53 protein-coding genes and 1 tRNA gene (2 of these 54 running past the window's edge) are annotated in these 56,519 nt (G+C 55.7%); 22 read left to right on the top strand and 32 right to left on the bottom strand.

What is annotated here, in order from left to right:
* On the bottom strand, window positions 1-1,044 hold the 5' portion of the coding sequence (locus tag AC2FJE_RS02605; RefSeq protein ID WP_496695131.1) for a Zn-dependent hydrolase. It extends 207 nt beyond the left edge of the window; the window shows 1,044 of its 1,251 coding nt (coding positions 1-1,044); the start codon lies at window positions 1,042-1,044; its stop codon lies beyond the left edge, outside the window.
* 171 nt (window positions 1,045-1,215) lie between these two features.
* Here AC2FJE_RS02605 and AC2FJE_RS02610 point away from each other — a divergent pair, with 171 nt between their 5' ends.
* Window positions 1,216-1,824: a TetR family transcriptional regulator C-terminal domain-containing protein gene (locus AC2FJE_RS02610; protein WP_496753705.1), complete on the top strand. Its 609-nt coding sequence runs from the start codon at window positions 1,216-1,218 to the stop codon at window positions 1,822-1,824.
* A 30-nt stretch (window positions 1,825-1,854) separates the two neighbouring features.
* Here the strand turns inward: AC2FJE_RS02610 and AC2FJE_RS02615 are convergent, their stop codons facing one another.
* From AC2FJE_RS02615 to AC2FJE_RS02625, 3 genes are all read right to left on the bottom strand, one after another.
* Complete coding sequence (locus AC2FJE_RS02615) at window positions 1,855-3,285, bottom strand: NAD-dependent succinate-semialdehyde dehydrogenase (RefSeq protein WP_496753702.1); 1,431 nt, start codon at window positions 3,283-3,285, stop codon at window positions 1,855-1,857.
* 103 nt (window positions 3,286-3,388) lie between these two features.
* Window positions 3,389-4,333: a LysR substrate-binding domain-containing protein gene (locus AC2FJE_RS02620; RefSeq protein ID WP_496753699.1), complete on the bottom strand. Its 945-nt coding sequence runs from the start codon at window positions 4,331-4,333 to the stop codon at window positions 3,389-3,391.
* A 2-nt stretch (window positions 4,334-4,335) separates the two neighbouring features.
* Complete coding sequence (locus AC2FJE_RS02625; protein WP_496760593.1) at window positions 4,336-5,109, bottom strand: aspartate dehydrogenase; 774 nt, start codon at window positions 5,107-5,109, stop codon at window positions 4,336-4,338.
* A 158-nt stretch (window positions 5,110-5,267) separates the two neighbouring features.
* On the opposite strand from AC2FJE_RS02625, the gene AC2FJE_RS02630 reads away from it, so the two are divergent.
* The 5 genes from AC2FJE_RS02630 to AC2FJE_RS02650 all read left to right on the top strand — a co-directional run bounded on the left by AC2FJE_RS02630 (window position 5,268) and on the right by AC2FJE_RS02650 (window position 9,711).
* On the top strand, window positions 5,268-6,221 hold the full coding sequence (locus AC2FJE_RS02630; protein ID WP_496760595.1) for a dihydrodipicolinate synthase family protein: 954 nt from the start codon (window positions 5,268-5,270) through the stop codon (window positions 6,219-6,221).
* Between the two features lie 95 nt (window positions 6,222-6,316).
* Entirely contained in the window at window positions 6,317-6,859 is a 543-nt protein-coding gene (locus AC2FJE_RS02635; RefSeq protein ID WP_058273852.1) for a 3-hydroxyanthranilate 3,4-dioxygenase, read from the top strand.
* A gap of 24 nt (window positions 6,860-6,883) precedes the next feature.
* On the top strand, window positions 6,884-7,858 hold the full coding sequence (locus AC2FJE_RS02640; RefSeq protein ID WP_058273853.1) for a TRAP transporter substrate-binding protein: 975 nt from the start codon (window positions 6,884-6,886) through the stop codon (window positions 7,856-7,858).
* A 63-nt stretch (window positions 7,859-7,921) separates the two neighbouring features.
* Entirely contained in the window at window positions 7,922-8,455 is a 534-nt protein-coding gene (locus AC2FJE_RS02645) for a TRAP transporter small permease (RefSeq protein WP_496760597.1), read from the top strand.
* Entirely contained in the window at window positions 8,452-9,711 is a 1,260-nt protein-coding gene (locus AC2FJE_RS02650) for a TRAP transporter large permease (RefSeq protein ID WP_496760599.1), read from the top strand. The genes AC2FJE_RS02645 and AC2FJE_RS02650 overlap by 4 nt, the downstream gene beginning before the upstream one ends.
* Window positions 9,712-9,814: 103 nt before the next feature.
* Here AC2FJE_RS02650 and preA read toward each other — a convergent pair whose 3' ends face one another.
* The 4 genes from preA to AC2FJE_RS02670 all read right to left on the bottom strand — a co-directional run bounded on the left by preA (window position 9,815) and on the right by AC2FJE_RS02670 (window position 14,147).
* Window positions 9,815-11,119 (bottom strand): NAD-dependent dihydropyrimidine dehydrogenase subunit PreA, encoded by a 1,305-nt coding sequence (gene preA, locus AC2FJE_RS02655; protein WP_058277679.1) that lies wholly within the window; start codon window positions 11,117-11,119, stop codon window positions 9,815-9,817.
* An 18-nt stretch (window positions 11,120-11,137) separates the two neighbouring features.
* The gene (locus AC2FJE_RS02660; protein ID WP_496760601.1) at window positions 11,138-11,974 is read right to left on the bottom strand and encodes a methyltransferase domain-containing protein; all 837 of its coding nucleotides are present in this window, start codon (window positions 11,972-11,974) and stop codon (window positions 11,138-11,140) included.
* A 46-nt stretch (window positions 11,975-12,020) separates the two neighbouring features.
* On the bottom strand, window positions 12,021-13,355 hold the full coding sequence (locus AC2FJE_RS02665) for an NAD(P)-dependent oxidoreductase (protein ID WP_496760603.1): 1,335 nt from the start codon (window positions 13,353-13,355) through the stop codon (window positions 12,021-12,023).
* 159 nt (window positions 13,356-13,514) lie between these two features.
* The gene (locus tag AC2FJE_RS02670) at window positions 13,515-14,147 is read right to left on the bottom strand and encodes a cupin domain-containing protein (RefSeq protein ID WP_496753683.1); all 633 of its coding nucleotides are present in this window, start codon (window positions 14,145-14,147) and stop codon (window positions 13,515-13,517) included.
* 167 nt (window positions 14,148-14,314) lie between these two features.
* On the opposite strand from AC2FJE_RS02670, the gene AC2FJE_RS02675 reads away from it, so the two are divergent.
* From AC2FJE_RS02675 to AC2FJE_RS02685, 3 genes are all read left to right on the top strand, one after another.
* Entirely contained in the window at window positions 14,315-15,310 is a 996-nt protein-coding gene (locus AC2FJE_RS02675; protein WP_496754754.1) for a GT-B fold glycosyltransferase domain-containing protein, read from the top strand.
* Window positions 15,311-15,382: 72 nt separating this feature from the next.
* A complete protein-coding gene (locus AC2FJE_RS02680; protein ID WP_282150981.1) occupies window positions 15,383-16,675 on the top strand; it encodes an O-acetylhomoserine aminocarboxypropyltransferase/cysteine synthase family protein in 1,293 nt (430 codons plus the stop codon).
* Between the two features lie 3 nt (window positions 16,676-16,678).
* On the top strand, window positions 16,679-17,389 hold the full coding sequence (locus tag AC2FJE_RS02685; RefSeq protein ID WP_496753681.1) for a GNAT family N-acetyltransferase: 711 nt from the start codon (window positions 16,679-16,681) through the stop codon (window positions 17,387-17,389).
* A gap of 2 nt (window positions 17,390-17,391) precedes the next feature.
* Here the strand turns inward: AC2FJE_RS02685 and AC2FJE_RS02690 are convergent, their stop codons facing one another.
* On the bottom strand, window positions 17,392-18,087 hold the full coding sequence (locus tag AC2FJE_RS02690; protein ID WP_496704364.1) for an SIMPL domain-containing protein: 696 nt from the start codon (window positions 18,085-18,087) through the stop codon (window positions 17,392-17,394).
* Window positions 18,088-18,251: 164 nt separating this feature from the next.
* On the opposite strand from AC2FJE_RS02690, the gene AC2FJE_RS02695 reads away from it, so the two are divergent.
* Window positions 18,252-20,408 (top strand): hypothetical protein, encoded by a 2,157-nt coding sequence (locus AC2FJE_RS02695; protein ID WP_496760605.1) that lies wholly within the window; start codon window positions 18,252-18,254, stop codon window positions 20,406-20,408.
* Between the two features lie 66 nt (window positions 20,409-20,474).
* Here the strand turns inward: AC2FJE_RS02695 and hppD are convergent, their stop codons facing one another.
* Entirely contained in the window at window positions 20,475-21,572 is a 1,098-nt protein-coding gene (hppD, locus tag AC2FJE_RS02700) for a 4-hydroxyphenylpyruvate dioxygenase (protein WP_282150977.1), read from the bottom strand.
* Window positions 21,573-21,718: 146 nt separating this feature from the next.
* On the opposite strand from hppD, the gene AC2FJE_RS02705 reads away from it, so the two are divergent.
* The gene (locus AC2FJE_RS02705) at window positions 21,719-22,174 is read left to right on the top strand and encodes an Lrp/AsnC family transcriptional regulator (protein WP_058273865.1); all 456 of its coding nucleotides are present in this window, start codon (window positions 21,719-21,721) and stop codon (window positions 22,172-22,174) included.
* 19 nt (window positions 22,175-22,193) lie between these two features.
* A complete protein-coding gene (locus tag AC2FJE_RS02710; protein ID WP_496760608.1) occupies window positions 22,194-24,074 on the top strand; it encodes a monovalent cation:proton antiporter-2 (CPA2) family protein in 1,881 nt (626 codons plus the stop codon).
* 28 nt (window positions 24,075-24,102) lie between these two features.
* Here AC2FJE_RS02710 and cobT read toward each other — a convergent pair whose 3' ends face one another.
* The gene (gene cobT, locus AC2FJE_RS02715; RefSeq protein WP_282150975.1) at window positions 24,103-25,116 is read right to left on the bottom strand and encodes a nicotinate-nucleotide--dimethylbenzimidazole phosphoribosyltransferase; all 1,014 of its coding nucleotides are present in this window, start codon (window positions 25,114-25,116) and stop codon (window positions 24,103-24,105) included.
* Between the two features lie 79 nt (window positions 25,117-25,195).
* Between cobT and cobS the strand changes: the two genes are divergently transcribed.
* On the top strand, window positions 25,196-25,960 hold the full coding sequence (gene cobS, locus AC2FJE_RS02720; RefSeq protein WP_496695104.1) for an adenosylcobinamide-GDP ribazoletransferase: 765 nt from the start codon (window positions 25,196-25,198) through the stop codon (window positions 25,958-25,960).
* Here the strand turns inward: cobS and AC2FJE_RS02725 are convergent.
* From AC2FJE_RS02725 to AC2FJE_RS02750, 6 genes are all read right to left on the bottom strand, one after another.
* On the bottom strand, window positions 25,957-26,724 hold the full coding sequence (locus AC2FJE_RS02725) for a potassium channel family protein (protein WP_058277667.1): 768 nt from the start codon (window positions 26,722-26,724) through the stop codon (window positions 25,957-25,959). The genes cobS and AC2FJE_RS02725 overlap by 4 nt on opposite strands.
* Window positions 26,725-26,840: 116 nt before the next feature.
* The gene (locus tag AC2FJE_RS02730) at window positions 26,841-27,359 is read right to left on the bottom strand and encodes a CarD family transcriptional regulator (RefSeq protein ID WP_058277666.1); all 519 of its coding nucleotides are present in this window, start codon (window positions 27,357-27,359) and stop codon (window positions 26,841-26,843) included.
* A gap of 285 nt (window positions 27,360-27,644) precedes the next feature.
* The gene (fdxA, locus tag AC2FJE_RS02735) at window positions 27,645-27,983 is read right to left on the bottom strand and encodes a ferredoxin FdxA (protein WP_058273871.1); all 339 of its coding nucleotides are present in this window, start codon (window positions 27,981-27,983) and stop codon (window positions 27,645-27,647) included.
* Between the two features lie 66 nt (window positions 27,984-28,049).
* Window positions 28,050-28,415 carry an RNA-binding S4 domain-containing protein gene (locus AC2FJE_RS02740; protein WP_496753674.1) on the bottom strand — a complete coding sequence of 122 codons (366 nt, stop codon included), beginning with the start codon at window positions 28,413-28,415 and terminating at the stop codon, window positions 28,050-28,052.
* 6 nt (window positions 28,416-28,421) lie between these two features.
* A complete protein-coding gene (locus AC2FJE_RS02745; RefSeq protein ID WP_496760609.1) occupies window positions 28,422-31,253 on the bottom strand; it encodes a helicase-related protein in 2,832 nt (943 codons plus the stop codon).
* A 22-nt stretch (window positions 31,254-31,275) separates the two neighbouring features.
* A complete protein-coding gene (locus AC2FJE_RS02750; RefSeq protein WP_282168524.1) occupies window positions 31,276-31,845 on the bottom strand; it encodes a tetratricopeptide repeat protein in 570 nt (189 codons plus the stop codon).
* A 69-nt stretch (window positions 31,846-31,914) separates the two neighbouring features.
* On the opposite strand from AC2FJE_RS02750, the gene AC2FJE_RS02755 reads away from it, so the two are divergent.
* The 3 genes from AC2FJE_RS02755 (at window position 31,915) to AC2FJE_RS02765 (ending at window position 35,077) form a co-directional block, all read left to right on the top strand.
* A complete protein-coding gene (locus tag AC2FJE_RS02755; RefSeq protein WP_058273875.1) occupies window positions 31,915-32,205 on the top strand; it encodes an SCP2 sterol-binding domain-containing protein in 291 nt (96 codons plus the stop codon).
* Window positions 32,205-33,188, top strand: a complete 984-nt coding sequence (locus tag AC2FJE_RS02760; protein ID WP_108858881.1) for an alpha/beta fold hydrolase — start codon at window positions 32,205-32,207, stop codon at window positions 33,186-33,188. The genes AC2FJE_RS02755 and AC2FJE_RS02760 overlap by 1 nt, the downstream gene beginning before the upstream one ends.
* 68 nt (window positions 33,189-33,256) lie before the next feature.
* Complete coding sequence (locus AC2FJE_RS02765) at window positions 33,257-35,077, top strand: M3 family oligoendopeptidase (protein WP_496753670.1); 1,821 nt, start codon at window positions 33,257-33,259, stop codon at window positions 35,075-35,077.
* Here the strand turns inward: AC2FJE_RS02765 and AC2FJE_RS02770 are convergent, their stop codons facing one another.
* The 3 genes from AC2FJE_RS02770 to AC2FJE_RS02780 are packed head-to-tail and all read right to left on the bottom strand — an operon-like array spanning window position 35,078 to window position 37,281.
* Window positions 35,078-35,965, bottom strand: coding sequence for a DMT family transporter (locus AC2FJE_RS02770; protein WP_496753668.1), 888 nt, complete (start codon window positions 35,963-35,965; stop codon window positions 35,078-35,080). It lies immediately after the preceding gene.
* Between the two features lie 13 nt (window positions 35,966-35,978).
* Window positions 35,979-36,248: a DksA/TraR family C4-type zinc finger protein gene (locus tag AC2FJE_RS02775; RefSeq protein WP_108858884.1), complete on the bottom strand. Its 270-nt coding sequence runs from the start codon at window positions 36,246-36,248 to the stop codon at window positions 35,979-35,981.
* Window positions 36,249-36,306: 58 nt separating this feature from the next.
* A complete protein-coding gene (locus AC2FJE_RS02780; protein ID WP_496753666.1) occupies window positions 36,307-37,281 on the bottom strand; it encodes a Gfo/Idh/MocA family protein in 975 nt (324 codons plus the stop codon).
* Between the two features lie 224 nt (window positions 37,282-37,505).
* On the opposite strand from AC2FJE_RS02780, the gene AC2FJE_RS02785 reads away from it, so the two are divergent.
* Entirely contained in the window at window positions 37,506-38,576 is a 1,071-nt protein-coding gene (locus AC2FJE_RS02785) for a fasciclin domain-containing protein (RefSeq protein WP_496760610.1), read from the top strand.
* 41 nt (window positions 38,577-38,617) lie between these two features.
* On the opposite strand, the gene rpoH is transcribed toward AC2FJE_RS02785, so the two are convergent.
* Window positions 38,618-39,514, bottom strand: coding sequence for an RNA polymerase sigma factor RpoH (rpoH, locus tag AC2FJE_RS02790; RefSeq protein ID WP_058273882.1), 897 nt, complete (start codon window positions 39,512-39,514; stop codon window positions 38,618-38,620).
* Between the two features lie 146 nt (window positions 39,515-39,660).
* Complete coding sequence (locus AC2FJE_RS02795; RefSeq protein ID WP_496753663.1) at window positions 39,661-40,695, bottom strand: RluA family pseudouridine synthase; 1,035 nt, start codon at window positions 40,693-40,695, stop codon at window positions 39,661-39,663.
* Here AC2FJE_RS02795 and AC2FJE_RS02800 point away from each other — a divergent pair.
* On the top strand, window positions 40,694-40,999 hold the full coding sequence (locus tag AC2FJE_RS02800; protein ID WP_496753661.1) for a DUF6476 family protein: 306 nt from the start codon (window positions 40,694-40,696) through the stop codon (window positions 40,997-40,999). The genes AC2FJE_RS02795 and AC2FJE_RS02800 overlap by 2 nt on opposite strands.
* Window positions 41,000-41,002: 3 nt before the next feature.
* Here the strand turns inward: AC2FJE_RS02800 and AC2FJE_RS02805 are convergent, their stop codons facing one another.
* From AC2FJE_RS02805 to AC2FJE_RS02835, 7 genes are all read right to left on the bottom strand, one after another.
* Window positions 41,003-41,986, bottom strand: a complete 984-nt coding sequence (locus AC2FJE_RS02805; protein WP_496753659.1) for a hypothetical protein — start codon at window positions 41,984-41,986, stop codon at window positions 41,003-41,005.
* A 31-nt stretch (window positions 41,987-42,017) separates the two neighbouring features.
* Entirely contained in the window at window positions 42,018-43,016 is a 999-nt protein-coding gene (locus tag AC2FJE_RS02810) for a glycosyltransferase family 2 protein (RefSeq protein WP_496753657.1), read from the bottom strand.
* Between the two features lie 108 nt (window positions 43,017-43,124).
* Entirely contained in the window at window positions 43,125-45,140 is a 2,016-nt protein-coding gene (locus tag AC2FJE_RS02815) for a hypothetical protein (RefSeq protein ID WP_496760611.1), read from the bottom strand.
* On the bottom strand, window positions 45,137-46,081 hold the full coding sequence (locus AC2FJE_RS02820) for a hypothetical protein (RefSeq protein ID WP_496695087.1): 945 nt from the start codon (window positions 46,079-46,081) through the stop codon (window positions 45,137-45,139). Before AC2FJE_RS02820 ends, AC2FJE_RS02815 begins: the two co-directional genes overlap by 4 nt.
* Window positions 46,082-46,086: 5 nt before the next feature.
* Complete coding sequence (locus AC2FJE_RS02825; protein WP_282118697.1) at window positions 46,087-47,070, bottom strand: glycosyltransferase family 2 protein; 984 nt, start codon at window positions 47,068-47,070, stop codon at window positions 46,087-46,089.
* 285 nt (window positions 47,071-47,355) lie between these two features.
* On the bottom strand, window positions 47,356-47,883 hold the full coding sequence (locus AC2FJE_RS02830; RefSeq protein WP_496753653.1) for a hypothetical protein: 528 nt from the start codon (window positions 47,881-47,883) through the stop codon (window positions 47,356-47,358).
* Between the two features lie 504 nt (window positions 47,884-48,387).
* A complete protein-coding gene (locus AC2FJE_RS02835) occupies window positions 48,388-49,329 on the bottom strand; it encodes a response regulator (protein WP_496753651.1) in 942 nt (313 codons plus the stop codon).
* Between the two features lie 557 nt (window positions 49,330-49,886).
* On the opposite strand from AC2FJE_RS02835, the gene AC2FJE_RS02840 reads away from it, so the two are divergent.
* On the top strand, window positions 49,887-50,627 hold the full coding sequence (locus AC2FJE_RS02840; RefSeq protein ID WP_282168536.1) for an acyl-homoserine-lactone synthase: 741 nt from the start codon (window positions 49,887-49,889) through the stop codon (window positions 50,625-50,627).
* Between the two features lie 403 nt (window positions 50,628-51,030).
* Window positions 51,031-52,164 (top strand): response regulator, encoded by a 1,134-nt coding sequence (locus tag AC2FJE_RS02845; protein WP_496753649.1) that lies wholly within the window; start codon window positions 51,031-51,033, stop codon window positions 52,162-52,164.
* 66 nt (window positions 52,165-52,230) lie between these two features.
* Here the strand turns inward: AC2FJE_RS02845 and AC2FJE_RS02850 are convergent, their stop codons facing one another.
* Window positions 52,231-53,595, bottom strand: a complete 1,365-nt coding sequence (locus AC2FJE_RS02850) for a cytochrome P450 (RefSeq protein ID WP_496760612.1) — start codon at window positions 53,593-53,595, stop codon at window positions 52,231-52,233.
* A 269-nt stretch (window positions 53,596-53,864) separates the two neighbouring features.
* Here AC2FJE_RS02850 and AC2FJE_RS02855 point away from each other — a divergent pair, with 269 nt between their 5' ends.
* Complete coding sequence (locus AC2FJE_RS02855; protein ID WP_496760613.1) at window positions 53,865-55,298, top strand: sensor histidine kinase; 1,434 nt, start codon at window positions 53,865-53,867, stop codon at window positions 55,296-55,298.
* 467 nt (window positions 55,299-55,765) lie between these two features.
* Here the strand turns inward: AC2FJE_RS02855 and AC2FJE_RS02860 are convergent, their stop codons facing one another.
* Together AC2FJE_RS02860 and AC2FJE_RS02865 are read right to left on the bottom strand one after the other, a co-directional pair.
* Window positions 55,766-55,945 (bottom strand): hypothetical protein, encoded by a 180-nt coding sequence (locus AC2FJE_RS02860; protein ID WP_282168539.1) that lies wholly within the window; start codon window positions 55,943-55,945, stop codon window positions 55,766-55,768.
* A 229-nt stretch (window positions 55,946-56,174) separates the two neighbouring features.
* A tRNA-Leu gene (locus AC2FJE_RS02865) sits at window positions 56,175-56,261 on the bottom strand.
* 144 nt (window positions 56,262-56,405) lie between these two features.
* On the opposite strand from AC2FJE_RS02865, the gene AC2FJE_RS02870 reads away from it, so the two are divergent.
* Window positions 56,406-56,519: the start of a DsbA family oxidoreductase gene (locus tag AC2FJE_RS02870; protein ID WP_496753643.1), read on the top strand. Its footprint extends 546 nt past the window's final position; 114 of the gene's 660 nt are visible here — the first part of the coding sequence; it begins with the start codon at window positions 56,406-56,408; its stop codon lies off the right edge, out of view.

Genomic DNA, 56,519 nt, shown 5'->3' on the forward strand with positions numbered 1-56,519 from the left:
CCGCTCTGCTGCGTCCCGTACAGCCGCGACACAGCTGTCATCGAACTTCACTGGATCAAACCCACCAACTTTCTCGAATTCGATCTGCAGGCCCATCTCTTCCACGATATCTTCGGCCGCAACGCGCAAACGGTTTTCCATATCTGTGATGACCGCCAAATCCGGCGAGCGGAAATCGACCGTGAACACCGCCTTGCCGGGAATCACGTTGCGAGAATTCGGGAACACGTCAATATGCCCTACAGCACCAACGGCATGGGGCGCATGAGACCACGCGATCTCATCCACTTTCTCAAGGATACGCCCCATCGCCAGACCCGCGTTTTTGCGCATCGGCATCGGAGTAGATCCAGTATGTGCATCTTTGCCTGTCACGGTGATCTGCGTCCAGCTCAGCCCCTGCCCGTGCGTCACAACGCCGATATCCTTGCCCTCGGCCTCAAGGATCGGCCCCTGTTCGATGTGCAGTTCAAAGAAGGCATGCATTTTGCGGGCACCGACCTCTTCGTCTCCCCGCCAGCCAATGCGCTTTAGCTCATCGCCGAACGTCTTGCCCTCGGCATCCTCGCGGTCATAGGCCCAGTCTTGCGTGTGCATCCCGGCGAACACCCCTGAGGAAAGCATCGCTGGTGCATAACGTGTGCCCTCTTCGTTGGTCCAGTTGGTCGCAACGATCGGGTGTTTGGTCTTGATGCCCAAATCGTTGAGCGTGCGGATAATCTCCAGCCCACCCAATACGCCCAACACGCCGTCATACTTGCCGCCGGTTGGTTGGGTGTCCAGATGCGAGCCGACATAGACCGGCAACGCTTCCGGATCAGTCCCTTCGCGACGGGCAAACATATTGCCCATCTGATCCAAACCCATGGTGCAACCGGCGTCTTCGCACCACTTTTGAAACAAAGCGCGCCCTTCTGCGTCTTCATCCGTCAGGGTTTGGCGGTTGTTGCCGCCCGCAACACCGGGGCCGATCTTGGCCATCTCCATCAGGCTGTCCCAAAGTCTGTCGCCATTGATCCTGAGGTTCTGCGCCGGAGCTGCCATCTTGTTCTTCCCTGTTGCTTGCGATTTGGCTCGCTTTTGGTGTCTTGATTTGACCATCTGGTCAAACTCACGCTATCACGGGTTCGACATCAGTCAAGAAATTGCATGGTGCCGCCGGAAAATTCGGCATATTTGGTGCCCGCTTGGCGGAAAAAGAGACAGTCAGGAAACATGCCCAAAGACCGCGCCCCGACCCGAATTCAGAAAAAGAACCGCGCCGCGATTCTCGAAGCCGCACTGAACGTGTTTTCGGCGCATGGTTTCCGTGGGGCGACCGTCGATCAAATCGCCACCGAGGCCGGGCTGAGCAAACCGAACCTGTTGTATTATTTCCCGTCGAAAGAGGCGATCCACACCGCCTTGCTGTCCGGTCTGTTAGAGATCTGGCTGGCACCGCTGCATGATCTGGACGCGGATGGGGATCCGATGGAGGAAATCCTGGCCTATATCCGACGCAAACTGCAGATGAGCCGGGACTTACCGCGCGAAAGCCGCCTGTTTGCGAACGAACTGGTCCAGGGAGCACCGCGTATTCACGAGTCGTTGTCCAATGATCTTAAAACGCTGGTGGATGAGAAAACGGCGATTCTCACGCGGTGGATGGATCAGGGCAAAATCGCGCGCCTGCACCCCTATCACCTGATTTTCTCAATCTGGGCGCTGACACAACATTATGCGGATTTCGACGTTCAGGTTCGCGCAATTCTGGGCGACGAAGACCCGTTTGAAGGGGCCGAGCCGTTTATCGACACGCTCTACCGGAAACTTCTGACGCCGTAATCGGCGCGACTTTATCTGACGCGCCTTTGCTCAGGTGATGTCGGCGGAATGCCATACGTTTTTTACGATCATGTAGTTGTCCAGCCCCTCGGTGCCGCCTTCGCGACCATATCCGCTGGATTTCACGCCCCCAAAGGGCGTCTCAGGCATGGATGCCTCAAGCGTGTTGATAGACAGGTTTCCAACCTCGACCTCGTCAATCAATCGATCAATATAGTCCGCGCGATTTGTGAACGCGTAACCGGCCAGCCCATAGGGCACCGAGTTCGCTTTGCCGATTGCGTCGTCCAGTGAGGACACTGGATTGATCACAGCCACCGGACCAAAAGGTTCCTCCTGCATGATCCGGGCGTTGTCGGGCACGTTCAGCAGGACGGTGGGCTGAAAGAAGTACCCTTTGTCGCCATGTTTGGCGCCACCCGTGGCAACCGTCGCACCCTTTTCACGGGCGTCTTCCACCAATTCGGTCAGTGCAGGCACCCGCCGGTCATTTGCCAAAGGCCCCATTTCCACATTTTGGTCCATTCCGTTTCCGACAATAGTTGCCGCAGCGCGTTCAACGAAAGTTGTGGCGTAATCGTCAAAGATGCTCTCATGCGCAAAAAACCTTGTAGGCGATGTGCACACCTGCCCGGCATTGCGCATCTTTCGGACTGCGCTTGAGATCCCGGCCGCTTTCACATCTGTGTCTTCGCAGACAATTACTGGCGCGTGGCCACCAAGTTCCATCAGCACCGATGTCATGTGTTCCGAGGCCAAGGTGGTCAGATGCCGCCCCACAGCGGTTGAGCCGGTGAAAGCCACGAGCCTGACCGGATCCTGCGGGATGAGGTGGCCTGAGATTTCTGCCGGCTCCCCGAACACCAGGTTCAGGACGCCTGCAGGAAGACCGGCATCTTCAAAGGCTTTTGCAATATGTATTGCTCCCGCAGGTGTTTCTTCTGCCGCCTTCAGGATGATCGAGCAGCCCGAAGCCAGCGCGCCGGCGATTTTGCGTGCTGGTTGGCTCATCGGGAAATTCCAGGGTGAAAAGGCTGCGACGACACCGATAGGCTGGTGATGAACGGAAAACTTGTGACCCGGAGCCGCAGGGATGACCCGCCCATAGGTCCGCATCGCCTCGCCCGCGTCCCATTCAAAGAACTCTGCCCCTCGGATAACCTCAAGCCTGGCCTGATTCAGCGGCTTGCCGTGTTCCATGGTGATGGTATGGGCAATCTCTTCCTGACGTTGCCGCATCAGTGCAGCAGCGCGCAGGATTGTGTCGGAACGTTCACGCGGTGAGGTGCGACTCCATACGCGAAACCCTCGGACCGCAGCCTCCAGGGCGTCATCCAGATCCTGCTTCGACGCGCAGGGAAGCCGCCCGATTTCGCCCACTGTCGCGGGATTCACGACCGGTATGTCCCGGTTGGCTGTGCGCCACTTGCCCGCGATGAACAGCTTAAGCTCAGGATACATGAAACCGGTGCCTCCGACTTTGACTATTTCAAATCACGCAATGGCCGGCATTACTTCAAGTGAATTGGGTGAATACTGATATCAATTTGACGAATACCTGACCTCATTTCTGTTTCACCGCCTGATGCAGCGCCGATTTAAAGGCCCGGCCAGCGGGGGAAAGATCATCATCCGCCCGGAATGAGACACCAATCGGCCCCTGCCCAAATGGGACATCCCAATCCAATGGCGACAGGTAGCCGTGGGCGATGTCCTGCGACACGACCTCGGCCGGCATAAGCCCGATCAGATCGCGTGACTGCAGTAGAGCGCGATTGGTCAGGTAGGACACGGATTCGATCGTCACGGGCGGAACGTATTGCTGCTGGCCAACAAAGAAATGATCCAGCTGACGCCGCAATGTGGTTTCCAGCGGCGGGACGATCCAGCCAAAGGGTTTGGTCTGAGCGAAGGAAACATCCGAGCGACCCGCAAGAGGATGCTGATTGCCGACAATCGCCAGAATGCGGTCTTCAAACAGCTTTTCCTGCCTGATCTTGTCACGGTGCCTATGAGAGGGAAGCCGCCCGACTACCATGTCGATTTCGCCTGAAAGCAACCTCGGCATCAGGACTTCGTTCGTGCCCTCGTTGATCTTGATCGCCACATTCGGACGGTCGGCCAGAAGGATTTCAATGGCCGCCGGCAGCAGGCTGGTTGAGGCCGCCAACAAAGTGCCCACAACCACGCGGCCTGCATTGCCTTCGTTCAGGTCATCAAGTTCCTGTGCAGCGTTCGAGACCTGCGCAAAGATCAACTTGCCATGACGGATCAGGGTTTCTCCGAAAACAGTCGGGGTCACGCCCCGATTGGTTCGGCTGAACAGCTTGACCTCAAAGTCCAGTTCCAGATCCTGAATCATCTTGGTTGCTGCGGGTTGAGAAATGCCCAGCTCGCGTGCCGCGTTCTGGATGTTACCGTGCGCTCCCACCGCTACCAGCAAACGCAGTTGGCGTAGCTTCAGCCGGGTCAGGGCGCGGTCGACGATACGTGAATGACGTCCCACCATGGTCACATCACAATTGGCTTTGAAAGCTGCTCGAGCTTGGCCACCACACTCATCGCGGCCAAGGCCGAGCTGCGTGGATTGTCCGGCAGGGAATTGCCGCTTATCCGGAAATGGAACTGCCCGAATTCCCCTTCGGCCTCGACCTCATGAACGTTTTGCGCAATCGACGGATCAGCGATGAGTTTAACCTGCGTCTCATCAAATCCAATCCCAGCCAAGGCTACGGCTGCCGCAACATTTGCGTTTTTGGGATAGGCCAACGCCGCCTCTCGGGCGGTCCCAGTGAAGTGCGTTTCAACCTGTGTCAGCCCCTCAAGATCCAGCCTGTCCTCTGCGGCAGAGCCTTTCCAACCTAGCGGCGGCTTGCGCCCGACATAGATAACCTTGTCTAATTTGCCGGTCGCCGCAGCGCTCAGGCAATCAAGGGCACCGATTGCGCCGCTGGCCAGGTGCAGTTTCGCCTGCCCCACGCTGGCCGCGCTTTCCATCTCGTCTGCAATCGTTTGATCCGCCAATGCACCGACGGACACCGTGATCATGCCCGTACCCTGCCTCAGAACCTGAGGACCATAGGCCGCCAGTGCCTGATGGCCGGCGCATTCGATCACTAGATCCGCCTCTGCGATGAGCTCTGGCACCGAACCCACAAACAGGTTCGGGTTTTGTGAAATGCTGCCTGGTCGCACCAGAACCGCATGTACCATATGGCCTCGCGCCTGAACCGCGCCCATGACATGTTGCGCAATCGCGCCTTTACCGATCAATCCTATTTTCATGTGGCAAACCTAAACCAGCGCCAAAGAATTCTAAATTGGTATTCTTTGGGTATTCTAATTTCAGATACCCAGTTCCCGGCTTTCGCATTGGATCACGTGGTGTGATCAGGCTTTGATGGCGACGCCAGAATTTCCCGTTAATCGGAAGGCCCGTTAAAATGAACTACTCCAAGCGCGACGCCAAAGCCTATGCGCGCGAGAACATGACCGGCATCTGGGCCGCAGCCCTGAACCCCTTCAACGATGATTTGTCACTGGATGAGGCCGGGCTGCGGTCAAACATTCGCCACTGGATTGACGATCTGGATATCCAGGGACTGTTCGTGGCAGGCAAGCAGGGCGAGTTCTTTTCGATGAGCCTTGATGAGCGCAAGCGCAACTTTGAGATTGCGGTTGACGAATGCGCGGGCAAAGCCGGTGTGATTGTCTCGGTCTCGGATCAGAACATGGACAAGGCGCTGGAACTGGCCCGCCATGCGCAGAATTGTGGGGCCGATTACATCGTCTTGCATGCCCCTGTTCTAAGCTTTGTTCAGGATCGTGGAGAGGTTTTGTACCAGTACTACAAACGGTTCTGCGATGAGCTGGATATCGGGATCGCGATGTGGAGCCACCCGGACAGCGGATACCTGATGCAGCCTGAAGAATGCGCACGGATTGCTGATTTGCCTAACATCGTGGCCATCAAATACTCCGTCCCGCGTGAGATGTATGTGAAACTGACGCATATGGTGGGCGACAAAATTCATGTCTCGACATCGGCTGAACATGAATGGCTGGACAATATTCTGGAACTGGATTGGAAATTGTATCTGTGTTCGTCGCCGCCTTACCAGTTACAGACAAAGAATGATCAGCGCATGAACGAATACACGCGGCTGGCTTTTGCCGGCAAAGCAGATGAGGCGCGCAAGGTGTTTGACAGCCTGAACCCGGTGCGGGACGCGATGAAGCGAACCAAACCTGCAGGCAAACCCACCGCTTTTGGAAAATACTGGCAAGAGCTGCTGGGACAGGTCGGAGGGCGCGTACGGCCCCCAATGCTGGAACTGACCGAGGCGGAAAAAGAGATCATCCGCAAAGGGTTCGCGGAATGCGGCCTGAAGCCATAGCCACATCGATATAAGCAAATCGGATATCTAGATGCGGATAATTTCTTTGCGGTTATGAAAAAACCGGCCAAACTCCTACTAACAGGGAGTGGGACATGTCGAAGTTAAGTGCATTCAACTTTCAGAAATGGATCGACGAACACCGTCACCTGCTGAAGCCGCCGGTCGGCAATCAACAGGTGTGGGAGGATGCCGACCTGATGGTCACCGTCGTCGGCGGGCCGAACAAGCGAACCGACTATCACGACGATCCAGTTGAAGAGTTCTTCTATCAGCTAGAAGGCGACATGGTGCTGAAGCTGTATGACGGAGAGGAATTCTATGACGTTCCGATCCGCGAAGGTGAGATCTTCTTGCTGCCGCCGCATGTGCGCCATTCACCACAAAGACCGCAGGAAGGCTCAATCGGATTGGTGATCGAACCCAAACGGCAAACAGGCGAGCTGGACGCGATCGAATGGTATTGCTTTGAATGCGGCACCCGCGTTCATCGGGCCGAGATGCAATTGCAGTCTATCGTCAAGGACTTGCCGCCGGTCTACGAAAAATTCTATTCATCAGAAGAAGACAGAACATGCCCGAACTGCCAGACCGTGCATCCGGGAAAAGAGCCGCCAGAGGGCTGGGTCACACTCTGAGATGAACAAACAACAGGGAAGAACATGAAACATTTTGCTAAGATTGCCGCTTCGGCTGCAGCGCTTGCTGTGACATCGCTAGCTGCCCATGCAGATGAATTCCGTCTGGGCCTGATCACGCCACCTCCGCATATCTGGACCAAGGCGGCCGAGTCCTTTGGGGCCGAGCTGAACGAAGCCAGCGGTGGTGCCCATACCGTATCTGTATTCCCTGCCCGTCAGTTGGGCAACGAGGCAGAGATGCTGCAACAATTACAGACTGGCGCGCTGGACATGGCCTTCATGACCGTGGCCGAAGTGTCGAACCGCGCACCTGAGCTGGGTGCGTTTTATGCGCCGTATCTCGCGGATGATATCGGCCACGCGGGGCGCATCCTGCGTTCGGATACCGCAAAATCGATGCTGGAACCCCTGCCTGGTCAGGTTGGAGTTGTAGGCTTAGGTTACGGTATGGCCGGGCTGCGCCAGATCGTCAGCCGGGGCGATGTGTCTTCGGCAGAGGACCTGTCTGGTCTGAAACTGCGGATCACGCCGTTCACGCCGATTTTGGATTTCTACAACGCGGTCGGAGCTGCACCAACACCGATGCCGCTGCCTGCTGTCTATGACGCGCTGGCCAATGGGCAGGTCGATGCCATTGATATGGATGCTGAACTGATCTGGGTGCTGAAATACTATGATCACGCAGACACGATCGTTCAATCCGACCACATGATGTTCCCGATGGTCGGGCTGGTCTCGGCCAAAGTCTGGGCGGGACTGTCCGAAGAAGACCGCGCGATGATCGGTGAACTGATGGCCAAGCATGTCGACAGCACCATCGATGCCTATGTTGCCAACGAAGCGAAGTGGCTGGAACAGATAGAGGGAACCGGCAAGGCCTACAAGAAAGTCGATGCCTCATTCTTTGGCGATGCGATTGAGGAATGGAACGGCATCTGGTCTGAAAAAACCTCGTCCCTTGACGCGCTGCGCGAGACTGCGGCAGAAACCAAATAAAGTTGAACGTTTCAAGGAAAGGGCGCAGGTCAATCCTGCGCCCTTTTTCATAGGGGATCGGCGATGTTATACCGGCTGTCTGCAGCGTGGGCGTGGGTTGAGTTATGGTGTGCCGCAGCACTGGCCGTTTGCGTCACCCTATTGATCTTGTTGAATGTCGTGACGCGCACGGCGGGTAACGCCTTGTTCTGGGTGGATGAATTGGCGATCTATGCCATGGTTTGGATGACATTCCTTGGCGCGTCAGCCGCGTTGCACCACCGCAATTCGGTCTCGATCACGATCCTTGCCGATCTGGCTCCACCTCATGTCCGGGCAATAATCCGAAAAGCAGTCGACATCGTTGTCTTCGCGTTTGCAATCGCGATGCTGTGGTTCTGCTGGCGGTGGTTTTTGCCACTGGACATCGCTCGTACAGGGTTCGATGCCATGGCTTTTCAAGGCAATACTTTCAACTTCATCTATGCCGAGCCGACCTCAACCCTCGGGCTTCCGAAGTTTTTGTTTTGGCTCGTGATGTGGCTGTTTGCCTTGGGGGCAACTCTACATTCAACGATGCATCTTCTGACGCGTCCCGAACAAGGGTCACCGGTATGAGCCCGATTGTCTTTCTGGCCACGCTTTTGCTGTCGGTGCCCGTTGCCATCGTGTTGGCGATCACCGCAATCTGGTACATCTGGGAAAGCGGGAACACAGTTCTGTACGACAGTTTCGCGCAGAAAATGTTTGGCGGGTTGGAAAATTACGGCCTGCTGGCAATCCCGTTGTTCATGCTGACCGGAGAGCTGATGAATGAAGGCGGCATGACACGCCGCCTGGTCGCTTTGGCGCGTGTATTCGTGGGCGGATTCCGGGGCGGGCTCGCCTATATCAACCTGCTGGCCAATATGTTCATGGCCGCCATCATCGGCTCGGCAACCGCACAGATCGCTGTGATGTCCCGCGCCATGGTCCCCCCGATGGAGGAAGAGGGTTATAGCAAGGGCTTCGCCGCCGCCACGACAGCAGCCGGGGGCCTGTTGGCACCGGTCATCCCGCCGTCAATGATGTTCGTTATCTTTGGCGTTTTGGCGCAGATTCCCATCGGCGACATGTTCATCGCCGGGATCATACCCGGCCTGCTGCTGGCAGGAGCCTTTGCTTTGGTGATCACGCTTGTCGGTTGGGTTCAGCAATTCCCAAAGGGCGTCTGGATGTCCCGCCGCGATGCTCTGCAGGCCCTGATCGCCGCCCTTCCTGCGATGCTGATCCCGGTTTCGATCATCGGTGGTATTCTGTTTGGCATCGCTACGCCGACAGAATCCGCAGCCATCGCTTCGCTGATCGCATTTCTGGTCGGGTGGCTCATTTACGGAGAGCTAAAGCCGCAACATCTGGGCGAGATGTTCAAGCGAACAGCCGCAAACGCATCGATGATCCTGTTCATGATTGCGGCGGCCAGCGTTTTTGGGTGGGTGATCATTTACGAAGAAATACCACAGCAGCTGGCGGGGCTTATCACGTCGATCACATCCAATCCGTTCATGTTTCTGCTGATCGTAAATGCCGCGCTTCTTTTGGTGGGGATGGTGATCGACGGGATCGCCGCCATCATCCTGATCACGCCCATTTTGTTGCCAATTGCCACTGGGTCCTACGACATCAGCCCCTACCAGTTCGGAGTTGTCGTATGCCTGAACCTTGTTCTTGGCCTGCTTACGCCACCCGTCGGCATTGGCCTCTATATCGCCTCATCCATGAGCGGCACGACCCCTGGAGCAATTCTGAAATCACTTTGGCCGTTCCTGATTGCGGTGGCCGCCGTCTTGATCCTGCTAAGCTATGTCCCAAGCCTGTCGACCTACTTGATCTAGCATAACAGTTGCCGTCACGCGGCTTTGAATGCCCCGTATTGGCCGGTCTGCATCTGTTAAGAGGCCCGTGCTTTCGGGCCCCTTCATGTTTTCAGTACCCGAGTTACTCGGCAGCTTTGGCCATCGGATTGTTTGGATGCGTCGTCCAGTTGGCATAATCACGCTGAACTTCCAGACCGGTCCGCGGATCGACCTCTCCGGCCGTCATTGGCACCATTGAGATGCAGCCGTCGACCGGGCAAACATCCACGCACAGATTACAGGCGACGCATTCGTCATCCATGACCTCGAAAACCCGATCATCGGACATGGAAATGGCCTGGTGGCTGGTGTCTTCGCACGCAGCATAGCAGCGACCGCATTTGATGCACTCGTCCTGATCGATCTTGGCCTTGGCCACGTAGTTCAGGTTCAGGTATTGCCAATCGGTCACGTTTGGAACCGCACGACCGACAATCTCGGACACGTTTGTGTACCCTTTTTCGTCCATCCACTTGGACAGACCTGCGGTCAGTTCGTCGATGATCTTAAAGCCGTAGGTCATAGCAGCCGTGCACACCTGAACGTTACCACAGCCCAGCGAAATGAACTCTGCCGCATCGCGCCATGTGGTCACGCCCCCGATGCCGGAAATCGGCAGGCCATGGGTGGCTTCGGCGCGCGCGATCTCGGACACCATCGACAGGGCAATTGGCTTGACCGCTGGGCCACAATACCCGCCGTGGCTGCCTTTGCCATCAATCGACGGTTCCGGACTGAACGTGTCCAGATCGACGCTGGTGATTGAATTGATCGTGTTGATCAGTGACACTGCATCCGCGCCGCCGTTTTTTGCCGCCTCAGCAGGCTTCCGAACATCGGTGATGTTTGGCGTCAGCTTCACGATCACGGGCCGGTCATAGTATTTCTTACACCAGCGGGTGACCATCTCGATATATTCCGGCACCTGCCCTACTGCTGCGCCCATTCCGCGTTCGCTCATCCCGTGCGGGCAGCCAAAGTTCAGTTCGATCCCGTCTGCACCGGTCTCTTCAACGCGCGGCAGGATGGCCTTCCAGGCTTCTTCCTCGCACGGCACCATGATCGAGGCGATCAGCGCGCGGTCCGGATAGTCGGCCTTGACCCGCGCCATTTCTTCAAGGTTCACTTCAAGCGGTCGGTCCGTGATCAATTCGATGTTGTTCAGACCCAACAAGCGACGGTCCGCGCCATAGATCGCGCCGTAGCGCGGCCCATTTACGTTTACGACCGGCGGCCCCTCGGACCCGAGCGTTTTCCAGACGACTCCGCCCCATCCGGCCTCGAAAGCGCGGCGCACGTTGTATTCCTTGTCCGTCGGCGGCGCCGAGGCCAGCCAGTAAGGATTGGGGCTGGAAATGCCCAGAAAGTTTGTTGTCAGATCGGCCATGGCTTCTCCCTTCCCGGCTCAGCCGGTTTTCTTGAATATCATTTCGGTCGGACGAATGCGCCCGGCCTTGAGGTTCGTGACGTAGTTTTGAAACTTTTCGGGCGCCGTCTCGCCCATCATCAGGTGGATGCCCAAGGGCGGCGGGCCGCTTTCGGCGATGCGCGCGAACACCTCTTCGAAAAAGGTAAGCGCGAACTCTGTGCGGTCGGTCTCGGCGGCCAGTTCCAGGCCGGCGGCACCCGCGGCGTCCTTGTAGACCTGCGGTGCATGTACAAACGAGGTTTCGGACACCGTTGACCATGGCAGCGGGAAGGACAGCGGTTCGTCCACATCCCCGCCCATCACATCGAACAGGGCAAATGTCCCGCCCGTGGCCAGCGCGCGCGAAACTTCTACGAACAGCCCGGCCTTATCTTCGATGTTCATGCCCACATGCAACATGACGGCAAGATCAAACCCTGCATCCGGCACCGGCATGTCCAAAGCACTTCCGACGTGAAAACTGGCCTTGTTGGAATGCCCGACCAGATCGCTGAGGGCAGTAGCTGTTTCAACGAATTCTGGCGTCAGGTCGACCCCGGTCACGGTCGAGTCATAGCGATCCACGATGTACCGCGACGTCCCACCGATGCCGCACCCGACATCCAGCACACGGGTCGCGTGGGTCGGCGAAAGCTGGGCAAACAGGTTATCCGTCGCAAGTACACCGCCGGTGTGGAACTCATCACCTGCCTTTAGGTCGGCAACCGTGGCCGCATTGGGATCAATGCCACTGGCTTTTAGCGCCTCACGCATGCGTTCCGTAAGAGCACCAGTTGTATAGTGTTGCGCAACAGCTTGTTCGATCTGGGACATGAGAATACCTCAGCAGCGAATGGGATGGGGTGAATGCCCCATCCTATCACGAAACGAGCGTTGCGTGGATGTCCATCGCGGCATCACGGCCCTCGGCCACTGCGGTCACGGTCAGGTCTTCGCCTCCCGCCGCACAGTCGCCCCCAGCCCAGACACCCGCCATCGAGGTACGCCCGGCACCAGACACAGCAATCTTGTTGCCGTCGAGCTTCAGCCCTTCCGGCGCGCCGTCCAGCTTTTGGCCAATGGCCTTGAGTACCTGATCTGCAGGCAAGCGGATCATTTCCCCGGTGCCGGTCAGTTGCCCATCGTGGCTGGCAGTATACTCCAACTCGATCTCGACCGCGGCCCCGTTTCCATGGATGGCCACGGGCTGCACATTGGTCATGATCTTGACGCCGTGCGAGGCTGCGAGGTCCTGTTCGTACCGGCTGGCCCCCATTGCGTCGCGTCCACGGCGATAGGCAATGGTGACATGTTCGGCACCCAACAGTTTCGACTTCACCGCAGCGTCCACTGCAGTCATGCCGCCGCCGATGACGACCACGTTGCGACCCACGGGCAAATCAACCAGATCAGAGGCCTGACGCACGTCCGAAATGAAATCCACTGCGAAGCGAACACCATCTTTTTCCACCCCGTCGGCGCGCAAGGCATTCACCCCGGCAAGACCAATAGACAGAAACACTGCATCATAGTTCTCGGCTAGCCCCTTCAGCGAGATCCCCTCGCCCAGAACTGAACCGGTCTCAATCGAGATTCCGCCGATTTTCAGCAGCCAGTCGACTTCGGCCTGAGCAAAATCGTTGGTCGATTTATACGCTGCGATCCCGTATTCGTTCAGCCCACCCGGTTTGGGGCGGCTTTCGTGGATCACCACGTCATGCCCAAACATGGCCAGCCGGTGCGCACAGGCCAAACCCGCAGGCCCTGCCCCGATTACGGCAACCGTTTTGCCGGTTGGTGCCGCCCGTTGGAACGGATGAATCCCGCCAACCATCACACTGTCTGTTGCATAGCGCTGAAGACGACCGATTTCGACCGGTGAACCTTCGGCGGTTTCGCGCACGCAGACTTCTTCGCACAGCGTTTCAGTCGGGCAAACGCGGGCGCACATGCCGCCCAGAATGTTCTGCGCCAAAATGGTCTCACCCGCCGCTTCGGGCTGACCAGCCTGAATCTGGCGCATGAACAGCGGAATGTCGATGTCTGTCGGACAGGCTGTGACGCATGGTGCGTCGTAACAAAAATAGCACCGATCCGCTGCCACGGCGGCCTCATGAGGGGCCAGTGGCGAATGCAAATCCGTGAAATTCGAGGTCAGCTCATCGCTGGACAGCCGCCCGGAGACAATGCCGGGGGCAATCTGGCCCTGTGCCATCACTCTACTCCCTGTAGATATGTTTGTTGTGGCCTCAGCTTGCCACAAAGTAATTTTTTATCAAATGGTAAAATTTGCCAAATGGTCAAAAAATGAAAAAACCGGACCAATCGACCCGGTTTTCCTTTGTTTCTGCCTGTTTTTCTTGCAGCGGACGTATCAGACCATCTGAGCCAAATGCCCTGTTTTCGTCCAAACACGCGCTCCCGAAGCACCCGCCACGGCGGTAGATCGCGCGCCCGGAGGCAACCTCAGCCAGTCCCAGGTCGTGAAATCCTCGTCAGATTCCCTCAGCAAGCCTTCGATCACAAACAGCTCCATTCCGTGCGACGCATCCAGATCCAACGCCTCGCCCGCCGCAAGATTGAACACGCGGACATCTTCATGCGCGTCTTTGAACAGTTGAGGATTCCCCTGGCCATTGATCGAGCGACGTACCTCTGTCCGATCATCCGGGTCAAACTGATGCAGTTTCACCAAGATCGTCGCCCCCTCTTTAGCTGAAGGTGTGTGCGACGAGGTCGGCGGGTTTCGCACATAGCTGCCGACCGGGAAATCACCGGTTTCGTCCTGAAAAACGCCGTCCAGCACAAGATATTCTTCACCCCCGTCATGGGTGTGGGCCGAAAACGCGCTGCCCGGGGCAAAACGGACGATTGTGGTGGCGCGGGCAACCTCCTCGCCGATGCGATCCAGCATCTTGCGTTCGACACCGGCGGCGGGGGACGCGATCCATTCATTCTGGTCGAAATGAACTGCAACACGTTTGGTGAAATCTGCGTTGATCCTCATGGGGGCACTCCTGAACGGGGACGTGCCCCTAACATGGGATTGCGCCAACATTTTTCAAATTGCACGCATCGCATCTGGTTTTGACGGGCGCGCCTGCATACTGTACGTCCGACAAGAAACCCGAGCAGCGCCGGACCACGGCACCCACAAGTACTGAAAGTCACCGGATGCAGGCCAGCGCCCCGAAATTCAACATCGTTATCATCGGGCAAAACAACCGTCTGCAATACGAAGCCCTTTTGTTTGCCGCCTCGTTGCGGCACAGCAGCCCTGATTTTTCCGGTCGACTGTTCGTGGCTGTTCCACAACCCGGTCCACGCTGGCCGCAGGACCCTACCATCCAGGACGAGGATCTGCTGAAAGCACTCCGTCAGTTGGATGCCGAGATCTTGCCGTTCGAAAACAGTGTATTTGGCGCCAGCTACCCTTATGGCAACAAGATCGAAGCTTTGCTGGCCATGCCCGAGGGTGAGCCCTTTGTGTTTTTCGACAGTGACACACTGATCACCGGCGATCTGACCAGCGTCCCCTTCGACTTTGACCGCCCCGGCGCATCGCTAAGGGTCGAAGGAACCTGGCCCAAACCAACCTTGTATGGTCCTGGACTGGATGGGATCTGGAAGGCGCTTTATCAAAGGTTCGGACTGGATTTCGACAGGTCGCTGGATACCAGCCAACCTGTGGATTACTGGCGGCGCTATCTGTACTTCAATGCCGGGTATTTCTTTCATTCCTGCCCTCACACCTTCGGAAAGCGCTTTCTGGACTATGCCCGCACGATCCGCGACGGCGAGATCCCCGAGATGGCTGGACAGAATTTTGACCCCTGGCTGGATCAGGCTGCACTGCCGCTGGTTATCCATTCGTTCGGCGGCGGTCGCGATGCCCTGCCTGCAGGTCTTCTGGACGGATCGGTCAGCTGTCATTACCGCCTGTTTCCCTTGCTCTACGCTCGTGAAAGCGATCACGCTGTCGAGGTGCTGGAAACCGTGGTTGCGCCAAACCGGGTCAAGAAGGTCCTCAAGGGGTATGACCCAATCAAGAAGCTGGTGCTGCAGCGCAAGGGTCACAAAATCAGGGACATGTTTGACCGCGAGAACCTTCCCAAACGCGAGCAGGTTATTCGCAACACGATACGCAAGAATGGTCTTTGGATGCGCTGACAGGAATGTTGTCTGCGCGCGCCCAATCGCCTAGAGATTCAGCAACGCACTTTCCAACAGGAGATTTCCAAGATGTCTGACGGCCCCACCTACGGTTTTGATACGCTTCAAATTCACGCGGGCGCGCGGCCCGATCCCGCAACTGGCGCGCGTCAGACACCGATTTATCAGACGACAGCCTATGTGTTCCGCGATGCGGATCACGCAGCCGCCCTGTTCAACCTGCAAGAGGTTGGTTTCATCTATTCCCGCCTGACCAACCCCACCGTGGCCGTTCTGCAGGAACGTGTCGCCACGCTGGAAGGCGGCGTCGGTGCCGTGTGCTGCTCATCAGGCCACGCGGCACAGATCATGGCGCTATTCCCGCTAATGGGCCCCGGTTGCAACGTAGTCGCCTCGACCCGTCTGTATGGCGGTACGGTCACTCAGTTCAGCCAGACCATCAAACGCTTTGGCTGGTCCGCCAAGTTTGTCGACACCGACGATCTGGACGCCGTCAAAGACGCTATCGACGAAAACACCCGTGCGGTGTTCTGCGAATCCATTGCCAACCCCGGCGGCTATGTCACTGACATCCGCGCGCTGGCGGATGTGTCCGATGCGGCGGGCATTCCGCTGATCGTCGACAACACCTCGGCCACGCCTTACTTGTGCCGCCCGATCGAGCATGGCGCGACGCTGGTGGTGCACTCGACTACCAAATACCTGACCGGCAACGGCACCGTCACCGGCGGCTGCATCGTGGATTCGGGCAAGTTCGACTGGTCCGCAAATGATAAGTTCCCCTCGCTCAGCGAACCGGAGCAGGCGTATCACGGGCTAAAATTCCATGAGACGTTTGGCCCACTGGCGTTCACCTTCCACGGCATCGCCATTGGCCTGCGTGATCTGGGCATGACCATGAACCCGCAGGCGGCGCATTACACGCTGATGGGGATCGAGACCCTGTCCCTGCGGATGGAGCGTCACGTCGAAAACGCTCAAAAGATCGCCGCATGGCTCGAGGCAGATGACCGCGTGGAATACGTCACTTATGCCGGGCTGCCGTCTTCGCCCTACAGTGACAGGGTCAAAGCGCACTACAAGAAGGGCGCGGGTGCCCTGTTCACCTTCGCGGTCAAAGGTGGTTATGACGCCTGTATCAAACTGGTCAACGCGCTAGAGATTTTCAGCCACGTGGCCAACCTGGGTGATGCACGGTCGCTAATCATTCACTCGGCTTCGACCACGCACCGGCAGCTGACCCCAGAACAGCAAGAGGCCGCAGGCGCTGGCCCCGGCGTTGTGCGGGTGTCCATTGGTATCGAAGACGCAGATGACCTGATCGCCGATCTTGATCAGGCGCTGGCCAAAGCGTCGGCCTAATCCATGAGCGGGCACAACACCAATGATCTGGGCCAACCCATCGGATTGCCGGTAACGGGCGATTTCCCTCGCCCGACACCACCTTACACGCCGATGGAGGGCCGATATTGTTCCGTTGTCCCGCTTGATGTGAATAGGCATGCGCCCGGGTTATTCCGGGCGTTTGCCAACGACACGGATGGCCACAACTGGACGTACCTTCCCTATGGGCCGTTCGACGGCGAGCGCGAGTTTGAGGATTGGATCCGTGAGACCTGCATGGATTCCGATCCGATGTTCCACACGGTACTGGACAGCAACGATACGCCCGTGGGTATGGCTTCATTCCTGCGGATTGACCCGGCGGCGGGTGCGATCGAGGTGGGACACATCCACTTCTCACCCTTGTTGCAGCGTAGCCCGCAATCGACCGAGACTATGTTCCTGATGATGCGGCGCGTGTTCGATGAGTTGGGCTATCGCCGTTACGAATGGAAGTGCGACGCGCTAAACGCGCCGTCCTGTCGCGCGGCCGAGCGTTTGGGCTTTACCTTTGAAGGTATTTTCCGACAGGCCACCCATTACAAAGGTCGCAACCGGGATACGGCGTGGTATTCCATCCTCGACAGCGAATGGCCCCGCATCCGCAGCGCCTTTGAGGATTGGCTATCGCCGGACAACTTTGACCAGACCGGCCAACAAAGGCAACCTTTGAAGGCCCGCGCAAGCGTCTGAGGTTACTCAGAGATTTCGAATTCCATTGTGACGGTGACCGAAACGGACACCTCGCCACCTGCGACCGGTACACCACCTGCATCCGCAGCGCTGAATTCCCGCATCATGGCCACGGGGCGCGCGCCACCGACCTGTTCGCTGATCTCTTGAACTGGTCCGAGTGTCACGTTAGCCGCCTGTGCCAACTGCTCGGCCTTGGCGGTCGCTTCGGCTACGGCGTTTGCGCGCGCCTGCGCTTGCAGCGGTTTCGGATCCTGTACACCAAAGCTTAGCCCGCCAAAGTCATTGGCCCCGTCCTGGATGACTGCGTCCATGATTGTACCAAGCTGTGTCAGGTCACGCACGCGCACCACCACTCGGTTCGAGGCGACAAATCCCGAAATTTCGGGCCGGTCGCCGCTTGCGCTGTTACGATTGTTCCAGACCGGCGACAAAGACACGTCGCGGGTCTGCACATCACGCGTTTCGATGCCAAGCTCCTGCAACCGGCTCAGGACCTGAGACACCGATTCCGAAGTGGCCTTCATCGCGTTCGAGGCCTGCGCGTCTTCATTGGTCACGCCCAGAGTAATAGTCGCCATATCAGGCGCGGCCTGCACGGTTCCCGCCGCGTCAACGGTGATGCGACGTTCTTCCGCATGGGTCATGCCCGCAATTGACATCGTCAGAACTGCAGCTAGAAAAGCGATTTTATTCAAGGTCTTCCCTCCAATTTTCTTTCTCCCAACATGGGGTGGCGAGGGTCTGCCGAACAAGGGGAAAGACCGGCTTTTTCTTTCCCTCGGCGGGATCCTGCTTTAATGTCACTCTGCGGACGAATGATCGTTTGCACAGATGCTGACAACTATGGTTTTTCCGGATTATGAAACCCGCCTTTGCGCTGTCTTTTTCTTCGACCGGAATATCATTGCACCACCATTCGGATGGTGACTGGTTCTGCATTGGCGAGGTTGCTCTGGATGCGCCCGACCTGAATACGCAGATCATCGCATTGCGGGATCAGGGCTTTGCCCTTGAAAACGACCTGAACTGCAAGCTGGTGATACCAGCGGATCAGGTGCGGTTTTTGTCCGTATCAACAGAGGGCCTAAGCCTCGAGGAAAGCGCTGAAAAAGTGCGAGCGGAACTGACCGAGGCAACTCCCTATGCGCTGGATGAGCTCGCCTTTGACACCGCAACCATCGGTCCGACAACCCATATTGCTGCTGTCGCCAGGCAAACCCTGGATGAGGCCCGGACATTTGCCGCCGAGCACGGGTTTGTTCCGGTGCAGTATTCAACCCCGATCGAGGGTCAGGAATATCCGTCTGAACCTCGGTTCGAGATCGATACCCAAGACACGGTCATTGCTGCGGAACCGTTCGAGGTTGAGGATTCTGCCAAAACTGATGAAGGCCCAATCGCAGACACGATTGCAGATTCCGAGACCCCGACAGAGTTTCCTTCAGCCCCCGACACGACCCGCGCAGTAGAAACGGTTGAAGTAGAAGAATCCGCAAAAGAAAATGAAGCTGCTGCCGATCGGGCGATCGCTGAAACCCAAGACCAAACGGAGGTTCCTTCCGCGCCCGATGCGACTGCAGCAGTGGAACCCGCTGAGGGTGAAGAACCTGCCCAAGAAGATGATGGCCCTACCATTCACGCGATCGCTGATACTGAGACCCCGACGGAGTTTCGTTCAGCGCCCCACGCGAATATTGCTGGCAAAACGAAAGCCACACCCCCAATCAACCGCTACGCCGTTCCAGCCGCGGCGGCGGCTCTTGTTGCTGGTATTGCCCTAACCGTGTGGTCGTTGACTGGATCTGACGACACCGAATCCTCAGTGGCTGAGACGGTTTCGATTGAAGAAACTGTGCCAAACCTCGCATCTGACGAGCAGATCGCCGAGACACGGGAGGTTGACGGCGATCCGGAGCTTGAATTCGAACCCGAGGCGGTCGCAACCGCGCCAGAGGAAGAACCGCAAATCGAACCTGTCGAAGAAACCGCCGCTGATCTCAGCGCGACCGATGCTGCAATCCTCGAAGCGCTGAACGTGGCACCGACCCCGGTCGAACCGGTGGGACAAGAGCCTGCACCAGCGGAAATCTCGTCACAAGCAGGCATCGAGATCTTCGCCCCCGAACCTTTGCCTGAACCGGTCCTGGAGTCGCCAGAGGAACTGTATCTGGCATCCCTGGACAGCACTGATTTGTCGCAGGACGCAGTGGCGCTGCCTCCCGTCAGTAGCTTTGAAACTGACCTGCCGTTTGAACAAAACGCCCTGCCCGCTCAGGCCGGAGTCCAGTTTGATCTGGACGAACGCGGCCTCGTCACGCCTTCAGCCGAAGGGACCCTGAATCCCGACGGGGTGATCGTTTACCTTGGCCGGCCCGCCAAGGTTCCCCCGGCAGTTCCGGTTCGGTTTGAACAAGAGCCAATTGAGGAAGATCCTACAGCCCGCTTGGCGCAGAAACGCCCGAATCCTCGCCCGGCTAATTTGCTGGAAAGCTTTGAACGGCAACAACTTGGTGGACGCACACGCGAAGAACTGGCGGTTCTGCGTCCGAAACTGCGGCCCAAGTCCCTTCAAAGCAGCCCCCGGATTGACGAAACGCCAACGGCATTGGCAGTCGTTCGCGTTCCGCGCCCCAAAACACGACCAGCTGGACTTGCCCGCCCGGCCAGTACAAACACAAGCACCGCCAATCTTGGATCGACTGCAGCGGTCGATCAAAGCTCGGACGAAGCTGGTTCTTTCCAACCAAAGGCCGTGGCGCCGAAGATCCCGTCGACCGCCTCGGTGGCGCGGCAGGCGACTATCGACAATGCGCTCAACCTGCGCAAGCTGAACCTGATTGGGGTTTACGGGACCCCGGCCAATCGGCGCGCGCTGGTCCGGTTGCCCAGTGGTCGGTACAAAAAACTGAAAGTCGGAGACAGACTGGACGGCGGCAGTGTTATCGCCATTGGCGACAGCGAATTGCGCTACCAAAAGCGCGGAAGAAACCTGACGCTGAAAATGCCGCGGAGCTGACGGTTCAAAAAACAAAGGCGGCCGAGGGATATCCCCGACCGCCCTTTAGTGAATTACCTTACGCCGTTAAGCAGCTGAAATTTCACCGCTTTCAATCTGCTCGCGTTCAATGGATTCGAACAGAGCCTTAAAGTTCCCTTCACCAAACCCATCATCGCCCTTGCGCTGAATGAACTCAAAAAAGATCGGGCCGATCACGGTTTTCGAGAAGATTTGCAGCAAGATCCGGGTCTCGCCACCGTCCAGCACACCCTCGCCGTCAATCAGGATGCCGTGCTTGATCATCCGGTCCAGAGGTTCATCATGATCCACGACACGTTCCTTAGACATGTCGTAATAGGCCTGGTTCGGACCCGGCATAAACTTCAGGCCCTTTTCCGCAATTGCGTCGGTCGAGGCGTAGATATCCTCACTTCCCACCGCGATATGCTGAATACCCTCACCTTTATACTTCTTGAGATATGATACGATCTGCCCGGTTTCGCCCCGGTCTTCGTTGATCGGAATACGGATACGACCACAGGGCGATGTCAGCGCACGGCTAAACAGGCCAGTGAATTTACCCTGAATGTCAAAAAAGCGGATTTCGCGGAAGTTAAACAGGCTCTCGTAGAATTTGAACCACTTATCCATGTTGCCCTTGTAGACGTTGTGCGTCAGGTGATCGAGGTAATAGAACCCGTCGCCGCGCGGTTTGGACTGTTTGTCCCAGGTGAATTCCTGATTGTAAGGCGATGTTTCATAATACTGATCGATGAAATAGATCAGCGAACCGCCAATACCCTTGATCGCTGGGGCATTCATGGTCCTGTCTGCCGCGTCATAAGGCTCAGCCCCTTTTGACACCGCGTGTTCATAGGCTTTCTGCGCGTCCACGACACGCCATCCCATCGCAGGGGCGCAGGGGCCGTGTTCTGCCACGAACTTAGCGGCAAAGCTTTCCGGGTCGGCATTCAGGATGTAGGTCACGTCCCCCTGCTGCCACAGCTCAACCAGGGGCTTGTCCGTGTGGTGTCCGACCAACTCGAACCCCATTTTGGCGAAAAGATCGCGCAGTTCCTGCGGCTCGGGGTGGGCGAATTCGACAAATTCAAACCCATCGGTTCCGGCTGGATTTTCAGGGCTGATGACAGATTTCGGGGCGTTGTGCGGGAAAGGACCCATGGCGCGTCTCCGTAAAAACAGGAATTTCTTTGCTGATTCCAAAATACGCCTTACCAGGCGCTGTTTCTGCGCATAGTTTTTGTGTAAACTACAAACATATGCGTAAATCACGCACGAATTTAGGTAAAATTGGAGAAACTCCGCATATGCTGGATTCCACCGATACGCGGCTGTTGTCTGCCCTGCAAAAGGACGCACATCTAACCGCGCATCAATTGGGTGAAATGCTGAACCTGTCACCAAGCCAGGCCGGGCGCCGCCGTCAGCGGCTTGAGGCCGAAGGCTATATCACCGGATATGCGGCACGGCTGGATCCCCTAAAACTTGGCCTGCAGGTCCAAGGGTTCATTCAGGTGCATTTGGGCACACATGGCCCGGAACAATCTGCGAGTTTTGCCCGCATGGTCGACACCCGCCCCGAGATCACCAGCGCCTGGACGATGACCGGAGAGGCAGATTACCTGCTGCACGTCTATTGCGACGATCTTTCCGCGCTCAACCGCTTGCTTCACCAGGTGATACTGCCGCATCCTGCAGTGGCACGGGTGCACAGCCAGATCGTGATGGACCAACTCAAACGCGACGCGCCATTGCCCACCTGACCGGACCGAGAGGACAAACATGGACGATTTCCTTTACCAGGCTTCAATCTATCTGGCCGCCGCCGTGATAGCAGTGCCCTTGTCGGCACGTCTGGGGTTGGGTTCCGTTCTTGGTTATCTGGCCGCTGGCATTGTCATTGGCCCAGTCTTCGGGCTTGTGGGGGCCGAGACCGAAAGCCTGCAGCACGTGGCTGAATTCGGTGTGGTCATGATGCTGTTTCTGATCGGGCTCGAGCTTGAGCCGCGCGCCTTGTGGGACATGCGCGACAGGCTTCTTGGACTGGGCGGTCTGCAGGTGTTGCTGTCCACCGCAGTCATCGCCGCAGTTGCCATATATGCAAGTCACCCTTGGTCGGTCGCACTAGCCGTCGGGTTAACCTTATCTCTGTCATCCACAGCGATTGTGCTGCAAACGTTGTCGGAAAAGGGGTTGATGCAGACAAATGGAGGTCGGGCGACGTTCTCAGTGCTTCTGACGCAGGACATCGCGGTCATTCCCATTTTGGCGATGCTGCCGCTTTTGGCGTTGCCTGCAATGCCTCATATCGAAAGCGACGGCTCAATCGACCGTGGCGCGGATGCGCTGCATGAGGCCGGACATCATAGCTTGTCACTTGTCGAGGGCCTGCCCGGCTGGGCCGTTACGCTGGTCACTATCGGCGCAGTTGCCTTCGTCATTCTGGCTGGCATCTACCTGACGCGTCCACTGTTCAGGTTCATCCACGCCACTAGGCTGCGCGAAATGTATACGGCGCTAGCGCTGATGATCGTCGTGGGCATTTCCTTCCTGATGACGCTTGTCGGGCTCTCCCCAGCTCTGGGTGCGTTTCTGGCGGGTGTTGTTCTGGCAAGCTCAGAATTCCGGCACGAAATGGAAAGCGACCTAGAACCGTTCAAGGGACTTTTCCTAGGGCTGTTCTTTATCACGGTCGGCGCCGGGATTGACGTTGGCTATTTCTTCAACGACCCACTGGACCTGATCGGTCTGGCACTACTGGTCATACTGGCTAAAGGGATCATCCTGTATCTGGTCGGTCGCGCGTTCCGGCTGCGCGGTCGGGATCACTGGTTGTTCACATTGGGTTTGGCGCAGGCAGGCGAATTCGGCTTTGTGCTGTTGGCCTTTTCAACGCAACAAAACGTCATCCCACCTGATTTATCGCAAAAACTGTTGATGATTATTGCCCTTACAATGCTGATCACCCCGCTGCTGTTCATCATCTTCGATCTGCTGTCGCGCCGTATGGGTGATGGCGTCCCCGAGGCCGAGCCCGATGAAATCGACGAAAAAGGCCCGGTCATCATCGCTGGCATTGGGCGCTTTGGTCAGATCGTGAACCGATTGGTCCGCGCGAGCGGGTTCAAGACCGTCGTACTGGACCATGATATCGAGACAATCCAGTTGATGCGACGGTTCGGCGTCAAGGGGTTTTTGGGTGACCCCACGCGGCCAGAACTGCTGCGTGCCGCCGGGCTTGAAAAAGCTTCTGTTCTGGTCGCCGCGATGGATGACCCCAAGCAAGTCACACGTTTGGTCGGCTTTGCCCGGCGTCAGCGACCGGATTTGCACATTGTGGCCCGCGCACGTGATCGTACCCATGTCTACCAATTGTATCAGGCCGGAGCGAATGACATTGTCCGCGAGATGTTCGACGGATCACTACGGGCAGGTCGCTATGTCCTGGAAAACGTAGGTCTGAGCGAATACGAAGCGGCTCAGGCCGAGCAGACATTCTATCACCACGACCGCGCCTCTGTGCGTGATCTGGCAGAATTGTGGATCCCCGGTATGCCTACCGGTGACAACAAGAAATACATCGAACGGGCGCGGCAGCTTGAAAAAGACCTGGAAACCGAGCTGCTGGAACTGGCCGAGAAACACGCAAAGAAATCAGCCTGACCCGGCCCTGCCGGATCAGGCGGTTTGATCAGCCGTCCGAAACACCCGCTTCGGCAAATGTCGCCATGCCGGAATGACACGCGACCGCGCATTTAAGTATGTTGATCGCCAGCGCCCCGCCCGAGCCTTCGCCCAAACGCAATCCAAGGCTCAACAATGGCTCTTTGCCCAGCTTGGCCAACACCGCTGCGTGCGCGCCTTCTGCACTTTGGTGGCCTGCAATCGTGTGATCCAATGCGCCCTCGGACATGTTTGCCAGACAGGCCGCAGCCGCCGAGCAGATAAAGCCGTCAAGAATAACCGGGATACGCAAGGCACGCGCAGCGGCGATGGCCCCGGCCATGGCCGCTATTTCACGCCCGCCCAGACGGCGCAGGATTTCCAGCCCGTCACCCGACCCGCCATGCAAGGCGATGCCTTCGGCCACGACGCGCGTTTTGTTGGCCAAACCGGCATCGTCTACCCCAGTGCCACGCCCAGTCCAGTCTGCGGCGTCGCCACCGAACAAAGCGCATGCGATGGCAGCCGCCGGGGTCGTGTTGCCGATGCCCATCTCTCCAACCACAAGCAAATCGGCATTGTGGTCCACGGCGGTCCAGCCCACGCGCAGGGCCTCAAGCAATTCTTCTTCGGACATCGCGGGACCAGCGGTGAAATCCGCGGTCGGTCGATCCAGATCCAGCGCGTGCACATTCATCGTCGCGCCCGCCGCTTTGGCCAGCTGATTGATCGCTGCGCCGCCATGTTCAAAGTTCATGACCATCTGAACGGTCACCTCGGGCGGAAAGGCCGACACGCCTTGCGCTGTGACGCCATGATTGCCCGCAAATACGATGACCTGAGGGGCAGAGATCTGCGGCCGGGCATCCCCACGCCAGCTCGCATACCAAATTGCCAAATCCTCAAGCCGGCCCAATGCGCCGGGAGGTTTAGTCAGTTGTCCGTTACGCTCAGCAGCACCTTGCAGCGCATTGCCATCCGGTCCCGGAGCGTTACTCAGGGCCTCGCGAAGGGTATTCAGGTCTTTTAATTCCGGCAGCATCCAAAGCCTCGTTGCATCAGAGTGGTCCTGTGTGTTTAACCGAAGCGTCCGATCCAACAAGACCCCGAAAGGCGCGGGAGTGAACAAAAACGACACCAAACTGTTTTCCGCGTGGGATTTTCCGCTGTCGCTGGTCCTGTTGACGCGTCTGCCGTTGCCGCGCCTGCCGGAATACCTGTTTGCGCGGCAGGCCAATGCGGCCTGGGCTTTTCCCTTGGTGGGACTGGTCGTCGGGGCGTTGGCCTGTGCCGTCGGTTGGACGGCCGGTGCATTCGGCCTACCTGCATTCGCCAGCGCCGTAATACTTGTGGCGGTGCTGGTGATCGCCACTGGCGCGATGCATGAAGACGGGCTTGCGGACACGGTTGACGGATTTTGGGGCGGGTTCACCACCGAACGCCGCCTGGAAATCATGAAGGACAGCCATATTGGTGCTTACGGCGTTCTAACTCTAATCTTTACCCAACTGCTGCGCGTCGCGCTGATCGCGGCGCTTCTGTCGGCCAACGCATTTGCGGGTATTCTGGCGGCGTGCATCGTCTCACGCGCAGTCATGCCCATCCTCATGGCAGCTTTACCCAACGCCAGAAACAGCGGGTTGAGCCATTCGGTCGGCGGCCCAAAGGCCGAGACTGCGGCGACAGGCTTTGGCCTTGCAGTCATCTTATCGCTGCTGCTGATTGGACCAAGCACACTGATGGCAACGGTATTTTCCGCGCTGATTGTTGTAATCCTGGCACTCGTCGCCAAGACCAAAATCAAAGGGCAAACGGGCGATGTTCTGGGCACCTCGCAGCAACTGGCAGAGCTTGCGTTCCTTTTGGCATTGGTTGCAGCGATCTAAGTCGTCCCGCCTGTTTCGATCCTCAGGGTTTCGCCGCAATGCTTGCAGTGAACTGCGTCTGGATCGTGACGATACAGGCCACAGTTTGAGCATTTGTGACGCACTTTCTGCGGCATGAAAATCGCCTGCGCCAACCGGACAAACAACGCCACCCCGACGATCATGATGAAGACCGAAAACAGTTTCCCCCCCGGGGTCGCCAACGTGATGTCTCCGAATCCGGTGGTCGTCAGGGTTGCCATAGTGAAGTAAAGCGCATCGATATAGGCGTGCGGGCTGTTTTCTGGGATGAAGAACACCAGAACAGCGGTGGACGTGGCGAACACGAACACCAATAGGTTGATCGCCGCGATCACTGCGTCCTCATGCGTCCGGAAAAAATCGCTGTCCCGCCGCAGATCCCTTAGCAGGTGATAGGAATGGATCAGGCGTAGCGCTCGTAAGATACGCAGGAACGCCAGATTCCAAGGTAGAAACAGATCAAGAAACAGCGAGACGATCACAACAATGTCGGCCATCGTGTAGACTTGACGCAGCAGCTTCCAACGATCCTTCGAAATCCACATCCGCGCCGAGAAATCCAGCACAATGAAGAACCCAATGATCAGGCTGGCAACGGTGAATCCCGTGCCGTGTTCGCCATTTGCCGTGGCGACAAAGAAAACGATGGTGATCGCATCAAACAGGATTAAGCCATAGCGAAACCAGACGGAAATGGGGTCGTGGCCGATATATAGATATTTAACTGTCTGTTTTAGGTTCACTGTCTACGCGCCTCTTCTTGCTGGAAAATTAGCCATAAACTGAGCTTTCACCAAGCCATCAACGCGAAAAAGCCGCCCCCTTTCGGGAGCGGCCAGAAAATTGACTGGAGAAGCGATCAGGCAGCCGCGGCCGCGCGCGAGGTCAGAACCTCATCAATCTGCTTGGCCGCCGATACTTCACCTGCGCCGGACACAGCCGCGACTTCGCGGGTCAGGCGTTCCAGCGCGGCTTCGTACAGCTGACGTTCAGAATAGCTCTGCTCGCGCTGGTCATCAGTGCGGTGCAGATCGCGCACAACCTCGGCGATCGAGATCAGATCACCGGAATTGATCTTTTGTTCATATTCCTGCGCCCGGCGCGACCACATCGCACGTTTCACCTTGGCCTTACCCTTCAGGGTTCTCATCGCCTGGCTGATAACGTCAGGTGAGCTGAGGGACCGCAAGCCGGATTCGGTAACCTTGTTGGTCGGCACCCGCAGGGTCATCTTGTCTTTTTCAAAAGAAATGACGAACAGCTCGAGCGAGTATCCCGCGACTTCCTGCTCTTCGATCGAGATGATCTGGCCCACACCATGGGCGGGGTAGACAACATAATCGTTCGGGCGGAACTCAAGCTTTTTCGACTTAGACATACAGGTTCATCCTTGGTTACGAGAGAGAGGCAGAGACAACAAAAGACCCCAAACCGTGCCAACATCTGGCCCAGTCAGGCGGTAAGTTTGTCAAAAAATCAGAACTCCAAAGCGTACATACTTACGGAGTCATCCCCATCTCATTCATCATTCAGTTTCTGAGTATATCACAAAATTGCGACGCCCGAAAGTCCGGCTCCCACAATGGTGAAGAAACCCCAGACTTTTCAAAGCGATACAGCAGAAGACCGCTATTCAAACCACCCGGTTCAGTTACCGAATCGCTTAACCGCCTTCGCCGGGTGCTTCGGAGAAATACTTCTCCATTTTGCCCTCTTCGCCGTCACGCTCTTCCGCTTCAGGCAAGGGGTCTTTCTTGGTCACGATAACCGGCCACTGTTCCGAGAATTTTCGGTTGAACTCGACCCACTGTTCCATTCCAGGCTCAGTGTCGGGACGAATGGCGTCCGCAGGGCATTCAGGTTCACACACACCGCAGTCGATGCATTCGTCGGGGTGAATGACTAATGTGTTCTCACCTTCGTAAAAACAATCCACCGGACACACTTCGACGCAGTCGGTGTATTTGCAGCCAATGCAGTTTTCGGTGACGACATAGGTCATTGTGGGATTCCCATTCTCGGTTTGGGCGTCTAGCTAATTCAGTCTGGTCTTCTCTTCAAGGTAGGATCAACCATCCCGGGGGCGAGAAAGATCAAGCGCGCGCCTATCTTTCTTTGTTGGACGACCCTTTCCCTCAAATCCCGGATTCTTAGGAGGCACGTCCTTCTTTTCCGTCATATCGAAGTATAACGTTTGTGCCTCGGACGCCGGGCCACGCCTTTCCCCCAGTGCTTCGACGCGTACTACGCGCACGATACGGCCTTGGGGGAAGGTCAGAACGTCACCGGGCCCAATGGACTGTGCCGGCTTCAGAACCCGGTTTCCGTTCAATCGGACATGACCGCCGCTGACCTGTTTGGCGGCCAGGCTGCGGGTCTTGAAGAACCGCGCCTGCCACAACCACTTGTCGATCCGCAGCTTGGCCTCGGCCATCGCAGATCAGTTGCCGTCCTTCAAACCCATAAGCGCTGCTGCAAACGGGTTATCCGGATCGATCGCCTTTTCCTTCTTGGGCGGACGCGACGAGAAGGTCTTGCCACCTTGCGGTTTGCCACCCTTCTTGCCTTGCGGCTTGCCGCGACCATCCTGCGGTTTGCCGCGCGGCTTGCCTTTGCCCGGCCCCTGCCCTTGCCGCTGTTCACGACGCGGAGCGCGATTGGCTGGACGCTGACGACCCCAGGTGAAAGTGTAGAACACCTCAACTTCGGTCTCGTCTGAGGCGGGTTCGCTTGCTGGAGCCTCGGCTACCGCCTCGGTGCTTTCGGTGGCCTCGGCTGGCGCCTCGGCGGTCGCAACGACCTCTTCGGCTTCTGCCTCGGGCGCCGGGGTTTCTTCGGCAGCAGGCTGTTCCGTCACGTCAGTCGCGGGCTTTTCGGCTTCGACCGGTGCGGCTTTCACCTTTTCACGCTCACCGCGCTCGGCCTTATAGCCCAGCCCTTGCATCAGATCCGCGAACTGCTCAAGCGTCATGCCGGTGATCGACAACATATCGGGCTTGGCCTCGAAACCACCTCGGCTGTCTTCGGCACGCAGCATGTCTGCCAGACGTTCCAGCATGTCGATGCGGATCGAACGCTCACCGGCATCGCGATAACCGCACATGGTATCGTAGCCCTCAGGCGCACCTTTGGCGACCGGAACAGTGACCAGACCCGGAGGCGGCGCGTCAGGGAATTCCTGCAATCCACCGGCCAGCGCCCAAAGAACCAGACGCAGACGCGTCGGCGCGGGTTTAAGCAGCAGCGGCATGAAGATTGTGAACTGACCAAACCGGATGCCGTGCTTGCGCAGGGCACCACGGGCGTCCTGATCCAGATCTTTGACCTCTTGCGCGACACCTGCGCGGGGCAGAACGCCTAGCCCTTCAACCATGCGGAAGGCGAACCCTTTGGCCAGACCTGACAACTCGTCGTCGCGCGACAGGTTCAGCAGCGGCTCGAACAGGGCGGCAACCTTTCGGTCGATGAAATGTTGCAGACGGCGCTGCACTTTCTGTTCGACATCCGGGCCTGCGGCCTCATCCACAAAAACCTCGACCATCGGCCTGAGGGGTTCTGCCCCGGCAACCAACTTGCCAACAGCATACTCACCCCACATCAGGCCACCCTGATCGGTAAAATCAATTTCGGTATCGGGCGCGTTGTAGAAGCGGTCTGCACGCAGATGGAATTGCGGTGCGAGTGCTTGCAGAGAGGCCGATTTCAAAGCTTTCGCCTCGGTTCCCTGTGCGCTTTTGTCCGGGGTAAACCGGAACCCTTCCAGACGACCGACGAATTCTCCTTCGACGGTCACTTCACCCTTGTCATTTACTTCGGCCAAAAGGGCCTCCTTCTGTTTGAGCCGGCGCAACAACACTGACGTGCGCCGGTCCACAAATCTCTGAGTCAAACGATCATGCAGAGCGTCCGACAGCCTGTCTTCTACAATGCGCGTTTCCGCGCGCCAATGTGATTCGTCACGCACCCATCCGTTTCGTTGCGCAACATATGTCCAGGTGCGAATATATGCCAACCTTTTGGACAGTGCATCAATATCCCCATCTGTTTTGTCGATGCGGCGGATTTGCCGCGCCATGAACTCGTCAGGGATAGCGCCGCGTTCATGCAGATGACCATAGATCACCTCAAGCAGGCTGGCGTGTTCTGCGTGGCTGATACCGCGAAAATCGGGGATTCGACACACATCCCACAGCAATCGGACGGACGGCCCATCGCTGGCGCGGGCGATGACCTCGGCCTCCTGAGACAGCGATTTCAGAGCGTTCAGGTCGTCTGCGGGTCGGGCCTTGATCAGATGTTCGCTGTCCGGGCTGACTTCCAACGAGTCGATGAGGGCCTCAACCGAGCCAAACCGCAAAGCGGCATTCCGCCAATTCAGCTTTTTCATCGGCGTGAACCGGCTGTCCATGATCGCCTGCGCGACCCCGTCGTCCAGCGGAGGGGCCTCACCCGTCACGCCAAATGTACCATCGGACATCCCGCGCCCTGCCCGGCCTGCGATCTGGGCCAGTTCATTGGGGGCCAGGTGGCGCATCCTACGACCGTCGAATTTGGTCAGCGACGAAAACGCCACGTGGTTCACATCAAGATTCAAACCCATCCCAATGGCGTCAGTTGCAACGAGGTAGTCCACCTCACCGTTCTGATACAGCTCGACCTGCGCATTCCGGGTGCGCGGGCTGAGCGCGCCCATAACGACGGCCGCCCCGCCCTTTTGGCGGCGCAGCAGCTCGGCAATGGCGTAGACGTTATCGATCGAAAACCCGACAATGGCACTACGTGCGGGCATGCGGCTTATCTTTTTCGAGCCGGAATAAACCAGCTGAGACATTCGTTCACGGCGAATGAACTGCACTTCGGGCACCAGTGCCGCGATCGGACCGCGCAAAGTGTCAGAGCCCAGAAACAGCGTCTCGTTCGTTCCGCGCGAACGCAGCAGACGGTCGGTGAAAACATGACCACGCTCGGGATCTGCACACAGCTGGATTTCGTCGATGGCTACGAAATCTGCGCCCATACCTTCGGGCATCGCCTCAACAGTGCAGACCCAGTATTTAGCACGCGGCGGAACGATCCGCTCTTCACCCGTTACAAGGGCAACGACCGACGGCCCGCGGATCGCGACGATCTTGTCATAGACCTCGCGCGCCAGCAGACGCAGCGGCAAGCCGATCACACCTGTCCGGTGCCCCAGCATCCGCTCAATCGCGTAATGGGTTTTGCCTGTGTTGGTCGGGCCCAGTACGGCCACGATTCGGGATGACCCGCTCACCTTTGCCCCCTGCCCCAGCTTGTTAGAGGGCCGAGCCCTCGACCCGGGGCTTCAGTCGATTCACGGCATTGGTTACTTCTTCGTGATGGGGATGTATAGCTAAAGCACGCTCATAAGCGTCCAGCGCTTTGTCGGGTCGATCGACGATCTCAAAAATCAGTCCCAATCCGTAGATGGCCTCATAGTTGTTCGGGTTCAGCGTCAGGGCGTATTCCAGATCAGCCGCAGCCATACCGAAACGTTCGATCCCGAAAAAGGCCGATGCCCGCACGTGCCAGGCTTCGGCGAATTGCGGCGCGTGATCAGTCAGCGCAGTCAGATGCTGGATCGCGGCCAGCGAGTCGCCGTCCTCCAGCGCCTCGCGCCCGCGCTCAAGCAACAGATCCGCCGAGGCCGAGCCAGACTGTGCCCACAGCGCCTTGAGCTGACGATCTATGTTCATCGCCTGTTCGGGCGTTGCCTCCGACAGTTGCAGCAATAGTTGTTCCTCATCCTTTAAATCCGCCGTTTGGGCGAAAGAAGGAATGGAAAACGTGACTAGAAGCGCTGTTGCCGCGACGATACCTTTGAGATTGGTGCTTGCAATGCTCATAACAACGTTCAGTGTAGCGCTGCGCCCGCGGATGTCCATTCCCGGCGCACAAACATAGTGAGGAGAATCATGAGCGACACTCTGGAAAAAGCGGCAGCCGCGTTGAACGAAAAACTGTCGGGCGGCGATTTTACCGCGTCGGCAAAATTTGCCATCGCAGATCTGGGCTCAATTGTTCTGGACGCAAGCGGCGCGCGCGTCAGTGACGAGGAAACAGACGTCACCATGAACGCCGATGCGGATACGTTCGAACAAATACTCAGCGGTGAATTGAACCCCACCGGCGCGTTCATGTCAGGCAAGCTGACCGTGGACGGTGACATGGGCGTTGCCATGCAACTGGCATCGGCACTGGCCTGATGGACCTGTCGCCGGCCCCTTTCTTTGCAGACATGGCCGGCGTCCCCGCCGGTGGTCAGGCTCATTGGCTGAACACAGCGGACAACACACGCATTCGGGTGGGCCACTGGCTGCCCGAAGGCGATACCTGCGGCACGGTAATGATGTTTCCCGGCCGCACCGAATATATCGAAAAGTACGGCAATTGCGCGGCCGAGTTTACGGATCGCGGCTTTGCGTTTCTGGCTGTCGACTGGCGCGGCCAGGGCCTGGCCGACCGGTTACTGGATGACCCGCGCGTCGGGCATGTCGAGCAGTTCACGGACTATCAACAGGACGTTCAGGCCACGCTGGACCTGGCAACCGAACTGAACCTGCCGAAGCCTTGGTTCGTGATCGGACATTCCATGGGCGGGGCTATTGGTATGCGCGCGGCTTTGGAAAAGAACTGCTTTGCCGCCTGTGCCTTTACCGGGCCGATGTGGGGCATTTTCTTTACCCCGATCATGAAACCGCTCAGCCGTCTGACAGCCTATTGGGGGCCTAGGATCGGGTTGGGGGAAAAAACACCACCGACCACATCCTTGGAAAGCTATGTGGCCTCCCAACCGTTCGAGGGTAATGTACTGACCCGCGATCCGGACATGTTCCAGATGATGAAAGATCAACTGGCTGCACAGCCCGAGCTGGCGCTTGGCGCGCCTTCGACAATCTGGCTGCGCGAAGCGTTGGATGAATGCGTATGGTTGATGGACCAGACCGCACCGGATACGCCGTGTCTTACCTTTCTGGGCAGCCATGAACAGATTGTCGATCGCAAGGCTATCCGCGCCCGCATGGCGAACTGGCCGAGTGGCACTTTGGTCGAAATCCCGGATGGCGAGCACGAAGTTCTGATGGAAGCGCCCGACGTGCGCGGGCCGGTCTTTGACCAGTTGGCCGCTCATTTCAAAGCCGCGCAAACTGACGCGGTGCCGGAACCGGTTCTGTCTTCCGAAGTCTGATCACGCACCGCTTGTGATCCCCGTCTCGCGCGCCTAGATGTTGGCGAAAGCTATTATCGAGGTGATCCATGCGCGACCTTCCCTTTCCCGTCCGAGACGTAAATGCTGCCGGAGGTGCCGGCAATCTGGGCAACCTGCCGGAATGGGATCTGACCGATCTCTACACCTCAGAGGACGCGCCCGAACTGTCCCGCGATCTGGACTGGTTGGAAAAGGAATGCGCCTCGTTTGCCGAAGACTACGAGGGTAAGCTGGCTGATCTGGATGCTGCAGGTCTGCTGACCTGCGTCGAGCGCAATGAGAAGATCAATTCAATCGCCGGTCGCATCATGTCGTTTGCCGGCCTGCGCTACTATCAGCTGACCACAGATGCCGAGCGTGCCAAGTTCCTGTCCGACATGCAGGAAAAGATCACCATCTTCACCACCCCGCTGGTGTTCTTCACGCTTGAGATCAACCGCATCGACGATGATGTCCTGAAGGCGCATTTCGATGTGAATGCCGATCTGGCGCGGTACGAGCCTGTCTTCCGCCGAATCCGCGCGATGAAACCCTACCAACTATCTGACGAGCTTGAGAAATTCCTGCACGACCTCGGCGTAGTTGGCGACGCGTGGGAGCGTCTTTTTGACGAAACCATTGCCGGGCTGACTTTCACCGTAGATGGCGAAGAGCTAAACATTGAAGGCACCCTGAACTTTCTGACAGAGCAGGACCGCGCCAAACGCGAAGCAGCTGCGCGTGAGTTGGCCGCTGTGTTTCAGGACAACGTCAAAACCTTCGCTCGTGTCCACAACACACAGGCCAAGGAAAAGGAAATCGTAGATCGCTGGCGCAACATGCCGACCGCGCAAACCGGTCGCCACCTGTCCAATGACGTGGAACCCGAGGTCGTTGAGGCTCTGCGCGAGGCGGTTGTGGCCGCCTACCCCAAGCTCAGCCATCGCTACTACGAGCTGAAACGCAAATGGCTGGGCCTGGACAAAATGCAGGTTTGGGACCGCAACGCACCCCTGCCGATGGAAGACACGCGCATCGTTGATTGGGACGAAGCAGAGAAGACGGTCATGGACGCCTACACTGCCTTCGATCCCCGAATGGGTGAAATCGCGGCTCCGTTTTTCTCGAAGGGTTGGATCGACGCGGCCGTGAAGCCCGGTAAAGCTCCGGGCGCATTTGCGCACCCAACCGTCACCGAGGTTCACCCCTATGTGATGCTCAACTACCTCGGCAAACCGCGCGACGTGATGACACTGGCGCATGAGCTGGGGCACGGCGTCCACCAGGTACTGGCGGCCGATCAGGGCGAGATGCTGTCTTCGACCCCACTGACGTTGGCAGAAACGGCTTCGGTCTTTGGTGAAATGCTGACCTTCCGCAAGATGTTGGACAAGGCCGAAACCCCGGAACAACGCAAGGTGCTGCTGGCCGGTAAGGTCGAGGATATGATTAACACGGTCGTACGTCAGATCGCCTTTTACGACTTTGAATGCAAGCTGCATGCGGCCCGACGCGAGGGCGAGCTGACCCCGGATGACATCAACGCTTTGTGGATGAGCGTTCAGGCCGAAAGCCTTGGGCCCGCATTTGAATTCATGGATGGGTACGAGACCTTCTGGGCTTATATCCCGCACTTCGTCCATTCACCGTTCTACGTCTACGCCTATGCGTTCGGTGACGGTTTGGTGAACGCGCTATACTCGGTCTACGAAAGCGGTGCGGACGGGTTCGAAGACAAGTATTTCGAAATGTTGCGCGCTGGTGGGTCCAAACACCACAAGGAACTGCTGGCACCGTTCGGATTGGATGCAAGCGATCCCAAATTCTGGGACAAGGGTCTGTCGATGATTTCCGGCTTTATCGACGAGCTGGAAGCGATGGAAAACTAGTCACTTCTGGCTTTTGGTCGTCAGGAAAATGGCGACCACAATCAACACAGCCCCTAGGGCCGCGACCGGCGTGATTGCGGCCCCCAGAAACAGGGCTGAGTTGATGAACGTAAACACCACGGATGCGGCGAACATCAAGGTCGCAGTCAACGTCGAAACCCGCGCGGCGGCCTCGTACCAGAGGTAGTAGGCCAAAGCGGTTGGTAGCACCCCCAACAAAATCAGGAACACGACATCGTTGGCCGTTGGTATTTGCAGTGAAAATGCGGCCAGTGGGACCAAAAGCACACCCGAGCACAAGAATATCCCAAATAGGAAGTTCAGACGTTCTCCGGTCGTTTCAGAATTTCGCATCGCCCGGCTGCTCGAGATTAGGAAAACCGCCCAGCTTAGGCCTGCTCCGATTTCAAGCAAGTCTCCGAACAGGGGCTCTCCACCGCCTTGGAAATCCTGATAAACCGTTAGGAACACGCCGAAAATCGCCAATCCCGTGGCAAGTACGTCTGAGCGCGTAACGGGCGTGTCGGCAAAGAAATACAAGAAGATCAGCACAAAGAATGGCGCCGTGTTCTCAAGAACCATGGCATTGGCTGCACCGGTATGTTCAAGCCCGATGTGGAACAGGATGTAGTTGACCACAGTGGACAGAACGGCCAGCCGAAAGTTCCAATCATTCAACCGGATTGAAACAGCGACCCGCATCACGCGCAGCATGCAATAGATGGCGATGGCTGCGATGAACAGGCGCGTTACCGCAATTTGCAGCCCTCCCAGATCGCTGGTCAGGTAGCGGACTATGACGCTGTGCGTGCCCCACAGGAAAGCCGCAAGAAACCCAAGAACCAGCCCGTTTTGCAAGAGTGGCTGCTTCTCTTTGGTGTCGGGCATCCTTGTGCCCCGCTTACTTCAACTGACTGTCTTTAGAACCGCGCCGATTGATGCCGGAACGGCCCTTGAAGGCCCCGTCCCGATCCTGCTGGCAATCCAGGCAGAGTTTAACACCGGGAATGGCAGCTCGCCGCTTTTCTGGAATCGGCTCTTCACATTCGGCGCAATGGGTCCGGCTTTCCCCGACAGGCCGCTTTTGCGCCTGCATCCGGGCCAGTTCGTCCGTAATGGACGCTTCAATCTGTTCGCTCACCGCGCCATCACGCGCCCAACCGCCTGCCATGGTCTCCCTCCTGATCAGGTGACAGCCAGATTAGTCCAGCCGAGCGCTGCGTGGCAAGTCAGAGGGCGACCGCGCCCTCAAACACCCTGTCAATCATTGCCTGCGTTCCGCGCGAGAATTCCAACGGGCATGGGTAATCAGACCCGTCGCGGACTGATTGGCAAAACGCCTCGACCTGAAGCTTGTAGTGATCGTCGCCCGGGAACCGCGTGACCTGAACCTCAAGACCCGGACGATGCAGTTCCACCCGTGCCTCACCAAAAACACGCGCATTGAAAGGCGCGGTCAGGCGGATCACGCCACCCTCGCCATGGAACACCATTTCCTGATGCGGGTGCATCCGGATCGAGACGTAGCTTGAATAGGTAAAATCGGGGAATTGCGCGCGTATCTCGGTGAAGGCATCAATGCCATCTTCCCAGCGGATCGCGGATTGCACCGAAACTGGTTCTTGCCCAGTGGCGAACCGGGCGCTTCCAATCACGTAGACGCCGATATCGCGCAGCCCACCGCCACCGGTTTCGGCCCGGTTTCGGATGTTGCCGGTGTCCGCGCGGTTGTCAAAACTGAACGCGCCGGTCACATGCACAAGCTTTCCGATCGCCCCATCCGCGATCAGTTGCCGTACGAATTGCCACTGCGGGTGGTGCACGATCATGTACGCTTCGGCCGCCAGCAAACAGGTCTGATCCCTCTTTTCGATCAGCGCTTCAAACTCGGGCGCGGACATGGCCATGGGCTTTTCACACAGAACATGCTTGCCGGCATCCAGTGCCTTGAGGCTCCATTCGACATGCAGGTGGTTGGGCAGCGGGATATAGACCGCGTCGATTTTGGGATCCGCCAAAAGGGCGTCATAGCTGCCATAAACCGTCAGATCAGGGCAGTACTGCTGGAACGGCTCAGCCTTGGCTGCGTCCGACGTGGCAAGACCTGCCAACCGGGCCCCGTCCGCCGCGTGAATTGCCGGCGACATGAACTGTCGTGCGAATTTTGCGGCGCCCAGAACGCCCCATTGAACAGGTTGCTGCATACCGCCGCCTCATCCTTTGTTAGCTTGTGCCGTCTCTATCAGGGAATCGCTTTAAAGTCAGGGGGTTCGTGGTGTTTTCCGCCCATTAACGCACGCAAACCTGAGAATTTCTTGATCCGTTTCATTGTCTGCGCCGTAGCAACTATGTCACCGGGTAGTCGGCATTGTCCGTTCAAAGCACCCGGGATTGATGTTGTGACCAACTGGGTGGGAGATTGCCAGACATGCCAACACCGACAGAGACAATTACCGGAACCGTGTTGATGAGCGGAGCCGTCGGCTCGTTCGATGACAACAACGGAGATTTTGACATCCTGCGCGAGGCCGTTGTTGCCGCCGGCCTTGCTGGGGTACTGGATGACCCCGAGGCCAGCCTTACTGTATTCGCCCCGACCGACGCCGCCTTTATCGGACTTGCCCAGGCATTGGGCTATGCAGGTTCGGACGAAGCAGGCGCGTTGGGGCACATCGTCAAGGCGCTGACTCTGTTGGGCGGAGGGGATCCCATCCCCCTGCTGACAGAGGTTCTGAAATACCACGTGGTGAACGGGGAATTCGACCTGGCTGCCGTTGCCGGCTTGGGCGACGGCGCGCAGATCGAAACGTTGCAGGGTTCGTCAGTTGAATTGAACCTTCAAAGCGCCCCACCAAGTCTGGGCGATGCGGATGACGGCATCGCCGATCCGGGTATCATCCAAACCGATATTGAAGCCACAAACGGGATCATTCACGCCCTAAACGGAGTCCTTCTGCCTGTATCGGTTACGGACATTCTGGGTCAGAAGAACACCGATTTCATCCTCGGCGACGACTCGGACGAGTTCTACTTTACCGGGCGCGGTCAGGACTTCGTTCATGGTGGTGGCGGAAATGATGTCATCAATACTGGCCGAGGCAATGATGTCGCGCTTGGAGGCGCTGGACACGACGTGATCTTTGGCGGTCGTGGCAAAGACATTCTGCGCGGTGATGAAGGCGAAGATACGATATTCGGCGGCAGAGGGGCCGATGTGATCGACGGTGGAGCCGATGATGACATCATGTTCGGTGGACGTGGCAAAGACATGTTTGTCATTGAAAACGGGGATGGCGATGATTGGATCGTCGACTTCCGGGTCGGCAAGGACAAGATTGACTTGTCCGGCTACGAAGGCATCGCCGGGTTCGAAGATATCGAAGATGATATATCGGGTGGCTTCTTCCAGACCACGATCGATCTAGGTGACGGGGACAGTATTGTCCTGGCGGGCGTTGGGGCCGGACATCTGACCGAAGACAGCTTTATCTTCGTCTAAAGAAAATCAGCCCGCCATTGTGGCGGGCTGAACCAATTGGGTCAGACAGTACCCAGCATGCCCTTTTCACGGGCGAGTTCGCGCATCTTTTTCTGCAGCTTCTCGAAGGCACGAACCTCTATCTGTCGAATGCGCTCGCGGCTGACATTGTACTGCGTGCTGAGCTCTTCCAGCGTGACGGGCTGATCCATCAGACGGCGCTGAGTCAGGATGTCCTTTTCCCGGTCATTCAGGACATCCAGCGCAGCCGCCAGAAGCTCGCGGCGGGCGTCAAGCTCGTCGCGGGCTTCGTAATCGCCCGCCTGATCGGCATCTTCGTCCTCAAGCCAGTCCTGCCATTGCATGGTGCCTTCGCCCTCGGACCCGACGGTCGCGTTCAGCGAGGCATCACCACCAGACATCCGGCGGTTCATGCTGATGACTTCAGCTTCGGTCACGCCCAGATCAGTAGCGATCCGCTTGACGTTTTCAGGACGCAGGTCGCCTTCTTCCAGCGCACCAATACGGGCCTTGGCCTTGCGAAGGTTAAAGAACAGCTTTTTCTGCGCCGATGTAGTGCCCAACTTGACCATCGACCACGACCGAAGAACGTATTCCTGGATCGAGGCACGAATCCACCACATTGCATAGGTCGCCAGCCGGAAACCTTTTTCCGGGTCAAACTTTTTCACGGCCTGCATAAGGCCCACGTTAGCCTCGGAAATCACCTCGGCCTGTGGCAGGCCATAGCCGCGATAGCCCATAGCGATCTTGGCCGCCAATCGCAGGTGCGACGTGACCATCTTATGTGCAGCTTCAGTGTCTTGCTCTTCGACCCAACGCTTGGCGAGCATGTACTCTTCTTCCGGCTCAAGCAGCGGAAATTTGCGAATTTCCTGCATATAGCGGTTCAGGCCGCCCTCGGGCGTCGGCGCGGGGAGATTTGCGTAATTTGCCATGATTCATGTCCCTCCGACAAATGTTTACTTCGTTAACATGGGATATGGGAATAAGTCCCGATCCATTCAAGAGGTACCGTTAACAGTTTGAAATTAACGATTGATAAAGGAAAGCTAAGAACGCGTTACTCACGTATGTTTGCGTATTATGTCAGCGGCGCGCGCAGTTGTTCAATCAGAAATTCCATATCATTTGGCAAATCGGCCTCAAACCGAAGATTTTCGCCTGTCACAGGGTGCTCAAAGCCTAAAACTGCGGCATGCAGCGCCTGTCGCGGAAAACTGCGCACAGCCTCAGCAGCGGCAGCACTGAAGGCTTTCGCCGCAAGCTTGCGCTTGCCCCCATACACCGGATCGCCAACCAGCCCATGCCCGGCATGGGCCATATGGACACGGATCTGGTGCGTTCGGCCGGTTTCCAGCCAACATTCAATCAGCGCGATGCCTGCCGGGTTGCCAAATGTCTCGACCAACCGCGCCCGAGTTACCGCATGCCGACCACCGTGGAACAGAACCGCTTGTTTCTGCCGGTCGTTTTTGTGGCGCGCCAATTGCGTGGTCAGGCGCATGATATTGCCCGGTTCAAAGCTGACACCCTTGATGCCGCGCAAACGTGGGTCATTCGCATCCGGTACGCCGTAGCAAATCGCGCGGTAATAGCGTTCGACGCTATGCGCCTCGAACTGCGCCGCCAGACCGTGGTGGGCCGCGTCAGACTTGGCGACCACCAGCAAGCCGCTGGTCTCTTTGTCGATGCGGTGCACGATGCCAGGGCGTTTTACGCCCCCCACACCTGACAGGTCCTTACCGCAATGATGCAGCAAGGCATTGACCAGTGTTCCGTTGGGCGAGCCCGGCGCAGGGTGAACGACCATGCCTGCCGGTTTGTTGATGACGATCAGGTCCGCGTCCTCATAGACGACGTTCAGCGGGATATCTTCTGGACCGATGTGGCTTTCTTCGGCTTCGGCGACGGAGATCAACGCCAAGGCACCTTCGGCCACCTTGGCCTTTGGGTCCCGAACTTCGACACCGTCGATTGTCACCTCACCGTTCTCGATCAGACGGGTCAAACGGGTACGCGACAGGTTTTCATCCGCTGGTACATCCCGCGAAAGCGCCTTATCAAGGCGTGGCGGCGGATCGGCCGCGATCTGAAATTCAATCTGGCGGGTGCCCATGACTGTCCCTTCCGAACCCCAAGAACCGCAGGAAACACCTCAGCTTCGCTTGCTGCGGCGCATGGTCATGTTGCTGACCGCGGTGATGATTGGCGGGGTTCTAGTGACATTCGCACTGATTGTCATCCGACTATCGGACAGAACCCCTTCCCTGCCCGATCAAATCGAACTGCCGGACGGGGCCAAAGCTCAGGCCGTGACCATCGGCAGCAACTGGTACGCGGTCGTGACCGATGACAACCGCATCCTAATTTTTGACAAGACGACCGGAAAACAGCGTCAGGAAATCGCCGTTCAGGAATAACGATCAGACGTCCAAAGCCAACCGAAACACAATCTCAGAGGCTTTACGCAAAGCCTCATACTCTTCGGGCGTATCCCGGCGAAACATCTTGTCCTCATCGCTTAGTTTTGTCGGGGTGAACAGTTCGGGCCGGTCGGGAAAGAACTCTTCCTGAAAGGCGGTATCCTGCTTGGCCACGAATTCGTCTAGCCAAGCGCGCTCATCGGGTTCCAGCACATCATTCCGGCGCACCATGACAGGATCATCGACAAATATCCGGCGTAACTGGCGGCTCTTCTTACGCCCCAGCGCACGGGAGATGACACCAAAAGCTTCGCTCGCCGCGCGGGATTGCGACGGGTTGGACACGGCTCCTGCTGAAACTTCCTCAGCCAATGGCGTACCGATCCGAGACAGGAAGTCATCGACGACATTCCCCCGCACCATGCCCGCGCGTTCGTATAAAAGCGGAGCAACGGTGACGCCGGGAAAGGCAGCGCGGATTTCGGCCAGCTTGGCAGAAAAGCTCAACCGTTCCGGGTGATTGCGGATAAGATCAAGTTGCTGGCGGATGTACTCTGTCCCGCCGTTGGAAAGCCGCCCTGCCTTGGCCCGCTGTTTGTAATCAGCCTCGAAGAAATCGGAATACCGGCGGCAATAATAAGTGATCGTCAACGCACGCGAGGGGATATCAGCAAAAACCTCGGCCAGCCGATTCAGATTGCAGCCATAGAACATCTCGGAAGAGACAACACAGGTCTTATCCGCATGGGTGTCATATTCGGTGGTCATCGCGGACCGAAACGGATCCATCGGATCAGCGCTTTGGTTGATGTGAAAGGCGACAATGTTGTGACTTATGGCGAGCCGACTACTACCTTCCAGCCTGCGCCGGCCTGTTTCCATATAGTGCAGGTCGATTTCGTCCATCACCGCATGGTTTCGGCGCAAAAACCCCTGCAAGGCAGTTGTGCCCGTTTTGGGCATCCCCATATGCAGCCAAAGCATTTCTCAGCTCCTGTCCCCGAACCGTTTCGTATTACGCCTGCTGATTGGCCGTGAAACCTGCCGTCATCTGCTGCATGAGGTCCTGCATCTCGGGCAGGTCACGCAATTGCGCGATCTGTTGGCGGTGAAGATCGCAAGACGCATGATGAAGACGCGCAACCTCGGGGTCAGAGAGCATTTCGTAATAGAAACCACGTTTGCGATCCAAAACCACGTCTATCGAGGTATTCGTCTCGGCGTTCTGGTTCATCATGTTCCAGTATTCCAGACCAAGGCTTTCCCCCAAATGGTGGGCCCGACCGCGCATCTTTTTGACCAGATAGCTTTCACAGGACTTCAGTGCGTAATGGTTGACCTGCACGAACTCATACCCGACCGAGTCACGGGCCGATCGCCAGCTTTTTTCATAGTATCGTTCAGGCATCAGTTGGCCTGATCCGTTGTACCAATGACATTCTTCGATGGTTTCAACGGTCGGCTTTTTGGGGCGGTGAACACCCAACCCATCCCAAATCTCCCGCTGAAACATGGTCTTGAAGCCCCATGCCTGCGGCGGCCGGTAAGTCTGTTCACGGGCAGCCTGTCGGAACTGATCCGACAAAAACCGGTCTTCATACCGCACAACGCCTGCGTTTCCGAACAACCGCCACGTCATTGAGATCGTCTTGGCGTCCGGAATGGCATCGGACAAAGCCCGCAGCGTATGATCACCGGTCTTTACGTTGATATGTTCGTCGGCGTCGATCACCACGACCCAATCCTGCGGGCGTGCGACTTCCATCTTCAGAAAAGTCCTATAGGCCCGTTTTTGAGGACTGGTCTTGCGACGCGAGTTGTTGTCGACGTGGATCAGAATGCCCTTTTCATCCAACCGTTGCAGCAAGGCATCGGTACCATCGGTGCAGTCATTGGTCATCACGACCATCTGGTCGATACCAATCGCACGGTTATGGGCCACCCACTCTAGCACGAACGGGCCTTCGTTCTTCATCGGAGTGACACTGATATATCGAGGGTCCTGATCGGTCATGATTGACTGCCCTGTTCGTTGTTTTTGCCCGGAACTAATCGGGATCATTCTGAATTTGCCGGTAAATTACGTTGAATTAGTGGAACTACCAAGGGGAAATCCGGTCAATTACCCACCTGCCCGTTTAAGTTGGTTCGAGAACCGCTTGAGTTTGGGGCAAAGGTCACGCGCCCGGGACAGGTATTTTCGGGCTTTGGCCTTTTCTCCCTGTCGAAGCAATAATTGCCCTGCAGCACCCTGTATTGCCGCTGTATTGTCATCGATGTCGGCTGCTTCCATAATTTGTTGATGTGCCTGCTCTTCTGCGCCAATCCGGTCCAGAAAACACCCCATCGCGAAAATCAGAAACGGATTACCGGGATCACAGGCTAATGCATCCGCCATCGCCAAACGCGCCCGCGAATTGTCGCCTTCCGCTTCATATAGTTCTGACAGACGTTTCTGATAAAGAGGATTGTCCGGACGTTGTGTACAAACCCATTGCGCAACATCAATGGCCTTTTCATTTGGCATCCGGCCCAGACGAACCTGCAGCACGGATGTCAAACTTTTGTGCTCGGGGCTATCCTCGGAAAACTGGGCATCTGGTGACAAGTTCTTCATGGTCTTAAGACCATCTTGCAGCGCCAAAAGACGTTCTCTGTTGCCTTTCAAACGCCGCGCGCGTTCATCCAGAGACAGAACGGACCAATCCAGAAGAATGAGATCAAAGTTACACGGACGGCGGGCAATAACCTTCCGTTGCGCAACATGTGCATTGAAATTGAACCAAGATCTACGAATTGATTTCTGAACAGCCCAGTCGATTGGTGGCAGTGCCCTGAAAGCAAGTTGATCACGGAACAACAGGCGCGACCCAAAAATTGTAACATCCGGCCGCAGAGGTTTGGCCCAAAACGCCAAGCTGAATTCTCGTGCCGCCATCCACCTTTTTTTCTGAGAGCCCAGAACCGCAGCCCTCAACGCGCGCGCTACCGCGTGGTCCTCGGGCCAGAGGTTAATATCTCCCAACGCCCGATCGGCCATCTGCAATGCTTCGTCGCCTCGCCGCAAATAGAAAAAGTTAATTGCCTGTAACACTGGCAGGAACGCATTGTCCGCTCCGGCCTCAAGGATCTGGTTTCCAATCTCCGTTGCCAATGCAGTGCGATCCTCAGCGCGAAAATCAAACAGATGAAACGTCGCTTTTGCGTAAATGTGTGCAGCTTCGGACGGATTTAGAAACCCCGTATCTCCTTTGGACAGTCTCTGAACGACTTTCTCGTTAGCGGCATTGAGTTCGTCTTCTGAGAGAACGTCCCGAAACATCTTGCTTTGATGTCCTGCAATCCGTGAGGCCGCCATCGAAAATGCCGAAACTGCAGGCGCAATTACCTGATCCGCCCGCGACATTGTGTAGAGTTCAAGAAAATCCCGCTTTGCTCGCGTCATGCCTGAGACATCAGCAATGTCTGACATCTGCAATAGATGCGGAAACTGTTTCTGAAACCGGGCAATCAGTTCCGGCTGGTCCGAGAACATAATGGCCCCTTTATCGGTGTTCTTCGCCAGATGTGCCTCATACAGTTCTTCGGGTTCGATCTTTGCGGGCCAGGTCGTGTGCTTCCACGGCAACCCATTCAAAATATCACCACGGCGGATGTGATAGGCAGATACACCCTGCCCTGACAGTCTGGCATCCGCGCAATCCATAATTTCGCGTATTTCTTCCGTGAACCCGACCCGGTGGATGAAGTCGCGATACCTTGGCCGGATGGTCTCGACGTCCTCCCACGGGAAGGCCAGCACCTCGAAACCTTCCTCGACCAACACCGACCGTCCGGCGTTGAGATGCGCAATCAGGCGGTCGGACGAGGTGTCGCTTTGGAAGGACCAGATTGGCAAGGCATTCTGCGAAAGAGCTCCGAACTCCTTAGGAGTAAGGAAATGTTCATCCATCCAGTCCTGCGCGAACAACTCTTGTGGGTGGTCAAGCTCGGGTGCGTCCGCGCCCTGCGGGAACCAATTCACCCGGTAGGTCGTGCCGAAATCTTCGGCCAGCCGGATGCAAGTCAGCATCATCAGCAACCGCGCGCCCATGCGGTCCTTGCGCTGACCGACAAACACACCTTTGGCGGCGCTCACGAGGCGTCCCTTTCCTTCTCGGCCATGGCCTGCCGGCGCAGTCGGCGGAACCGCTGCCGGGCTTTTGCCGCCAAGTCAGGGTGCCGCTCGGCGCCTATTGCCTCAATCCCCCGAATATACATAGGCAGGCGACGTCGGGCGCGCATCATCTTGTAATACCCAACCGTATCCAGTGAGCCGTCCATCGCCCCCAGCATCACGGGCTTGAGGATATCCAGCTTGCGCAGCATGGGCGCCGCGAAATGGTTTGAAAACCAGGTCTTGAGCAACATCACGTTGTCGCCCTGCAGACGCTGAACCTGCTGCCGGTCCAAATCAAAGAATGGGTCGTAAAAGACGTAGGCCTTACCAGCTGTCTGAACAGTTTGAGCCGCATCGCTCATCGGCAAATCCCAATCCTGTACGCGGCCGAACCTATAGCGGGTTTCCCAAGGCACCAGCCGTTCATCCAATGTTGTCTGAGGGTTGAACGCGATCACATGCGCGCCGGGTACATGCGCCGAAAAGGTCAGTGCCCCAAAGCCGCCCATCGATGCGCCTGCAAAAACCACCTGATCGAACCGGTCAAAGAACCCCTCGGCGACCTTGTTTTCAAAATAGGAAATGATCTCGGGGTCGCGATACCATGCCTTGGTGCGCGCGAAGACGCCCATGTGGGACCACCCTTCGTCGCGAAAGAATTTCCAGCCCCACGGCTCGCGCGCGAAGGACAGGTCATTGGCGTTGGCGATATTGTCGAAGCTGACTACCAGACGCTTCGGGTAGCGCTGATGGAACAGGATCGAGTGGCGTTCCAGCTTTTGAAAGTACCCAGTGCCGTCGCCGCCGGGGTACAGCTCGACAAACCAAGGCGGAGCGGGATCCGTCAGGATACGCTCATACCCTGTCTTGCGATCAGGGTGTTCCGGTTTCAGCTGCTCTTTCGATAGGTCTTCGGCCATAGTGATCAAATCAGGTTATCGGCGAGCCAGACGCGAAACTCTACCCATTCCGGGCGCATCTTGATTTCGGACACTTTGGCTCGGTGCCAGTCGCAGGCCTGCGCGTGCAATTCGTTCAACTCTTCATCCGCCTTCAGATCGGCCAGCAGAGGTGCGGCGCGGCGTGCGGCAGGCAAGATGGATTGGTCGGCCTCTTTGTTGGCATTCATGTCCTGCCAGTAGGCTTGTCCCTGATCCACCTTGATGTGGTTTGTGCGTCCCCGGTCGCGCTTGACCAGAAACCCGTCCATGGACCGGACTGAATAGTGGTGGATGCGTCCCAGGGAATGGTCGAACCCGCGCCACGCCCGCCAACCGACTTTATCGGCTGGAAACAGCTTTCCGCCAGCATCTGACCAAGCGATGTCAGGCGCTACCTCCTCGTCAAATCCCTTTGGGCGATGCGGACCAAACCGGGTGAACTTGCCATTATTTCGGAACAGCGTTTTCAGCCCAAAAGCGCGGCTTGAATGATAGGAGAACTCTTGATCCCCCATCGAGAAAACCTCGGTCACTGGCCTGTCTTCGAAACTGATGTTTCCCGAACTTCCAAACAACTTCCACGCAAAAGATATCGCATCGGCCGGTTGCCCTGCTTTTTGCTCGACCTCGGCAATAAGGTCATGAAATCCGTTGTCGCCGCAGCGGATATTCCAAAACTCATCTACATCCAGACACAGCAGCCAGTCGGCCTCTTTGACCTTGGGTTGGCGGCGCGCGCGGCGCAGCATCTGGTGCTGGGGATTGCCTCCTTCTTTCACTTCATTGCTGACATGAGTGGCCAAGCCAAGCTCTTGCAACCTTGCAGCAATTTTGTCCGTTCCGTCATCACAGTCGTTGGTGAAAATCACAAAATGGTCGACGCCCAGTGTTTTGTGGAACGCAACCCATTCCAACATATACGGGCCTTCGTTCTTCATCGTTGTGAACACGGTGATGGACTGAGACATATTATCCTTCCCAAAAAGTCTTGCCCACTCATACACATCCCGATCCGCGTGGGCGAGACAGGAAATAGTGAAGTGGTCATTCCAGAGCAAACTGGTGCAACTCTACACGACAAAGGCGCTGAAATTCATGTGTTTCGGGAGTATAATGGTGCGGTCGAGAAGCATCTGGCGATTTCGAACTAGCTTCTCAGACCCAATATTTTTATGAGCAAAACGCCCTTCTTTAGCCGTCTGGTTTCTCAAAATGTGTGCTGTGCAAGGAGGTATTGTGTGTTGTGGAGGCTGTCAATCGGCTCCGGTTTTTTCGTCCAGATAGTTATGGCACACGCTTTGCGCGTGCAGAGGGTTTTCTGCTTCACACCGTGCCGCTGCCTCCGCATGGCGAAGTTCCTGCTCTTTATCAATTCGAACTAATTCGGCAGCATACCGTTCCGGGCCGATATCCGCCATTTCGGAAATCCAGAGTTCTTGGTCCTTGTCTTTTAGCGAGGGAAGGTATGCCTCTGGGTTGTCTTGTTTAAGTAACGCTGATTCAACTTCCTCTTGTTTGTTTACCATGCTAAGTGACCTGAACGTGGCTGGCATCCCGACGAAGGACAATACAGCGAAGCTAAAACCTCTATGGCCCAGCTTGAGCTTAGGCAGCGGCTTGATCAGCGCAAACCCCGGCACAAGCAACAGCAATAAGCCCGTGACGAAACCAAACTCAGGCGATACGACAGCCAAAAATACTGACCCGATTAACAGGGCAATTACTATACCAATGCCGTTTACTAATTTTCTATTTTTCAATATCTTAGCTGCTGCACTCAAAACTGAACCCTCATACAAAACTGTGCCAAGAAGTTGGAGAGTTCGAAAATTCCGCAGAACTCTTGGGATTATTTGAGAACCTGAGGGGGGCCCAAATATTGGTAGTGGTCACGCGGCAAACCGAAGGACCAAATTGGAGGAATTGCCGTCAGCGGCCCAACCCACTTCGCTTGGGTTTACAGAGCAAGGCGCAGAAACAAATGAGCGCATCTTGGGTGTGAAGCCATAGAAAGATAAGAGTTTACTATTCAGGGAATGAAAGAAAGGCGGGGATACCAGATCTCGCATCAAGTCGGACCCCGAGAAAAGGCTGACGGGTTCTTTCTCCGAATTGTTGCCGCCGGATGGGCGCTAGGATCGAACAAAGTAGGGCAAATGCACACAGTTTGACCGCCCTATGAATGAGCGCGTAGCTTTACTTCCCCCCCCAAAAAAACTTAGGGCGTTTTAACGTGCTCTTTCCACCAGTATCTGGTCATAATCACCATCCATGTGTGCAGTTTTTCAACCGATATTCGCCGCTCGACCTTCCGACATTTCAGCCATTTCGACGGCCTTGTCTATCAAGAACAACGCCTCCATCTTGGTTTTGGCTTTTAGCATAACTTCTTCGCTCACCTGGAAGCCAATTGGCCGGCCTGAAGTGGCATCACCGGAAATATCTTTCAATGCTTCCGGAAGCGGAGCACCCAACTGGTCCACTCTCAAGTCAATTTGATTGTCGTAGATCACCAAGAACACGCCATTCCCCCAATAGGTCGCCACTTTACGCCCTTCCTGATTAGCTGACAGAACTGCTGTGCCAGCTAAAGTCATGGCATTACGGAATTCACTGACCGTGCTCGTCTTATAGATTTGTTCAGCGCCTGTGCATTTAACCGCCACAAGTTTTGCAGCCATGGAGTGCATCGTTGAAAGCTGAATTACGTAGTTCTCAAATTCAGCTAACCCAATGAATCCGGGCAATTCTCCGAAACATTGCGGATCACTTAAGCGAACGTCCGGACTATTGTCAAAACACAACTCAAAATCCGCTTCAGCTTCGAGCACCTCGATTGCGGCTCTGCGTTCCGCTGCCATCCTATACGCGTCGGACAACCTCTGCTTCAGATCAGAGAACTCAAAAGGCTTTGTAACGTAGTCTGTGGCCCCAACTCCGAATGCCTCGTCGATGTACTCTTTTTGTACCATGGCGGTCACCATGATAATGGGCGTGTACGTGTGTTCCGGTAGTTTTCGCACTTCTTCGCAAAGAGTAATGCCGTTCATTTGCGGCATCTGCACATCAAGTAGCAAGCAGTCGAACGCTTCGTTAGGTCTCGACAGTATTTCAATGGCCTCCCGCCCACTTCTGGCGGTGACGACATCTTTATAACCGAACGCGTCCAGAACTTTATCTAGCAACTCCAGGATGCTCGGATCGTCGTCTACAGCAAGTATACGCATAACTTTTCACCAACCTTTTGCACCTCACCAAACGTTGGGCATTGCAGACTTAAGGCAACGTTTGGCTGGCGCATAAAACACTCAGGGTTTCTTCATCCTCTCTTACGAAGGCGGCAAAACGGTGACATAAGGCGGGCTTCCTTATGTCTGTGCATTTTTTTTAATTTGCACAATATTTTCCGCGCAAGTGCGCATATTGAAAAGTAAATCCCTCCAATTCTTGATGCCATTTTGATTTTGCTCCTATCAGCCGTCACGGCTACCTCGAAACATTATCGGAAAGCGAGACGGCGCCTGATCCATCGTGAATTCGAAAGGAATACGCAAAAGAAGCTGTCTTTTTTCAAAATGTTGCCAGACGCGAGGGAATAAATGAAGCCTGCGGGAGAAAATAACAGCCAAGAACTATCTAAAGTTTTTGGTCAGTCAGTAAACTCAACCAAAGGGAGGGAGGAGATTTAGACACACCTATCCATCTATTCGGACAACTACCGCATAGGGTTGTGGACTTGCTGAGCTGAATCTTGCCATAAGTGTGTCAAAAATATGAGTAAAATATGGACAGACCACTCAGGTATAAGCAGACATACCCGCTCCCGGAGGGGTTTCCGGAACTGACACCTGCTAACGGGACTTCAGGCGCACCAAATGCTTTAGCGCGACTAGAAATTTTTGCTGTCAAAAACATTCCGCCAACGTCACGTGGTGACATTGGCAATATTCGCGCGACTACACTTAATTTTCGCAATATTTACGAGTATGGCACCCTGCTGGCAAAATACCTTGAAACCAGAAAGTCAATTTTCATTGACCAGTTAAAGTGGCAAGTCGGTGAAGCTGACGGGATGGAATTCGACCAATACGACACGCCAGCCTGTCGATGGATTGTGTTGCATGAATTCGGTGAAGTTTTAGGAGGTGTGCGACTTCTACCCACGACTGCAGAATGCGGCGTATATAGTTATATGCTGCGCGACGCGCAAAGAGGTATCCTTAAAGGAATACCATCTGACGTTTTATTTATGGACGCCCCGGTAAAGCACTCTGTTTGGGAAGCATCCCGTTTCTTCGTGGCAAAGGATGTTGCATCGTCACGCAGGCTGCTGGTTCAACAGGAGTTGTTTCACCAGATGACTACTGTCGCGATGGAAGGTGGTGCGACCAGCATACTGGGCATCGTCCCCTCAGTCTGGGCACGGTGGTCACGGCGACTGGGCATCAATGCCTCGCCTGTCGGCGCAAAGTTTTCCATCGATGGCACCGTCAGTCAGTCGGTTTTGTTCAACATCCATAAGTAAATGGAACCACTCAGCCACTAGGGCGTCTTTTGTACTCTTGGACGCTCGGCGCAGATTTCTTAGCAACTATGATTGATTTTCAGACTATTGGGAAACCGCGGCTGTTTTGCATGTTAGTGGGGTTTCCAGAATTGATGTTTGAACTTCCAACCGTGGTTCAATTCCGTAGTTTTGCGATCTTAGACTGCTCTTAGGCACGAACAAATTGCCAAAAAAAAAATGTTAAGAGAATGCGACGGTAGTTCACAACAATAACTGGCAACTCGTCGTTGAAGCCGCTGGCGCCAAATAAAGGTCAAGAAAAAACCCCTTTCTACGACGATTTTCTCCATTTTTGCCGCTGTTTCGACCCACTCGCCTCATAAGTTTAACCCGTTATGAGGATATCGGTGGTTCACCAGTTATGAGACATTCCACATTCGTAAGTGATCGGTTCCAAAAAAAGTTGGAGCTTCGAGCACAAAGAAAGACCGCGCTTGCTGTTCTGGCGGTTGATGATGATCCTGACATTCTGAAATTGCTCCAATCAGCACTTCCTGAACTCGAAAACTGCAAAGTGGTTGCCGCCAGTTCAGCTGATGAAGCGCTCCGGCAGATAGAAGCAGCGGAATCCCCATTCGACTGTCTGCTTGTTGACATTCAGATGCCCGGAACCTCTGGGATAGAGTTGCTTTCGCAAATCCGAAACTTGCCGGACAATCTGGAAACACCTGTTATAATGTTAACTGCTCTAGATGACAGGCAGAACATCGAGAGGGCATTTTTAGAAGGCGCATTTGATTACATAACTAAGCCCTTCGACTTCTTCGAATTGCGCAGCCGTATGAACGCCGCCCATCTTCTAATGATGGAGAGAAAGAAAACACAATCCTCTTCAGCGTCGATAGAAAGTCTTCGTAGTGAACTGGATTTTAATCAGAAATTCAGTTTTGAAGACCCCCTGTCTATCGACGAGCAGGAACAATGCTTGGGGTATGTCGAGTTCGACAACTATGTGGAGCAGCTTTCACGGGGGCGCCGATTTGACTCTTGGGTTACAGCAATCAAATTTCGCGATGCGGGGTACCACTTTGATCTGAGGGAATTTGGAGATTTTCGGCGCGCTGTTTCCGACATTGGATTTTGCATTCAAAAGACAACACAGGCCGCCGGAGGAATCTATTCCTATCGAGGGAGTGGCGTTTTTCTCGTTATTACACATGGACGGGAACGCACCCTGAATATTCCAACCGAAGCTTTTCTAAACCAGGAACTAAGGACCGTTCTCACTAACCGATGCGCCTCTGTCCATCTTAAGGTGGTGAACAGTACACCGGTGTCGCTTCGTTCAATTACAAAGGTTGGAGCATTCGCATCTTTGGACACGGCTGTTAAAATGGTGAATCTTCGTGAGACCAATCTCAGAAAGGGCCTTGTTGCGACCTGCCCCTCGATTTCAAAGCACACGCCGCATCGCAAAGAAATGGCCAACAATAGATTGTTTGATACCGTCCTGCGTGAAATGTACGGCGATGACACTTACCTCACTCGCCGGTAGCAAGCTTTGTCTTTGGCAAAGGCCGACCTCGAACAGAAGTCGAGCACTAGGGTTTAGATATTAACTTTAGTCGCGAACCCGTTCGGCATTGAGGATGAGTGGGCCACTGGTACGCATGGTGAACGTCAAAACTGGTTCCGGTATTTCTGACTCAGTAGTCGAAAAATTTATTCTACGGAGCACCGAAGCCATAAGCACCATGATCTCAGTTTCAGCGTACTGAGCGCCAATGCAGATTCTGGGACCATCTCCGAACGGAATGTACTGACCTCGAGGCAGTGTAGATCCCAGGAACCGTTCCGGCCGATAGTCGTTGGGAGCATCCCATAATTTTTCATTTCTGTGCAAAGAGTAAACTGGGAAAAACAACGCATCGCCATTTTCAATCTTTACCCCTTTAATTTCAAGGTCCGCAGCTGCGTCTCTGGCAAAAAACGCGGCGGAGGGATAAAGCCGCAGCGTCTCTTTAACATGCGCGCGCAAGAGTGGCATTGTCTCCAGGTCCGAGAATTCCAATAGGCCTTCTGGGCGAACAGATCGAATTTCTTGTCTAACTCTTGCTTGCATATCTTGGTGCAAGGCAAGCAGATAATATCCCCAGGCCAATGCGTTAGCGGAAGTTTCATGACCAGCGACGACAAAGGTCAAAAGGTTGTCAACAGTTGTCGCTTCATCTTCGAAATCGGTTTTCAACGCCTCAATCATGAAATCGAGGAAGTCCAATGGCTCGCTACGGCCTTCGGCCCGACGCTGATCTATTACCCGTCTGGCGAGGTCTCGCATATTGGTAACCGGGGCCAAGCTGCGTAGCCAATTTTTCCGCGGCAACCACTTTGGCAAACCCATTAAATCGAAAAGGGACAGATCAGAAATGTACTCGAAATACTTGATCAGCCCCACTCGTACCTGCTCTGAACTGACTTCCTTATTACCTGAAAAAATCACTCTAGAAATATTCGTCAATGTTGATGCAGGCGCAATTTGTGCAATATCCACTGGGCCTTCGTGATCCGCCAATGAGTCTGCAATCTCGACACCAGTCTCTGCAAAATGCCGAGCCAGAACCGGGAGGTTTCTGGCGGCGAACAATGGAGAATACCTTCGCCTCTGCTGACGCCATTTTTCCCCTTCTGAGAGTATTAAACCGTTGCCTACAGCCGATCCAATAATGTCTTTGGTGAACTTGGCTTTGGGAAACGAACGGCCCTGGCCGACGAGTAATTCGGTTACCATTTCAGGATCGCAGATATAGTGTATGTTCAAAGGTCCACGAACATAAGTTTCACGCAGAGTTTCTGCCGGGATGACTTCAAACATGTTGCGGCCAGCTGACCTTGCAAACTGAAGCAGTGTCACCGGCTTTGTCGCAAGCCTAGCGGTAACAGGAGCGACAGTACCCTGCCTCAACTTCGAAATTTCAACTGCAGTCAAGCCCCAACCCTTTTAGAATTATTCCTTCTTTCGGACACATTAAGGTGAAAAAATTCCCACTTAGCAACGAGATCCTCGATTTTGGGTACCCTGCTCTGCAATTGTGCAAAAAATTTGCGGCCTCCTATACCAAAAACTTGCGTGAATCGCCCAACAATCGCGGTAGGCTTCAAAGGATTGGCGCCAAACTGTGAACCCAATTTGGACCAACTAAGTCCTCATTATGCCGGTATTGGTACTTTCCAAGCGCGAAAAACGAAGACATTTGGATGACAGCCACCGACGCTAATCTGCCGGACCGGGCTTCCGGTGAAACGGAAAACCGGCTTCTGCAAAACATCATAGATTATACTGCCATGAGCTTTGCGCTTCTGTGGCAGCGGCAGGCTATTTATCTGGCCACGACCATTTTGACTGCGTTCTTCTTCGATCCCTTTAACGCCATGCTGTTCTATGGGACGATCCTCATTTGTGAAGTGCAAGATTTATTGCTGGCCAAACGCGTACCGCGCTTAAAGCCAGACCAGCACAAAGCAATAGGTATGATGGTTGTTTGGATTCTGTTGAACACGGTCCTGAGCTCAGCCGCAATCTGCCTGTACGCAGTTTCAGTTGCTTTCGCACAGCCCGCCGGTGGTCACTTTACGCCAATGTTCTTCTTGTTTGCTGCGGCGTTGTTTGCAGCAATGAACAACCATCAGTTTCTGTGGGCGATGATTGTCCGTTTGGCCATGTACGGCGTTTCGTTCATGTTGATTGTCGTCAAGGATATCTGGATCGAACGCCCCGAGCTTTCTTCTGAACTCTGGCTGCACTTCTTCACCGTTATCTTTGTAATGTATTTTCTGATCGACTGTTCGATGGTGTTTCTGAAGCTCTACCGCAGGAATTTGGAGCAACTCGAAAAGCTCAAAGCAGAGCACGAAAGAACAAAAGCGGCCTACATTGCAAAGACTCAGTTCATATCGACAGTCAGCCATGAGCTGCGTACGCCTCTTACATCGATCAAGGGGTCACTTGACCTAATCAACACAGGCGCATTGGGTGAAGTTCCAGATTCAATGCAAAGCCTCATACACTTAGCGTGCAAAAACAGCGAACGGCTAGCATCACTTATCAATGATGTGCTGGACATACAAAAAATGGAGGCCGGTGAAATGAACTACCGTGAAGGAACTATTGATGTACATACGCTGGTTCAGGAAGCGATTTCCGTTAACACCGGGTACACCAGTGCTCACAACGTAGGAATTGTGGAGGACATAAGGGGAAACAAAGATCTGTTCGTTAAAGGTGATGCGTCCCGCCTTCTTCAAGTGTTGGCCAACATGATCTCCAACGCAGCCAAATTTTCCCTTGATGGAGGCGAGATAACCGTCGGATGCGAAAAAGTCCGTGGGAAGATTCGCCTCTTCGTCAAAGACCACGGCATAGGGATACCCGAGGGGTGCCAGGACAAAGTCTTCGATCGCTTTTCACAGATTGACTCTTCCGATGAACGTCACGCAGGCGGTACAGGGCTCGGGATGCACATTTCAAAGGAAATTGTGGAGCATTTTGGAGGAGAAATAGACTACAGAAGCAAACTTGGTGAAGGCACAGAGTTTTTTATTATGCTTCCCGCCATAAGCGGGCATGAAGTAGGTGCCGCCGGAGACGAGCAGACCTCACTACCCTGCGCCATGCAATACAAGCAACATTAGCGGAATCCTACTGAGCAATTTCGATGGTACATCACCGTACTACTTCGAAGCAATCCCATGGTTCCAGAGCGGATTTTCCGTGGTATAGTTAACCCTAAAATCATAAGACCTCGTGGCACACTCGAAACCGCCTGTGGTGAAAAGAGGGAGTCTGCGTAATGCCAATGCAACCCCAAAAAGAAAATGCTGTTCCGATCATGCGATCGGAACAGCAAACTCGTTACTAAGTACATTTCCTAAGATGCGGTAGATTCACAACTTTCGGCAAAAAGGCCTCCTACTTGCAGGCCGCGATATCACAAGAATTATATTAAGGTATGAAGTATCCAAGCACTGAGAATTTCTCGTGTTTTGTTCGTTTCCGCTGTTCCAAATGATAGGAACTGGAAACAAAGAAGCCAATGGCTACCAAACTGTTAACGTTTTTCAGCTTATTCATCGATTCGGCACTCTCAATTTGAACTAATTCACTCGTTGTCCCGCGCGTAAATATCCAGCATGTCGAACAACATCGGCTTCGGGGGTTCCTGATCAAGGTTCAGGATAGCGGCTACAACTTCGCGGGCCACTCCACGGGCTTCTAGGCTTTCCCCCACTAGCCGACGGGTCCAGCTATCGTCGGGGTCCAACCCTTGAACACCCGCCATTTAATGCTTTGCAAGTTGCTGGGCGTCGATGAACTTCTGAGTGGCAGATCTAGTGGCAACCTCAGGTTGCCGCCTGTACGTAAGCAAACGATGCCGTTCAATTTATGCGTAATCGATGCGAAAATATTGCGTAAAGGTCTACGAAACAGTTGAAATTACAGTGATTTTTTTTGAGCTTCACTCCGAAAGGTATTGTTTTTATTTTTTATTTTCAATAACTTACAAGATATGGTGCGGTCGAGAAGACTCGAACTTCCACGGGTGTTACCCCACAGCGACCTCAACGCTGCGCGTCTACCAATTCCGCCACGACCGCACTGCCAATGACTTGGTTGAGGGGCGTATAGACGGTGGCGAACAGGATGTGAAGAGGCAAAAAACAAGCCGATTTGAATTCCGTGTTGCCATCCTTATCTGTACTGCAGACAGAGTTTATTTCCCCCTTCCCCGGAGCCAGCCAATGACCGCGCAAGATCCCCGCCCAATTGTCCAGATTGATATCGTCTCAGACGTTGTGTGCCCCTGGTGCATCGTGGGGTTTCGCCAGCTGGACCTGGCTTTGAAGGAACAAAAC

It is taken from the genome of Ruegeria sp. CDSC002 (genome assembly GCF_059610905.1).

What these genes read in the sequence shown, in the direction of transcription:
- rpoH (WP_058273882.1), bottom strand. Translation starts at nt 39,514, where the DNA reads ATGGCAAATTACGCAAATCTCCCCGCGCCGACGCCCGAGGGCGGCCTG.
- AC2FJE_RS02685 (WP_496753681.1), top strand. Translation starts at nt 16,679, where the DNA reads ATGAGCGGGCACAACACCAATGATCTGGGCCAACCCATCGGATTGCCG.
- AC2FJE_RS02730 (WP_058277666.1), bottom strand. Translation starts at nt 27,359, where the DNA reads ATGTCTAAGTCGAAAAAGCTTGAGTTCCGCCCGAACGATTATGTTGTC.
- AC2FJE_RS02695 (WP_496760605.1), top strand. Translation starts at nt 18,252, where the DNA reads ATGAAACCCGCCTTTGCGCTGTCTTTTTCTTCGACCGGAATATCATTG.
- AC2FJE_RS02680 (WP_282150981.1), top strand. Translation starts at nt 15,383, where the DNA reads ATGTCTGACGGCCCCACCTACGGTTTTGATACGCTTCAAATTCACGCG.
- AC2FJE_RS02770 (WP_496753668.1), bottom strand. Translation starts at nt 35,965, where the DNA reads ATGCCCGACACCAAAGAGAAGCAGCCACTCTTGCAAAACGGGCTGGTT.
- AC2FJE_RS02845 (WP_496753649.1), top strand. Translation starts at nt 51,031, where the DNA reads ATGAGACATTCCACATTCGTAAGTGATCGGTTCCAAAAAAAGTTGGAG.
- AC2FJE_RS02835 (WP_496753651.1), bottom strand. Translation starts at nt 49,329, where the DNA reads ATGCGTATACTTGCTGTAGACGACGATCCGAGCATCCTGGAGTTGCTA.
- AC2FJE_RS02780 (WP_496753666.1), bottom strand. Translation starts at nt 37,281, where the DNA reads ATGCAGCAACCTGTTCAATGGGGCGTTCTGGGCGCCGCAAAATTCGCA.
- AC2FJE_RS02670 (WP_496753683.1), bottom strand. Translation starts at nt 14,147, where the DNA reads ATGAGGATCAACGCAGATTTCACCAAACGTGTTGCAGTTCATTTCGAC.
- AC2FJE_RS02660 (WP_496760601.1), bottom strand. Translation starts at nt 11,974, where the DNA reads ATGTCCCAGATCGAACAAGCTGTTGCGCAACACTATACAACTGGTGCT.
- AC2FJE_RS02825 (WP_282118697.1), bottom strand. Translation starts at nt 47,070, where the DNA reads ATGTCTCAGTCCATCACCGTGTTCACAACGATGAAGAACGAAGGCCCG.
- AC2FJE_RS02775 (WP_108858884.1), bottom strand. Translation starts at nt 36,248, where the DNA reads ATGGCAGGCGGTTGGGCGCGTGATGGCGCGGTGAGCGAACAGATTGAA.
- AC2FJE_RS02795 (WP_496753663.1), bottom strand. Translation starts at nt 40,695, where the DNA reads ATGGGCACCCGCCAGATTGAATTTCAGATCGCGGCCGATCCGCCGCCA.
- AC2FJE_RS02625 (WP_496760593.1), bottom strand. Translation starts at nt 5,109, where the DNA reads ATGAAAATAGGATTGATCGGTAAAGGCGCGATTGCGCAACATGTCATG.
- hppD (WP_282150977.1), bottom strand. Translation starts at nt 21,572, where the DNA reads ATGGGTCCTTTCCCGCACAACGCCCCGAAATCTGTCATCAGCCCTGAA.
- AC2FJE_RS02800 (WP_496753661.1), top strand. Translation starts at nt 40,694, where the DNA reads ATGACTGTCCCTTCCGAACCCCAAGAACCGCAGGAAACACCTCAGCTT.
- cobT (WP_282150975.1), bottom strand. Translation starts at nt 25,116, where the DNA reads ATGCTGCCGGAATTAAAAGACCTGAATACCCTTCGCGAGGCCCTGAGT.
- AC2FJE_RS02765 (WP_496753670.1), top strand. Translation starts at nt 33,257, where the DNA reads ATGCGCGACCTTCCCTTTCCCGTCCGAGACGTAAATGCTGCCGGAGGT.
- preA (WP_058277679.1), bottom strand. Translation starts at nt 11,119, where the DNA reads ATGGCCGATCTGACAACAAACTTTCTGGGCATTTCCAGCCCCAATCCT.
- AC2FJE_RS02675 (WP_496754754.1), top strand. Translation starts at nt 14,315, where the DNA reads ATGCAGGCCAGCGCCCCGAAATTCAACATCGTTATCATCGGGCAAAAC.
- AC2FJE_RS02785 (WP_496760610.1), top strand. Translation starts at nt 37,506, where the DNA reads ATGCCAACACCGACAGAGACAATTACCGGAACCGTGTTGATGAGCGGA.
- AC2FJE_RS02615 (WP_496753702.1), bottom strand. Translation starts at nt 3,285, where the DNA reads ATGTATCCTGAGCTTAAGCTGTTCATCGCGGGCAAGTGGCGCACAGCC.
- AC2FJE_RS02610 (WP_496753705.1), top strand. Translation starts at nt 1,216, where the DNA reads ATGCCCAAAGACCGCGCCCCGACCCGAATTCAGAAAAAGAACCGCGCC.
- AC2FJE_RS02710 (WP_496760608.1), top strand. Translation starts at nt 22,194, where the DNA reads ATGGACGATTTCCTTTACCAGGCTTCAATCTATCTGGCCGCCGCCGTG.
- AC2FJE_RS02840 (WP_282168536.1), top strand. Translation starts at nt 49,887, where the DNA reads ATGGACAGACCACTCAGGTATAAGCAGACATACCCGCTCCCGGAGGGG.
- AC2FJE_RS02620 (WP_496753699.1), bottom strand. Translation starts at nt 4,333, where the DNA reads ATGGTGGGACGTCATTCACGTATCGTCGACCGCGCCCTGACCCGGCTG.
- AC2FJE_RS02820 (WP_496695087.1), bottom strand. Translation starts at nt 46,081, where the DNA reads ATGGCCGAAGACCTATCGAAAGAGCAGCTGAAACCGGAACACCCTGAT.
- AC2FJE_RS02665 (WP_496760603.1), bottom strand. Translation starts at nt 13,355, where the DNA reads ATGGCACAGGGCCAGATTGCCCCCGGCATTGTCTCCGGGCGGCTGTCC.
- fdxA (WP_058273871.1), bottom strand. Translation starts at nt 27,983, where the DNA reads ATGACCTATGTCGTCACCGAAAACTGCATTGGCTGCAAATACACCGAC.
- AC2FJE_RS02640 (WP_058273853.1), top strand. Translation starts at nt 6,884, where the DNA reads ATGAAACATTTTGCTAAGATTGCCGCTTCGGCTGCAGCGCTTGCTGTG.
- AC2FJE_RS02755 (WP_058273875.1), top strand. Translation starts at nt 31,915, where the DNA reads ATGAGCGACACTCTGGAAAAAGCGGCAGCCGCGTTGAACGAAAAACTG.
- AC2FJE_RS02705 (WP_058273865.1), top strand. Translation starts at nt 21,719, where the DNA reads ATGCTGGATTCCACCGATACGCGGCTGTTGTCTGCCCTGCAAAAGGAC.
- AC2FJE_RS02855 (WP_496760613.1), top strand. Translation starts at nt 53,865, where the DNA reads ATGACAGCCACCGACGCTAATCTGCCGGACCGGGCTTCCGGTGAAACG.
- AC2FJE_RS02645 (WP_496760597.1), top strand. Translation starts at nt 7,922, where the DNA reads ATGTTATACCGGCTGTCTGCAGCGTGGGCGTGGGTTGAGTTATGGTGT.
- AC2FJE_RS02635 (WP_058273852.1), top strand. Translation starts at nt 6,317, where the DNA reads ATGTCGAAGTTAAGTGCATTCAACTTTCAGAAATGGATCGACGAACAC.
- AC2FJE_RS02650 (WP_496760599.1), top strand. Translation starts at nt 8,452, where the DNA reads ATGAGCCCGATTGTCTTTCTGGCCACGCTTTTGCTGTCGGTGCCCGTT.
- AC2FJE_RS02740 (WP_496753674.1), bottom strand. Translation starts at nt 28,415, where the DNA reads ATGGCCGAGGCCAAGCTGCGGATCGACAAGTGGTTGTGGCAGGCGCGG.
- AC2FJE_RS02760 (WP_108858881.1), top strand. Translation starts at nt 32,205, where the DNA reads ATGGACCTGTCGCCGGCCCCTTTCTTTGCAGACATGGCCGGCGTCCCC.
- AC2FJE_RS02630 (WP_496760595.1), top strand. Translation starts at nt 5,268, where the DNA reads ATGAACTACTCCAAGCGCGACGCCAAAGCCTATGCGCGCGAGAACATG.
- AC2FJE_RS02810 (WP_496753657.1), bottom strand. Translation starts at nt 43,016, where the DNA reads ATGACCGATCAGGACCCTCGATATATCAGTGTCACTCCGATGAAGAAC.
- AC2FJE_RS02805 (WP_496753659.1), bottom strand. Translation starts at nt 41,986, where the DNA reads ATGCTTTGGCTGCATATGGGGATGCCCAAAACGGGCACAACTGCCTTG.
- AC2FJE_RS02750 (WP_282168524.1), bottom strand. Translation starts at nt 31,845, where the DNA reads ATGAGCATTGCAAGCACCAATCTCAAAGGTATCGTCGCGGCAACAGCG.
- AC2FJE_RS02860 (WP_282168539.1), bottom strand. Translation starts at nt 55,945, where the DNA reads ATGGCGGGTGTTCAAGGGTTGGACCCCGACGATAGCTGGACCCGTCGG.